56 protein-coding genes, 1 other RNA gene and 1 pseudogene are annotated in these 56,106 nt (G+C 56.1%); 36 read left to right on the forward strand and 22 right to left on the reverse strand.

What is annotated here, in order from left to right:
- Window positions 1-105: 105 nt before the first annotated feature.
- Entirely contained in the window at window positions 106-1,593 is a 1,488-nt protein-coding gene (locus IM273_RS00275) for a UxaA family hydrolase (RefSeq protein ID WP_193050534.1), read from the reverse strand.
- 17 nt (window positions 1,594-1,610) lie between these two features.
- On the reverse strand, window positions 1,611-3,023 hold the full coding sequence (gene uxaC / locus IM273_RS00280) for a glucuronate isomerase (RefSeq protein WP_088204362.1): 1,413 nt from the start codon (window positions 3,021-3,023) through the stop codon (window positions 1,611-1,613).
- Between the two features lie 476 nt (window positions 3,024-3,499).
- Here uxaC and IM273_RS00285 point away from each other — a divergent pair, with 476 nt between their 5' ends.
- From IM273_RS00285 to IM273_RS00335, 11 genes are all read left to right on the forward strand, one after another.
- Window positions 3,500-4,798 (forward strand): MFS transporter, encoded by a 1,299-nt coding sequence (locus IM273_RS00285; RefSeq protein WP_028014505.1) that lies wholly within the window; start codon window positions 3,500-3,502, stop codon window positions 4,796-4,798.
- 115 nt (window positions 4,799-4,913) lie between these two features.
- On the forward strand, window positions 4,914-5,690 hold the full coding sequence (exuR, locus tag IM273_RS00290) for a transcriptional regulator ExuR (protein WP_028014506.1): 777 nt from the start codon (window positions 4,914-4,916) through the stop codon (window positions 5,688-5,690).
- A gap of 343 nt (window positions 5,691-6,033) precedes the next feature.
- Window positions 6,034-6,696: a DedA family general envelope maintenance protein YqjA gene (yqjA, locus tag IM273_RS00295; RefSeq protein ID WP_008503144.1), complete on the forward strand. Its 663-nt coding sequence runs from the start codon at window positions 6,034-6,036 to the stop codon at window positions 6,694-6,696.
- Window positions 6,697-6,698: 2 nt separating this feature from the next.
- On the forward strand, window positions 6,699-7,082 hold the full coding sequence (mzrA, locus tag IM273_RS00300) for an EnvZ/OmpR regulon moderator MzrA (protein ID WP_028014507.1): 384 nt from the start codon (window positions 6,699-6,701) through the stop codon (window positions 7,080-7,082).
- Between the two features lie 143 nt (window positions 7,083-7,225).
- Window positions 7,226-7,594 carry a DUF1090 domain-containing protein gene (locus IM273_RS00305; protein WP_028014508.1) on the forward strand — a complete coding sequence of 123 codons (369 nt, stop codon included), beginning with the start codon at window positions 7,226-7,228 and terminating at the stop codon, window positions 7,592-7,594.
- A 29-nt stretch (window positions 7,595-7,623) separates the two neighbouring features.
- Window positions 7,624-7,929 carry a YqjD family protein gene (locus IM273_RS00310; protein ID WP_008503141.1) on the forward strand — a complete coding sequence of 102 codons (306 nt, stop codon included), beginning with the start codon at window positions 7,624-7,626 and terminating at the stop codon, window positions 7,927-7,929.
- A 1-nt stretch (window position 7,930) separates the two neighbouring features.
- Window positions 7,931-8,329, forward strand: coding sequence for a phage holin family protein (locus tag IM273_RS00315; RefSeq protein ID WP_041907961.1), 399 nt, complete (start codon window positions 7,931-7,933; stop codon window positions 8,327-8,329).
- A complete protein-coding gene (locus tag IM273_RS00320; protein WP_014885330.1) occupies window positions 8,326-8,622 on the forward strand; it encodes a YqjK-like family protein in 297 nt (98 codons plus the stop codon). The genes IM273_RS00315 and IM273_RS00320 overlap by 4 nt, the downstream gene beginning before the upstream one ends.
- A 241-nt stretch (window positions 8,623-8,863) precedes the next feature.
- Window positions 8,864-9,256: a DoxX family protein gene (locus IM273_RS00325; RefSeq protein ID WP_014833394.1), complete on the forward strand. Its 393-nt coding sequence runs from the start codon at window positions 8,864-8,866 to the stop codon at window positions 9,254-9,256.
- Between the two features lie 72 nt (window positions 9,257-9,328).
- The gene (locus IM273_RS00330; protein ID WP_193050533.1) at window positions 9,329-10,315 is read left to right on the forward strand and encodes a glutathione S-transferase family protein; all 987 of its coding nucleotides are present in this window, start codon (window positions 9,329-9,331) and stop codon (window positions 10,313-10,315) included.
- A gap of 105 nt (window positions 10,316-10,420) precedes the next feature.
- Window positions 10,421-10,786 (forward strand): DUF805 domain-containing protein, encoded by a 366-nt coding sequence (locus tag IM273_RS00335; RefSeq protein ID WP_028014511.1) that lies wholly within the window; start codon window positions 10,421-10,423, stop codon window positions 10,784-10,786.
- A 41-nt stretch (window positions 10,787-10,827) separates the two neighbouring features.
- Here the strand turns inward: IM273_RS00335 and yhaJ are convergent, their stop codons facing one another.
- Window positions 10,828-11,730, reverse strand: a complete 903-nt coding sequence (gene yhaJ, locus IM273_RS00340; RefSeq protein ID WP_003862655.1) for a DNA-binding transcriptional regulator YhaJ — start codon at window positions 11,728-11,730, stop codon at window positions 10,828-10,830.
- A 104-nt stretch (window positions 11,731-11,834) separates the two neighbouring features.
- On the opposite strand from yhaJ, the gene IM273_RS00345 reads away from it, so the two are divergent.
- Window positions 11,835-12,536 carry a pirin family protein gene (locus tag IM273_RS00345; protein WP_022649481.1) on the forward strand — a complete coding sequence of 234 codons (702 nt, stop codon included), beginning with the start codon at window positions 11,835-11,837 and terminating at the stop codon, window positions 12,534-12,536.
- 53 nt (window positions 12,537-12,589) lie between these two features.
- Here the strand turns inward: IM273_RS00345 and IM273_RS00350 are convergent, their stop codons facing one another.
- Window positions 12,590-13,891, reverse strand: a complete 1,302-nt coding sequence (locus IM273_RS00350; protein ID WP_193050532.1) for a serine dehydratase subunit alpha family protein — start codon at window positions 13,889-13,891, stop codon at window positions 12,590-12,592.
- Between the two features lie 20 nt (window positions 13,892-13,911).
- Window positions 13,912-15,243 (reverse strand): amino acid permease, encoded by a 1,332-nt coding sequence (locus tag IM273_RS00355; RefSeq protein ID WP_041907950.1) that lies wholly within the window; start codon window positions 15,241-15,243, stop codon window positions 13,912-13,914.
- A gap of 349 nt (window positions 15,244-15,592) precedes the next feature.
- Between IM273_RS00355 and IM273_RS00360 the strand changes: the two genes are divergently transcribed.
- Genes IM273_RS00360 through IM273_RS00370 form a run of 3 tightly spaced genes read left to right on the forward strand, consistent with a single transcriptional unit; the run spans window position 15,593 to window position 16,869 of the window.
- Window positions 15,593-16,042, forward strand: a complete 450-nt coding sequence (locus IM273_RS00360; RefSeq protein ID WP_193050531.1) for an STM2901 family protein — start codon at window positions 15,593-15,595, stop codon at window positions 16,040-16,042.
- Window positions 16,043-16,044: 2 nt separating this feature from the next.
- A complete protein-coding gene (locus tag IM273_RS00365; protein WP_045260103.1) occupies window positions 16,045-16,362 on the forward strand; it encodes a DUF1493 family protein in 318 nt (105 codons plus the stop codon).
- A gap of 21 nt (window positions 16,363-16,383) precedes the next feature.
- Window positions 16,384-16,869: a type VI secretion system tube protein TssD gene (locus IM273_RS00370; RefSeq protein WP_048338835.1), complete on the forward strand. Its 486-nt coding sequence runs from the start codon at window positions 16,384-16,386 to the stop codon at window positions 16,867-16,869.
- A 56-nt stretch (window positions 16,870-16,925) separates the two neighbouring features.
- Here the strand turns inward: IM273_RS00370 and pflB are convergent, their stop codons facing one another.
- The 8 genes from pflB to garL all read right to left on the reverse strand — a co-directional run bounded on the left by pflB (window position 16,926) and on the right by garL (window position 26,628).
- The gene (gene pflB / locus IM273_RS00375; RefSeq protein ID WP_193050530.1) at window positions 16,926-19,220 is read right to left on the reverse strand and encodes a formate C-acetyltransferase; all 2,295 of its coding nucleotides are present in this window, start codon (window positions 19,218-19,220) and stop codon (window positions 16,926-16,928) included.
- A gap of 15 nt (window positions 19,221-19,235) precedes the next feature.
- Window positions 19,236-20,444: a propionate kinase gene (tdcD, locus tag IM273_RS00380; protein WP_193050528.1), complete on the reverse strand. Its 1,209-nt coding sequence runs from the start codon at window positions 20,442-20,444 to the stop codon at window positions 19,236-19,238.
- Between the two features lie 29 nt (window positions 20,445-20,473).
- Window positions 20,474-21,805 (reverse strand): threonine/serine transporter TdcC, encoded by a 1,332-nt coding sequence (tdcC, locus tag IM273_RS00385; protein ID WP_047367071.1) that lies wholly within the window; start codon window positions 21,803-21,805, stop codon window positions 20,474-20,476.
- Window positions 21,806-21,814: 9 nt separating this feature from the next.
- Window positions 21,815-22,804 (reverse strand): bifunctional threonine ammonia-lyase/L-serine ammonia-lyase TdcB, encoded by a 990-nt coding sequence (gene tdcB / locus IM273_RS00390; protein ID WP_193050526.1) that lies wholly within the window; start codon window positions 22,802-22,804, stop codon window positions 21,815-21,817.
- A 96-nt stretch (window positions 22,805-22,900) separates the two neighbouring features.
- On the reverse strand, window positions 22,901-23,821 hold the full coding sequence (tdcA, locus tag IM273_RS00395) for a transcriptional regulator TdcA (RefSeq protein ID WP_028014518.1): 921 nt from the start codon (window positions 23,819-23,821) through the stop codon (window positions 22,901-22,903).
- A 688-nt stretch (window positions 23,822-24,509) separates the two neighbouring features.
- Window positions 24,510-24,886, reverse strand: an RNA gene (gene rnpB / locus IM273_RS00400) — RNase P RNA component class A.
- Between the two features lie 59 nt (window positions 24,887-24,945).
- Window positions 24,946-25,836, reverse strand: coding sequence for a 2-hydroxy-3-oxopropionate reductase (gene garR, locus IM273_RS00405; protein WP_028014519.1), 891 nt, complete (start codon window positions 25,834-25,836; stop codon window positions 24,946-24,948).
- A 21-nt stretch (window positions 25,837-25,857) separates the two neighbouring features.
- Window positions 25,858-26,628: a 2-dehydro-3-deoxyglucarate aldolase gene (gene garL / locus IM273_RS00410; protein ID WP_193050523.1), complete on the reverse strand. Its 771-nt coding sequence runs from the start codon at window positions 26,626-26,628 to the stop codon at window positions 25,858-25,860.
- Between the two features lie 358 nt (window positions 26,629-26,986).
- Between garL and garD the strand changes: the two genes are divergently transcribed.
- Entirely contained in the window at window positions 26,987-28,558 is a 1,572-nt protein-coding gene (gene garD / locus IM273_RS00415; RefSeq protein WP_193050521.1) for a galactarate dehydratase, read from the forward strand.
- A 48-nt stretch (window positions 28,559-28,606) separates the two neighbouring features.
- Here the strand turns inward: garD and IM273_RS00420 are convergent, their stop codons facing one another.
- Entirely contained in the window at window positions 28,607-29,410 is an 804-nt protein-coding gene (locus IM273_RS00420) for a DeoR family transcriptional regulator (protein ID WP_193050519.1), read from the reverse strand.
- 239 nt (window positions 29,411-29,649) lie between these two features.
- On the opposite strand from IM273_RS00420, the gene kbaZ reads away from it, so the two are divergent.
- From kbaZ to IM273_RS00475, 11 genes are all read left to right on the forward strand, one after another.
- Entirely contained in the window at window positions 29,650-30,957 is a 1,308-nt protein-coding gene (gene kbaZ, locus IM273_RS00425) for a tagatose-bisphosphate aldolase subunit KbaZ (protein ID WP_193050517.1), read from the forward strand.
- A 19-nt stretch (window positions 30,958-30,976) separates the two neighbouring features.
- On the forward strand, window positions 30,977-31,450 hold the full coding sequence (gene agaV / locus IM273_RS00430) for a PTS N-acetylgalactosamine transporter subunit IIB (RefSeq protein ID WP_061096976.1): 474 nt from the start codon (window positions 30,977-30,979) through the stop codon (window positions 31,448-31,450).
- 10 nt (window positions 31,451-31,460) lie between these two features.
- Window positions 31,461-32,240, forward strand: a complete 780-nt coding sequence (gene agaW, locus IM273_RS00435; protein WP_028014525.1) for a PTS N-acetylgalactosamine transporter subunit IIC — start codon at window positions 31,461-31,463, stop codon at window positions 32,238-32,240.
- Window positions 32,230-33,108 carry a PTS N-acetylgalactosamine transporter subunit IID gene (agaE, locus tag IM273_RS00440; protein WP_193050515.1) on the forward strand — a complete coding sequence of 293 codons (879 nt, stop codon included), beginning with the start codon at window positions 32,230-32,232 and terminating at the stop codon, window positions 33,106-33,108. Before agaW ends, agaE begins: the two co-directional genes overlap by 11 nt.
- Before the next feature lie 16 nt (window positions 33,109-33,124).
- The gene (agaF, locus tag IM273_RS00445) at window positions 33,125-33,559 is read left to right on the forward strand and encodes a PTS galactosamine/N-acetylgalactosamine transporter subunit IIA (protein WP_193050513.1); all 435 of its coding nucleotides are present in this window, start codon (window positions 33,125-33,127) and stop codon (window positions 33,557-33,559) included.
- Window positions 33,556-34,689, forward strand: a complete 1,134-nt coding sequence (gene nagA / locus IM273_RS00450; RefSeq protein WP_193050511.1) for an N-acetylglucosamine-6-phosphate deacetylase — start codon at window positions 33,556-33,558, stop codon at window positions 34,687-34,689. The genes agaF and nagA overlap by 4 nt, the downstream gene beginning before the upstream one ends.
- Window positions 34,690-34,935: 246 nt before the next feature.
- Window positions 34,936-36,084 carry an SIS domain-containing protein gene (locus IM273_RS00455; RefSeq protein WP_126327084.1) on the forward strand — a complete coding sequence of 383 codons (1,149 nt, stop codon included), beginning with the start codon at window positions 34,936-34,938 and terminating at the stop codon, window positions 36,082-36,084.
- Window positions 36,085-36,096: 12 nt separating this feature from the next.
- Window positions 36,097-36,969, forward strand: a complete 873-nt coding sequence (gene kbaY, locus IM273_RS00460) for a tagatose-bisphosphate aldolase subunit KbaY (RefSeq protein WP_126327083.1) — start codon at window positions 36,097-36,099, stop codon at window positions 36,967-36,969.
- Window positions 36,970-37,085: 116 nt separating this feature from the next.
- Window positions 37,086-38,657 (forward strand): maltose/glucose-specific PTS transporter subunit IIBC, encoded by a 1,572-nt coding sequence (gene malX, locus IM273_RS00465; protein WP_193050509.1) that lies wholly within the window; start codon window positions 37,086-37,088, stop codon window positions 38,655-38,657.
- 12 nt (window positions 38,658-38,669) lie between these two features.
- On the forward strand, window positions 38,670-39,842 hold the full coding sequence (locus IM273_RS00470; RefSeq protein WP_193050507.1) for a PatB family C-S lyase: 1,173 nt from the start codon (window positions 38,670-38,672) through the stop codon (window positions 39,840-39,842).
- Between the two features lie 15 nt (window positions 39,843-39,857).
- Entirely contained in the window at window positions 39,858-41,747 is a 1,890-nt protein-coding gene (locus IM273_RS00475; protein ID WP_193050505.1) for an enterotoxin, read from the forward strand.
- A 19-nt stretch (window positions 41,748-41,766) separates the two neighbouring features.
- Here the strand turns inward: IM273_RS00475 and IM273_RS00480 are convergent, their stop codons facing one another.
- Together IM273_RS00480 and rsmI are read right to left on the reverse strand one after the other, a co-directional pair.
- Entirely contained in the window at window positions 41,767-42,747 is a 981-nt protein-coding gene (locus tag IM273_RS00480; RefSeq protein WP_045260084.1) for a Fic family protein, read from the reverse strand.
- 5 nt (window positions 42,748-42,752) lie between these two features.
- Window positions 42,753-43,616 carry a 16S rRNA (cytidine(1402)-2'-O)-methyltransferase gene (gene rsmI / locus IM273_RS00485; protein ID WP_041907909.1) on the reverse strand — a complete coding sequence of 288 codons (864 nt, stop codon included), beginning with the start codon at window positions 43,614-43,616 and terminating at the stop codon, window positions 42,753-42,755.
- A gap of 61 nt (window positions 43,617-43,677) precedes the next feature.
- Here rsmI and IM273_RS00490 point away from each other — a divergent pair, with 61 nt between their 5' ends.
- The 4 genes from IM273_RS00490 to dolP are packed head-to-tail and all read left to right on the forward strand — an operon-like array spanning window position 43,678 to window position 47,375.
- Window positions 43,678-45,825 carry a penicillin-binding protein activator gene (locus IM273_RS00490; RefSeq protein ID WP_193050503.1) on the forward strand — a complete coding sequence of 716 codons (2,148 nt, stop codon included), beginning with the start codon at window positions 43,678-43,680 and terminating at the stop codon, window positions 45,823-45,825.
- Window positions 45,783-46,178 carry a YraN family protein gene (locus IM273_RS00495; protein WP_028014533.1) on the forward strand — a complete coding sequence of 132 codons (396 nt, stop codon included), beginning with the start codon at window positions 45,783-45,785 and terminating at the stop codon, window positions 46,176-46,178. The genes IM273_RS00490 and IM273_RS00495 overlap by 43 nt, the downstream gene beginning before the upstream one ends.
- A 21-nt stretch (window positions 46,179-46,199) precedes the next feature.
- Window positions 46,200-46,790 (forward strand): DnaA initiator-associating protein DiaA, encoded by a 591-nt coding sequence (gene diaA / locus IM273_RS00500; RefSeq protein ID WP_003861754.1) that lies wholly within the window; start codon window positions 46,200-46,202, stop codon window positions 46,788-46,790.
- A 9-nt stretch (window positions 46,791-46,799) separates the two neighbouring features.
- Window positions 46,800-47,375, forward strand: a complete 576-nt coding sequence (dolP, locus tag IM273_RS00505) for a division/outer membrane stress-associated lipid-binding lipoprotein (RefSeq protein WP_028014534.1) — start codon at window positions 46,800-46,802, stop codon at window positions 47,373-47,375.
- Window positions 47,376-47,424: 49 nt separating this feature from the next.
- Here the strand turns inward: dolP and IM273_RS00510 are convergent, their stop codons facing one another.
- Together IM273_RS00510 and IM273_RS00515 are read right to left on the reverse strand one after the other, a co-directional pair.
- On the reverse strand, window positions 47,425-48,462 hold the full coding sequence (locus IM273_RS00510; RefSeq protein WP_193050501.1) for a permease: 1,038 nt from the start codon (window positions 48,460-48,462) through the stop codon (window positions 47,425-47,427).
- A 40-nt stretch (window positions 48,463-48,502) separates the two neighbouring features.
- Window positions 48,503-49,147: pseudogene (locus tag IM273_RS00515) on the reverse strand (NAD(P)H-binding protein).
- Between the two features lie 128 nt (window positions 49,148-49,275).
- Between IM273_RS00515 and IM273_RS00520 the strand changes: the two are divergent.
- Window positions 49,276-49,794, forward strand: a complete 519-nt coding sequence (locus IM273_RS00520) for a type 1 glutamine amidotransferase domain-containing protein (RefSeq protein WP_028014537.1) — start codon at window positions 49,276-49,278, stop codon at window positions 49,792-49,794.
- Here IM273_RS00520 and IM273_RS00525 read toward each other — a convergent pair.
- Entirely contained in the window at window positions 49,774-50,208 is a 435-nt protein-coding gene (locus IM273_RS00525; protein WP_047364709.1) for a YhbP family protein, read from the reverse strand. The two genes, IM273_RS00520 and IM273_RS00525, sit on opposite strands and share 21 nt — an antisense overlap.
- A gap of 14 nt (window positions 50,209-50,222) precedes the next feature.
- On the opposite strand from IM273_RS00525, the gene IM273_RS00530 reads away from it, so the two are divergent.
- On the forward strand, window positions 50,223-50,552 hold the full coding sequence (locus tag IM273_RS00530) for a GIY-YIG nuclease family protein (protein WP_045260079.1): 330 nt from the start codon (window positions 50,223-50,225) through the stop codon (window positions 50,550-50,552).
- Here the strand turns inward: IM273_RS00530 and IM273_RS00535 are convergent.
- A complete protein-coding gene (locus tag IM273_RS00535) occupies window positions 50,539-51,042 on the reverse strand; it encodes a GNAT family N-acetyltransferase (protein ID WP_028014540.1) in 504 nt (167 codons plus the stop codon). The genes IM273_RS00530 and IM273_RS00535 overlap by 14 nt on opposite strands.
- Window positions 51,036-51,560, reverse strand: coding sequence for an SCP2 domain-containing protein (locus IM273_RS00540; protein WP_193050499.1), 525 nt, complete (start codon window positions 51,558-51,560; stop codon window positions 51,036-51,038). Before IM273_RS00540 ends, IM273_RS00535 begins: the two co-directional genes overlap by 7 nt.
- A 211-nt stretch (window positions 51,561-51,771) precedes the next feature.
- Between IM273_RS00540 and IM273_RS00545 the strand changes: the two genes are divergently transcribed.
- The 3 genes from IM273_RS00545 (at window position 51,772) to IM273_RS00555 (ending at window position 54,739) form a co-directional block, all read left to right on the forward strand.
- A complete protein-coding gene (locus IM273_RS00545) occupies window positions 51,772-52,767 on the forward strand; it encodes a peptidase U32 family protein (protein ID WP_014885366.1) in 996 nt (331 codons plus the stop codon).
- 7 nt (window positions 52,768-52,774) lie between these two features.
- Window positions 52,775-53,653 carry a U32 family peptidase gene (locus IM273_RS00550; protein WP_041907896.1) on the forward strand — a complete coding sequence of 293 codons (879 nt, stop codon included), beginning with the start codon at window positions 52,775-52,777 and terminating at the stop codon, window positions 53,651-53,653.
- Window positions 53,654-53,731: 78 nt separating this feature from the next.
- The gene (locus tag IM273_RS00555) at window positions 53,732-54,739 is read left to right on the forward strand and encodes a luciferase-like monooxygenase (protein ID WP_048956698.1); all 1,008 of its coding nucleotides are present in this window, start codon (window positions 53,732-53,734) and stop codon (window positions 54,737-54,739) included.
- Window positions 54,740-54,823: 84 nt separating this feature from the next.
- Here IM273_RS00555 and mtr read toward each other — a convergent pair whose 3' ends face one another.
- Window positions 54,824-56,068, reverse strand: a complete 1,245-nt coding sequence (gene mtr / locus IM273_RS00560) for a tryptophan permease (protein WP_028014544.1) — start codon at window positions 56,066-56,068, stop codon at window positions 54,824-54,826.
- Between the last annotated feature and the right edge of the window lie 38 nt (window positions 56,069-56,106).

The following is a 56,106-nucleotide window of genomic DNA, read 5'->3' on the forward strand; positions in this document are numbered from 1 at the left end:
TGGGGAACCCTCAGCCCACAGGGAGAGGGTCAGGGTGAGGGCATCAGGCCGCACCGATTAAAGTTCAGTAGGTCGGATAAGCGCTAGCGCCACCCGACAAAACACTTAAAGCGTCACACCACTCTTAAAGATCGCCAGCTCGCGGAAGTCGTTCTTCTCGTTACAGGTCTGCCTGCCGTTAGCAAACTCCACGATAGTGTCCACGAACTCCGTCAGCAGCTGCGGCATCGCTTTGCCGTGGATCAGCTGGCCTGCGTCGAAATCGATCCAGTGCTTTTTCTTCGCCGCCAGCTCGCTGTTGGTGGCAATTTTGACCGTCGGCACAAAACCGCCGTACGGCGTACCGCGACCGGTGCTGAATAACACCATGTGACAACCCGCCCCCGCCAGCGCGCTGGTGGCGACCGCATCGTTACCCGGTGCGCTCAGCAGGTTCAGGCCGTGGGTTTTCAGGCGTTCGCCGTAGCGCAGAACGTCCACCACCTGGCTGGCCCCCGCTTTCTGGGTGCAGCCGAGGGATTTCTCCTCCAGCGTGGTGATTCCGCCCGCCTTGTTCCCCGGCGACGGGTTCTCGTAAATCGGCTGATTGTGGGCAATGAAGTACTGTTTGAAGTCGTTCACCATGGTGACGGTCTTCTCAAACGTCTCTTCGTCGCGGCAGTGGCTCATCAGAATGCGCTCCGCGCCAAACATCTCCGGCACTTCGGTCAGCACCGTGGTGCCGCCGTTGGCAATCACGTAATCCGAGAAGCGGCCCAGCATTGGGTTAGCGGTAATGCCGGAAAGACCGTCAGACCCGCCGCACTCCAGACCAAACTTCAGCTCGCTCAGCCTGCCCGGCTCGCGCCTGTCGTGGCGCATCACCTCATACAGCTGATGCAGCTGCTCAACGCCCGCTTCCACTTCGTCGTCCTGATGCTGGCACACCATGAAGTGAACGCGCTCAGGGTCGAATTCCCCCAGCGTCTCGCGGAAGGCGTCGACCTGGTTGTTCTCGCAGCCGAGGCCGATCACCAGCACCGCGCCCGCATTCGGGTGGCGCACCATGTTTTGCAGCATGGTGCGGGTGTTGATGTGGTCGTCACCCAACTGGGAGCAGCCGTAGGTGTGGCTGAACAGATGTACCCCGTCGATGCCCTCGGCATCGTGGGTCTCCTTCAGAAAGCGGGTCTGGATCTGACGCGCAATGCCGTTCACGCAGCCGACGGTCGGCAGGATCCACAGCTCGTTGCGGATCCCCACATCACCGTTTGCGCGACGGTAGATTTGCACCTCACGATCCCCCGCCTGCACGCCTGCCTTCGGTAGTTCAGGCTGATAGCTGTACTCGTCCAGATCGCTGAGATTGGTGCGGGTATTGTGGGAATGAATATATTCACCCGGCGCAATATCCGCCAGCGCATGGCCGATGGGCAAACCGTACTTCACCACGTTCTCCCCTTTTACAATGGGGATCAGGGCAAACTTGTGTCCACGTCCAATGGCCTGGCGCAACGTGACCGACTGGTTATCGAAGGCCACTTCCGTGCCTTCGGTTAAATCTGCCAGCGCGACGGCCACGTTATCCAGCGAATGGATTTTGATGTATTGCATATCAACCTCAGACGGCCTTAGTTCAGTTCAATGGCGAAGTAGTCACGCGCATTGTTAAAGCAGATGTTTTTCACCATTTCGCCCAGCAGCTGGATATCCGCTGGCGCTTCACCCGCGTGCACCCAGCGGCCAATCATCTGGCACAGGATGCGGCGGAAATATTCATGACGGGTATAGGACAGGAAGCTGCGGCTGTCGGTCAGCATACCCACGAAGCGGCTTAACAGACCGAGCTGCGCCAGCTGCGTCATCTGACGCTCCATGCCGTCTTTCTGATCGTTGAACCACCAGCCGGATCCGAACTGCATCTTGCCCGGCATACCTTCGCCCTGGAAGTTGCCCACCATGGTGCCCAGCACTTCGTTATCGCGCGGGTTCAGGCAGTAGAGAATGGTTTTCGGCAGCAGGTTTTGCTCGTTCTGTTTGCTCAGCAGTTTTGACAGCTCTTCCGCCAGCGGGCGGTCGTTGATGGAGTCAAAGCCCACGTCCGCGCCCAGCAGTTTGAACTGGCGCTGGTTGTTATTGCGCAGCGCGCCGATGTGGTACTGCTGTACCCAGCCGCGACGGGCGTATTCCGCGCCGAGGAACACCAGCACCGCGGTTTTGAACTGCGCCACTTCATGCTCGCTAAGCGATTCACCGGAGAGGCGACGCGCCAGGATGCTGTCCAGTTCAGCTTCGTTGGATTCCGCGAACAGCACCACGTCCAGCGCGTGGTCAGAGACTTTACAGCCGTGCGCCGCGAAGTGGTCCAGGCGTTTGGTCAGCGCGGTTTGCAGATCGGCGAAACGACGGATGTCGGTATCGGACACTTCCGCCAGCTTCGCCATATAGTCGTTGAAGGTGGCCTGCTCAATGTTGAAGGCTTTGTCCGGGCGCCAGCTTGGCAGCACTTTAATGTCAAAAGAGGCGTCTTTGGCGACAACGGCATGATGCTCCAGGGAGTCAATCGGATCGTCGGTGGTGCCCACCATCTTCACGTTCATCTGCTTCATGATGCCGCGCGCGGAGAAGTTATCCTGCGCCAGCAGTTCGTTGCACTGGTCCCAGATTTCATCCGCCGTAGCGGGAGAAAGCAGCTTGCCGGTGATACCAAACGGACGACGCAGTTCGAGGTGCGTCCAGTGGTAGAGCGGGTTGCCGATAGTGTGCGGAACGGTAGCGGCCCAGGCGTCGAACTTCTCGCGATCGGTCGCGTCGCCGGTACACAGGCGCTCGGCCACGCCGTTGGTGCGCATTGCGCGCCATTTATAGTGGTCACCCTTCAGCCAGATATCATACAGGTTTTTAAAACGGTAATTTTCGGCAACCTGCTGCGGCGGTAAGTGGCAGTGGTAGTCGAAAATCGGCTGGTCTTTAGCGTAGTCGTGGTACAGGCGGCGGGCAAATTCGGTATCTAATAGAAAATCGTCGGTCATAAACGGCGTCATTATCGTCTTCCTCATTACGGGAGCGTCAGAAAGCGTATGTTCATATGCTGCAAAGTTATCACACCAATTTCCACCCACCGAAGCTTTTTTCGTGAGTGAGATCAATAAACGCTAACAAATAAATTACCCTCAATGGAGTAAACCCTTCTACAGGCCGCGCCGTTGCTGGCTTTGCGCACAGCGATTAATGTCCCTACAAAGAATCATACATTTGTGATGTCACTCACCTTTTAAAGTTGTATGACAAGTTATCGTTTCGCCGTCGCAAACACTAAGCCGACGGAATGCGTTACCGGTGTGAGACACATCGGATTTAACGGTACGGATACCGACTTATGCACGCTTACTTATGGCAAGGTTCGGGCCGTTCCGGGACATTCTCCCGGCTACGCCCCTCCCGTTACACAACTGCTCCCGGCAACGGTTGAGAGGTTGCCGTGCTCTGGCGCGGAAATAACATAACGATGAGGTTTTAGATGCGTAAAATTAAAGGGTTACGTTGGTATATGATCGCACTGGTGACGCTGGGCACCGTGCTGGGCTACCTGACACGTAACACCGTGGCAGCCGCGGCGCCGACGTTGATGGAAGAGCTGCATATCTCCACGCAGCAATACTCTTACATCATCGCGGCCTATTCTGCCGCTTACACCGTCATGCAGCCTGTTGCTGGGTATGTTCTCGATATTCTGGGTACCAAAATCGGCTATGCCTTCTTCGCCATCGCCTGGGCGGTATTCTGCGGTGCAACCGCACTGGCAGGCAGCTGGGGCGGCCTGGCGCTGGCCCGTGGCGCGGTCGGTGCGGCAGAAGCCGCAATGATCCCGGCGGGGCTGAAAGCCAGCTCTGAGTGGTTCCCGGCAAAAGAGCGTTCCATCGCGGTGGGTTACTTCAACGTGGGGTCGTCCATCGGCGCAATGATTGCGCCGCCGCTGGTGGTGTGGGCCATCGTGATGCACAGCTGGCAGATGGCATTCATTATCTCTGGCGTGCTGAGCTTCGCCTGGGCAATGGCGTGGCTGGTTTTCTATAAACACCCGCGCGATCAGAAAAAACTCTCCGAGGAAGAGCGCGAATACATTATTGGTGGTCAGGAAGCGCAGCATCAGACCAACAACGGCAAGAAGATGTCCGTCTGGCAGATCCTGGGCACCCGTCAGTTCTGGGGTATCGCCCTGCCGCGCTTCCTGGCTGAACCGGCCTGGGGTACCTTCAACGCGTGGATCCCACTGTTTATGTTTAAAGTCTACGGCTTTAACCTGAAAGAGATCGCGATGTTCGCCTGGATGCCGATGCTGTTCGCTGACCTGGGCTGTATCGTGGGCGGCTACCTGCCACCGCTGTTCCAGCGCTGGTTTGGGGTGAACCTGATTGTTTCCCGTAAGATGGTGGTGACCATGGGCGCCCTGCTGATGATTGGCCCGGGCATGATCGGCCTGTTCACCAGTCCGTATGTGGCTATCGCCCTGCTGTGCATCGGTGGATTTGCGCACCAGTCGCTCTCCGGCGCGCTGATTACGCTCTCGTCTGACGTCTTCGGCCGTAACGAAGTGGCCACCGCCAACGGCCTGACCGGGATGGCCGCGTGGACCGCGAGTACGATGTTCGCGCTGGTCGTCGGCGCGCTGGCTGATACCATCGGCTTCAGCCCGCTGTTCGCGGTGCTGGCAATCTTCGACCTGATGGGCGCGGTGGTTATCTGGACGGTGCTGAAAAGCAAATCCGCAGAGGAGCTGGCGAAAGAGTCTCTCGGGCGACCGGCTACGCAGAGTTAGCGAAGATGCGTTTCACCGAAGCCGCCCCCGGGCGGCTTTTTTAATGGCAAAATCTGGAGAGTATTCCGTGAAAGTGGTATAACAAATCATCTGCCGTACCCTGCCTGGAGCGCATATGGAAATCACCGAACCACGTCGTTTATATCAACAACTTGCTGCCGAGCTGAAAGATCGCATCGAGCAAGGGGTCTATCTTGTCGGTGATAAACTTCCCGCCGAGCGCTTTATCGCGGATGAAAAAAGCGTAAGCCGAACCGTGGTGCGCGAAGCGATTATCATGCTGGAAGTGGAAGGCTACGTTGAGGTACGCAAAGGTTCCGGCATTCACGTTATTTCTAATCAGCCTAAACACTCTCCGGTGGCGGATGAAAGTCTTGAATTCGCCAGCTACGGTCCGTTTGAGCTGCTCCAGGCTCGCCAGCTCATCGAAAGCAATATTGCCGAATTTGCCGCCACGCAGGTGACCAAGCAGGACATCATGAAGCTGATGGAGATCCAGGAGAACGCTCGCAAGGAAAAATGTTTCCGTGATTCCGAGTGGGACCTGCAGTTTCACGTTCAGGTCGCCCTGGCAACCCAAAATACAGCGCTGGCGGCAATCGTTGAGAAAATGTGGACTCAGCGCGTTCACAACCCGTACTGGAAAAAACTGCACGATCATATTGATTCCCGTACCGTGGACAACTGGTGTGACGACCACGATCAAATTCTTAAGGCGCTGATTCGTAAAGATCCCCACGCCGCGAAGCTCGCCATGTGGCAGCACCTGGAAAACACCAAGCAGATGCTCTTCAATGAAACCAGTGACGACTTCGAATTTAACGCTGACCGTTATCTTTTTGCCGATAATCCTGTCGTTCATCTCGATACGGCCCCGAGCGGCGCAAAATAGGCGACCTTTCTACCGGCAGGCGCTTCGCTGCGCCTCCCCGGCTGAATGGGTAAGCAAAACATATATAGTGTCAGCCTTTGTAAAATCCCTCGCTCACTTTCAGGGCTTACGCCAAAATCACCTCACCCTGCAAATTCTGTGACGCAGAACGTTGGGCTTTGTTACAATTGGATTCACTTCGTTATTTTGAAAGTTAGTGCTTGCTAACCAGCCAATTAACAGGGAACAGTGTTGGCCACACCGCAATGTGTCCGCGAGCGACCATAATGAAATCACAACAATGTCGCAGTGCTGTTTGTCCCGGATAACAGGCGAGACGTTAACCGATTTCCAGGAACACTGAATGGAACTTTTGACCCAACTGCTGCATGCCCTTTGGGCGCAGGATTTTGAAACGCTGGCCAACCCTTCCATGATTGGCATGCTCTATTTTGTCTTGTTTATGATTCTGTTCCTTGAGAATGGTTTGCTGCCTGCAGCCTTCTTGCCGGGTGACAGTTTGCTGGTGCTTGTCGGCGTGCTGTGTGCCAAAGGCGCAATGGCGTTCCCGCAGACCATTTTATTACTGACCGTCGCGGCCAGCCTTGGCTGCTGGGTGAGCTATATCCAGGGAAGATGGCTGGGCAATACCCGAATAGTACAGAACTGGCTTTCCCATCTGCCTGCGCACTATCACCAGCGGGCACACCACCTGTTCCATAAGCATGGGCTTTCCGCGCTGCTGATTGGCCGCTTTATCGCTTTTGTGCGCACCCTGCTGCCCACCATTGCCGGGCTGTCCGGGTTGAGCAGCGCACGCTTCCAGTTCTTCAACTGGATGAGCGGCCTGTTATGGGTTCTGATCCTGACGACGCTGGGCTATGCGCTGGGTAAGACGCCGGTCTTCATGAAATATGAAGATCAGCTGATGTCCTGCCTGATGCTGCTGCCTGTTGTTCTGCTGGTCTTCGGCCTGATCGGTTCGCTGGTTGTCCTGTGGAAGAAAAAATACGGAGCGCGAGGTTAACGATGGTTATCTCACCGCTCGCCATGCGCCGCTTTGCCTGTGCCTTTATTGCACTGGTGATGCTCAGCGCCGTACTGCTGGCCTGGAACACGCTTTCACATCAGGACGCTACGCTGGCCATTCGCCCGGTAAACCAGGGGGGCGGTGTGCCTGACGGTTTTTCTGTCTGGCATCATCTGGATGCAAACGGCATCCGCTTTAAAAGCATCACCCCGCAGGACGATGTTTTACTGATTAAGTTTGATTCCCGTGCGCAGAGCGCTGCCGCGAAAGCGGTTCTTGACCGCACGCTGCCGCACGGCTATATCATTGCCCAGCAGGAAGATGACAACCCGCCAGCCGCGTGGTTATCATTGATTCGCGATACGTCGCATCGGTTTGGATAACTTCCTGGATTCCGAATCTTTTCACTCACTTTGGTGAATCCCCCGTTTACTTACTATGCTTAAGTACGCGGAGCACCCCTCGAATGTACTCCGCATCATTTTGGATAGCGGCTAACCCCGCAGCACAATGGAAGGTTTCGATAATGAAATTCCGCATGACCCTGGCTCTGGCCCTTTTTTCTTTAAGCACAACGACCTTCGCAAACTCTCTCTGTCAGGAGAAAGAACAGGATATTCAGCGTGAGATCGGTTATGCCGAAAAGCATAACAATCAGCACCGTGTTGATGGTCTCAAAAAAGCGCTGAGCGAAGTGAAAGCGAACTGTTCAGACAGCAAGCTGCGTGCCGATCACCAAAAGAAAATCGCTGAACAGAAGGACGAGATAGCCGAGCGCCGTCAAGACCTGCAGGAAGCGAAGGAGAAAGGGGATGCGGAAAAAATTGCTAAGCGCGAGAAGAAGTTGAAAGAGGCGCAGGACGACCTGAAAGCGCTGGAAGCTCGCGATTATTGAGTTAACGGAAATCTCAACAGGAGAGAATCATGTCAAAAGATACGACGTCTGAACATCTGCGCGCTGAACTGAAATCCCTGGCCGATACCCTTGAAGAGGTGCTGAACTCCTCTGCCGATAAGTCGAAAGAAGAAGTAAGCAAGCTGCGCAGCAAAGCGGAGCAGGCGCTGAAAGAGAGCCGCTACCGCCTGGGTGAAACCGGTGATGCACTGGCGAAACAGACCCGTGAAGCGGCTGCGCGTGCAGATGAATATGTGCGCGACAATCCATGGACGGGAGTTGGTATTGGTGCCGCAGTGGGTGTGGTGCTGGGTGTCCTGCTGACGCGTCGTTGATATGGAAGATCCTCGTCACGCACAAGGGCCTGCTAATAACGTCCTCGGCATCGGCCAGCGTATTTTAACGACGCTGGTTGGGATTGCCGAAACGCGCGTCCGGCTGGCAGTGGTCGAACTGGAAGAGGAGAAAGCGAACCTCTTCCAGATGCTGCTGATGCTCGGGCTGACCATGCTCTTCGCCGCGTTTGGTCTGATGAGCCTGATGGTGTTAATCATCTGGGCCATTGACCCGCAGTATCGACTTAACGCGATGATTGCCACGACCGTCGTTCTGCTGGTCGCGGCGCTGATTGGCGGCATATGGACGATGCGTAAAGCGCGCAGGTCCACTTTCCTGCGCCACACGCGCCAGGAACTGGCTAACGATCGCGCCCTGCTGGAGGATGACAAGCCGTGAGCGATAAAGCGGAACGTCAGAAGCGAAAAGCGTACCTGTTAAGTCAGATCCAGCAGCAGCGGCTGGATCTGTCTGCCAGCCGCCGTGACTGGATCGACGCGACGCGACGGTTTGACCGTGGCTGGAATACCTTCCTGAGCCTGCGTTCGTGGGCGCTGGTCGGCAGCAGCGTGATGGCTATCTGGACGGTTCGTCATCCAAATATGCTCATCCGCTGGGCCCGGCGCGGTTTTGGTGCCTGGAGCGCCTGGCGTCTGGTCAAGGCAACGTTGCGGCAACAACAGCTGCGGTGATAAACGCAAAACGGTAACTCAGGTTACCGTTTTTTGTTTTTGCCCTTCTCCCCGTGGGCTGAGGGCACCAGCGCGCACCTGCCCTTACTCAATATCTTTGAAGAAGATTGACAGTTTTCCTTGCTAACAATTGCTACCCGCCCCGTTTACACTCCTCTCCATCGACAGCAGAGCCGCGGTATCTACGCGGAATTGCAGACAAATAATGTTCAGCCGCTTATGTGGTTTCCTGGAGAGTAAAATGAAAAAATTAGAAGATGTTGGTGTACTGGTCGCGCGTATTCTGATGCCAATTCTGTTTATCGTGGCAGGCTGGGGCAAAATCACCGGATATGCGGGTACCCAGCAGTATATGGAAGCCATGGGCGTTCCGGGGTTCCTGCTGCCGCTGACCATTCTGCTTGAGTTTGGCGGCGGCCTGGCGGTTCTGTTCGGCTTCCTGACCCGCACCACCGCGCTGTTTACCGCAGGCTTCACCCTGCTGACCGCGTTCATCTTCCACAGCAACTTTGCGGAAGGCGTGAACTCACTGATGTTTATGAAAAACCTGACCATCGCGGGTGGCTTCCTGCTGCTGGCGATCACCGGCCCAGGCGCATACAGCATCGACCGCGTTCTGAATAAGAAATGGTAAGCACGCTATACTGAATAAACACAAAGCGAGGAGACATCTCCTCGCTTTTGCTATCTGACGGAGGAGTAAAAAATGGGACAACTCGTAGACGGCGTCTGGCAGGATGTCTGGTATGACACCAAATCCACCGGTGGACGCTTTAAGCGCTCTGTTTCGGCCTTCCGTAACTGGCTGACCGCCGACGGCGCCCCCGGCCCGAGTGGCGAAGGGGGCTTCGCGGCGGAGAAAGATCGTTATCATCTGTACGTTTCCCTCGCCTGCCCGTGGGCGCACCGCACGCTGATCGTGCGCAAGCTAAAAGGCCTCGAATCCTTCATTCCGGTTTCAGTCGTCAACCCGTTGATGCTGGAAAACGGCTGGACGTTTGACAGTGATTTCCCTGCGGCAACCGGCGACGATCTTTATCACCACGATTTCCTGTACCAGCTCTATCTGCGCGCCGATCCGCACTACACCGGACGCGTGACCGTGCCGGTGCTGTGGGACAAGAAAAACCAGACGATCGTCAGCAATGAGTCCGCGGAAATCATCCGCATGTTCAATACCGCGTTTGATGCGCACGGCGCCCGCGCCGGGGATTACTACCCGGTCGAGCTACGCGAGAAAATTGACGAGCTGAACAGCTGGATTTACGACAACGTCAACAACGGCGTCTATAAGGCCGGTTTCGCCACCAGCCAGGAAGCCTATGACGAAGCGGTCGGAAAGGTGTTTGAATCGCTGGAGCGCTTGGAGCAGATCCTGGGCCAGCATCGCTACCTGACGGGCGATCGCCTGACGGAAGCGGACATTCGCCTGTGGACCACGCTGGTTCGCTTTGACCCGGTCTATGTCACCCACTTTAAGTGCGATAAACACCGCATCAGCGACTACCTGAACCTGTATGGTTTCCTGCGAGACATCTACCAGATGCCGGGGATCGCGGAGACGGTCAACTTCGACCATATTCGCACTCACTATTTCCGCAGCCACAAGACCATCAACCCGACGGGCATCATCTCCATTGGCCCGTGGCAGGATCTGGATGAACCGCACGGGCGCGACGTGCGTTTCGGATAATTATTTAGGGAATCAATTGATTCCCTTTTTTAATTCACAGCATACATCTATCCTTACCTCGATCGCTTAGAAAACAAGTGATTGACTGATTAAGAGGCAAGGAAAATGGACTGGTATTTAAAAGTACTGCGCAACTACGTTGGATTTGGTGGCCGCGCCCGCCGCAAAGAGTACTGGATGTTCGTTCTGGTGAACTTCGTCCTGATTATGGTGCTGGGCATCGTGGATAAAATCCTCGGCTGGGAGCGCGCCGGCGGTGAAGGCGTACTCACTACGATTTATGGCTTGCTGGTTTTGCTGCCTTCATGGGCCGTGCTGTTTCGTCGTCTCCACGACACCGATCGTTCGGCGTGGTGGCTGCTGTTGCTGTTAATCCCGCTTGTCGGCTGGATCGTGATTTTAATTTTCAACTGCCAGAGCGGGACGCCGGGCGAAAACCGCTTTGGTCCGGATCCTAAGATCGGCGCGTAAATTACTGCCCGGTGGCGCTTACGCTTACCGGGCCTGCTCGCTTATTTGTTGTGATGCGCAAAGAGCTTTGGAATTTCGCGCAGGCACCACGATTTGGCTTCGCCCATGCTGTCGCGGCGCCACGCCATAATAATGTCCACTTCGCTGGTGTACTCCGGGCTCACCACCCTTAGTCGCCCTTCCGCAATATCTTTTTCCACAAACGGGTAAGGCATCGTCGCCACGCCCAAACCGGCCAGCAGCGCCTGCCGCTTGTCTTCCAGTGACGTGACCGTCAGACGCGGCTGTTTATCCAGCAGCTGAACCGTCAGCACCGGACGCTCACGCGCGGTATCCGCCACCGCCACGCCGCGGTACTTCACGCGCGTCACTTCAGAGAGCGGCTCCGGCTCCTGGTGAATCGGGTGATCCGGCGCGGCGACGTAGACGTTCATGACGCTGTAGAGCTTGCGCGAGTTGATTTCTGACGATGAGCGGAAATGCATGTCAGGCGCAATGACGATATCCGCCCTGCCCGTCTCCAGACGCTCCCACGCCCCGGCCAGCACCTCGGTGATGATCGACAGCTGCGTATTGGCCTTCGCCGCCAGGCGGTCCACCAGCGGGAACAGCGCTTCGGTCGGCACCAGCGCTTCGGTGACTAACGTCAGGTGGGTTTCCCAACCTCGCGCCAGCGCTTCGGCGTCCGTGGTGAGCTTGTCCGCCGCTTCCAGCAGCACGCGACCTCGCTCCAGCAGCATCCGCCCCACGTTGGTGAATTTTGTTCGATGACCGGAGCGATCGAAGAGCACGACGTCCAGCTCTTCCTCCAGTTTTTGCATGGTGTAGCTTAGCGCAGACGGAACGCGCCCCAGTTCATCTGCCGCCGCGGCAAAGCTGCCGCGCCGGTCAATCGCGTCCATGACGCGAAGCGCCTCAAGCGTCAATGCTCTCTCTTTAGCCATCTCGTTCTCATTCAGGAAATTTGAACATACCAGGCAGAATATCTGGCTAACAATGCAGCGTCCATACCTTTACCATTGTTTTAGTGTAAAGAGAGGTCAAGTTTATGATTACGACAAGAACAGCGAAACAGTGCGGACAAGCCGATTTCGGTTGGCTGCAGGCCCGCTACACCTTTTCCTTTGGACACTACTTTGACCCTAAACTCCTCGGTTACGCTTCACTGCGCGTGTTGAACCAGGAAGTGCTCGCCCCGGGCGCCTCCTTCCAGCCACGTACGTATCCGAAAGTCGATATCCTGAACCTGATCCTGGAAGGCGAGGCAGAATACCGCGATAGCGAGGGCAATCATGTCCAGGCAAAGGCTGGCGAAGCGTTGTTAATTTCCACGCAGCCGGGCATCAGCTACAGCGAGCATAACCTCAGCAAAGACAAAACGCTGACGCGCATGCAGCTGTGGCTCGACGCCTGCCCTGAGCGAGAAAACCCGCTGGTGCAGAAAATAGATCTGAAGGGCGATAAACAGCAGCTGATTGCCTCGCCTGACGGCAGCAAGGGCAGCTTGCAGCTGCGACAGCAGGTATGGCTACACCATATCGAACTGAAAAAAGGTGAACAGGCAAGCTTCCAGCTGCACGGCCCGCGCGCCTATTTGCAGTCCATTCACGGTACGGTGCATGCGGTAACGCACGCGGAAGAGAAAGAAGCGCTCACCTGCGGCGACGGGGCGTTTATTCGTGACGAAGCGAATATCACCCTGGTGGCGGATACGCCGCTGCGCGCGCTGCTGATTGATTTGCCGGTGTAAGAGTTGCTCGATCGGTCCCTCTCCCCTTTGGGAAGAGGGACGAATGCCAATCGCTACACCTTACTCGCCATAATCTCAATAATCTGCCGGTCCGTTGCCTGCATTGAGCGGCACGCCAGGGCGCACAGGTTAGAGATAGACTGTTCCACGTCGTGGGCCACAATCCCCTCGTTGCCCGTCACGCCCGACTCATCCAGCGCCATCATCACGGCTTTCCAGGCGCTGGTGACGCTGGTCGAGACTTTCATGGCGCAGCTGTTAGACGCCCCGTCGCAGATCATCCCGCTGACGTCACCGATCATACTGCCGATGGCCATTGCAATCGTCTGATAGCTTCCGCCCATCAGCCACGCCATCCCTGCGGCGGCCCCCATACCGGCCGTTGTCGCCGCACACAGCGCGGACAAACGCGGAAGCTGGTAATGGATGTAGATAGCCGACAGATGCGAGAGCATCAGCGCCCGCGCCAGCCGTTCGTCATCGGCCTGAACATGTTCAGAGACCACGACAACCGGCATGGTGGCTGTAATCCCCTGATTCCCGGAGCCCGAGTTGCTCATCGCCGGCAGCGTCGCGCCGCCCATGCGGGCATCCGAGGCCGCGCTGGTGCGGATAACGATGTCTGAACCCAGATCCTGCGCCATCCATCCGCGTGCGCGCTGCTTATTGAGGGTGGCGCCAATGTGTAGCCCCCACTTCCCGCTAAGCCCTTCACGAGAGAGCGCGTCGTTCAGTTGCCCTGCATCCAGGATAAAGCGGATCGCCTCGAACGGTACCTGTTCGACAAACTCCAGGATCTGCGAGAGCGTGGTGTTTGACAGTACAGCCAGCGGATCGTTACTTACCTCGGCCTGCCGCTCGTCAAGACTGAAGCGCGTTTCGCCGTGACAAACCACCTCCACCACGCGGGTATGTCCGCCCGCAATGGTCACCTTGGCCGAGGCCTCACCGGCGTAGACGCAGGCACGTGAATAGAGGATCTCATCGCACGGCTCCTGCAATTTCACCTGCACCAGACCGGCGTTAAGCATTGCTTTGGCCCGCGCCAGCGCATCGGCGGTGACATATTTCAGCACCTCCAGCCCCGCCTGCGCATTGCCACCGATGGCACCCAGCGCCGCCGCAATGGGCAGCCCGACCATGCCGGTGCCCGGCACCGTTACGCCAAGCCCGTTCTTCATCAGATTCGGCGATACCCACGCCTCAATCTTCGTGACGTCGCCGGGCAGTTGCTCTGCGGCAATCGCACAGGCAAGAGCCAGAGAAACGGGCTCGGTGCACCCCAGCGCAGGCTTAACTTCTTCCTGCACTACGCGAATAAATTGATTCCATAAAGGATGAGTTTGCTCAGACATCGTTACGACCTTATTTGCCCTCAGGAAAATGCGAGGAAAGGAGAAACACAAAGCAGCAGCCCGGTGATAACAATAATCACCAGCGATACGCCCTTATATTTATGCAGCGCCGGTACCTTGTAGACCAGCCATGCAGGGATCAGGCAGCCCACCATGCCGAAGATGGGGCTACAGATAGAGGTGAAGCTCAGTACCGGCGCGTTTAACACGATCGCGCTCCAGGCCAGCAGGATAGCGAACAGCATGATCCCGCGCTGGACGATGCTTTCATTAATACGTTCAGCCGGCATTTTACGGCGCAGGATATTCATCACGATCCCCTGCGTGGCTTCGCGGAAGCCGAGATAGACACCGAAGAAGGCGGTCATCACGGCAAAAATATTGAGGATCACGCTGACGATTTTGACCCAGCCCGCGCCGTCGCCGCTGATAAACTGCGCCGCAATCGCCAGGGCGGAAATGTTCTGCTCGTAGGCTTTCACCGCTTCGTCGTGTCCCATCGCCAGGGTGAAAGAGACGGCGTAGAAGAAGACCGTGACAAACAGTATGCCAAAGGCGATATTCATCGCCCGCAGCGCCTTATGACGCGCCACCTCAACGGATTTTTCCCGTGAACGATAGGAAATCACCATCGGGCTTAATGTCTGGATAAACAGAATGGAGGTTAAGGTAAAGGGCAGCGTAATAATGGCATTTTTTATCAGCAACCCCATCGGCGGCAGCATACCGACGTTGGCTAAATGCCAGAGGCCGATCATTGAAAGCCCCAGCGCCGCCACCACAAATAATTTGGTCAGCACCATCAGGCTGGAGACTTTAAACAGCAGCTTTTCACCGCGCGAAGAGATGGCGACCAGAATACAGATCAGGAATAAGCCGTAGAAGGGATTTTCCGACAGCAACCCCTCGGTGACACCAAAAGTGTGCAAATAGGATGCGCTGTCGTTGGTGATAGCCGTGGAATAGACAAACATCCAGATGACCAGCATCACGAAATAAAGTGCACCTAATAAGATGCCCCAGTTTTTACCTAAATAACCGCTAATCACGCTCGGGTAGTCTTTACATTCCGGGGATTCCGCCAGCGTATTAATAAATAATCGCTGGAAGAGGTACATGGCCGGATAGCCAATAATCGAGGAGAGCAAAAAGACCCACAGCCCCATTAATCCAACCTGCACCGGAAGAAAAACGATACCCGCGCCGATAGCCATCCCGATACTCATGATGACCCAGCCCGTGTCGGTGCTGTCGAATTTGATCGCCTCTCGCCATTCGCTTTCGCTCATTCCCGCCCGCCTTGCCGCAGGGGAATCACTCACAATCACACTGCTGTTTGTTGCCATATTCATTGGGCACTCGCTTATTTTGTAGGGTAATCAGTTGTTTTTATTAGGTTCCGATCGCCAGCGATTGCGAGTCAGAGAGTGCAGGTGTGTGTTGTTGGTATGGGAAGATCATATCCGTAGCGCGGGAGAAAAAAGTCACAATCTTTATGCGGACTTCCTAAATTTAGAGAAAAAAACGCCTCATTTTTAATGATGTTTGGTAAAAAATTCTAAAAGTGACGAATTTCACAGAATCAATATATTTAAGAAATGGATCTTTTTTAGGAATTTATAAAGAGGATTGTTCTACTTTATGCCTTCAAATTTTTATACGATAGCATCACTGAAACCACTCTATTATTATGGCTATGATATGGATACCGTTGAAGAGCTCAATGGAACATACTTCTATAAAGGTGTATGTAATATCTCGGCGTCTGAGTTATTTTTTTGGATTTTCCTTGATACTACCGATGAACAGTTCGGTGGATTAAAAGATGCAGTAATGATGGCTACTATGATCCTTGGTTTACCTATACTTGAGACCAGAATAAAGCCAGAAACGGCTACTATAGGTACTTCCGTGGCTTCTAAGTATCTTCGTGATCTTCTGAATGTACAGCTACCACACCGATTACCTACGATTACCCTCGCAAGCTTTAAATACCGAAAACCAATGTATACCAAAAACTTAGGTGCATTCATTGGTCGATGGATCCCTGCATTGGGGATAACCATACTTGCTGCTGATCTTGCAACGATAAGTTACAAAACACTCTCACGATATAATACGATTGCTCACCCTAAAGATCGGATTTGGTGAATATGAATAGTGAAAATGATGTTTTGAAGTTCTTCAGGGAAAATTTACCAGAACAGGGAACATTTACGGGCAAGAGGATCCCGCTCGAGTTAGACGATGTTTTACAGGATTACACCGATCTGGATGATATCGTTTATGTCATTGAGAAGTTTGAGAAAAAGTATCTTATCAATGTGCCCACGCAAAACTATTTCCCCTGGACTCAAACTTGGTTTTTCAGAAAATGGTTTACGCAAGAACCCGTTAAACAAATATCGAAGCCATTAACCGTAAGAATGTTTGCTGAGGCGGTAAAAGCAGGCACATGGATCCACCACTGATTTTCGAAAGGAGCATGATTTATGGCTGTACCGGTTCATATTTGGTTTTTTGACGATGGCGGCTCACTTATTAAGGGTTCAAGTGATGTACAGGATCGGGAAGGGAGTGTTGAAATTAGAGGGTTAACCCATAATTTAAGTATTCCAACAGATCCTCTTTCCGGGAGATTAACCGGAACGCGCAAACATGCCCCTTTCTTGTTCGAGAAGGAGATAGATAGTTCATCTCCGTATCTTTATAAGGCTGTGGCTACAGGGCAAAACCTAAAAAAAGTTGAGATAAGATATTATCGAATTAACGATGCGGGAAGGGAAGTTGAATACTTCAGAACTGAACTGGAAGGTGTAAAGGTCGTATCAATCTCCCCTATTGTTAACGATACACGTAACTGTCCCGGTACGGGCCATCTTGAATCTATTCAGTTGAGATACGAAAAAGCAATCTGGACTTACTGCGATGGCAATATTCAATTTTCTGATGCATGGAATGAACGAACATCTGCATGATTTTTAGCAGACAAAAAAGCCCCCTTATCTGAAGGGGGCGGATTATTTGGCCTGCGTCACATCGCCTGCGTAAACGTCCTCGAAATCACGTCCTGCTGCTGCTCGCGCGTCAGAGCGTTAAACCGTACCGCATAGCCGGATACGCGAATTGTCAGGTTCGGGTAGTTCTCCGGATGGGCAATGGCATCCAGCAGCATCTCCCGGTTCATGACGTTGACGTTCAGGTGCTGCCCGCCCTCAATAGACGCTTCGTGATGGAAGTACCCATCCAGCAGCCCCACCAGGTTGGTTTTGCGCACCAGTTCATCCTTGCCCAGCGCCTGCGGCACAATGGAGAAGGTATAGGAGATCCCGTCTTTCGCGTAGGTAAACGGCAGCTTGGCGACCGACGTTAGCGAAGCCACCGCCCCTTTCCTGTCGCGACCGTGCATCGGGTTGGCGCCAGGCGCAAACGGCGTGCCGCCGCGGCGTCCGTCCGGCGTGTTGCCCGTTTTCTGGCCGTAGACCACGTTGGAGGTGATAGTCAGGATCGACTGAGTCGGCACCGCGTTGCGATACGTCGGCAGCGCCTGGATCTTCTTCATAAAACGCTCCACCAGGTCGCAGGCGATGCTGTCCACGCGATCGTCATTATTGCCGTACTGCGGATAGTCGCCTTCGATGACGAAGTCCACCGCCAGGCCGGTGTGGTCGCGCACTGGTTTCACCGTGGCGTATTTAATCGCCGACAGGGAATCCGCCGCCACCGACAGCCCGGCAATGCCGCAGGCCATGGTGCGATAGACGTCACGATCGTGCAGCGCCATCAGCGAGGCTTCGTAACTGTACTTATCATGCATGTAGTGAATGAGATTCAGCGCGCTGATGTACTGCACCGCCAGCCAGTCCATAAAGTGGTCGAGGCTCGCCATCACGGTGTCGTAATCCAGCACGTCGTCCAGCAGCGGCTCGGTTTTCGGGCCGACCTGGATCTTCAGCTTCTCATCCACCCCGCCGTTAATCGCGTACAGCAGCGTTTTCGCCAGGTTGGCGCGGGCGCCGAAGAACTGCATCTGCTTGCCGATCACCATCGGGCTGACGCAGCAGGCAATGGCGTAGTCGTCGCTGTTGAAGTCGGCGCGCATAAGATCGTCGTTCTCATACTGCAGCGACGAGGTGACGATCGACACCTGCGCGGCGTATTTCTTAAACGCGATCGGCAGCTGTTCAGACCAGAGGATCGTCAGGTTCGGCTCCGGCGCGGGCCCCATGGTATGCAGGGTATGCAGGTAGCGGAAGCTATTTTTGGTCACCAGCGTACGGCCATCCAGCCCCATGCCGCCGATCACTTCCGTGGCCCAGATCGGATCGCCGGAGAAGAGCGTGTCGAACTCCGGCGTGCGCAGGAAGCGCACCATGCGGATCTTCATGATGAAGTGGTCGATCAGCTCCTGGGCCTGCACCTCGTTCAGCCGCCCCGCCTGCATGTCGCGTTCAATGTAGATATCAAGGAACGAGGCCGTACGCCCCAGCGACATCGCCCCGCCGTTCTGGGATTTCACTGCGGCAAGGTAGGCAAAGTAGACCCACTGCACCGCTTCCTGCGCGTTCATCGCCGGATGTGAAATATCAAAGCCATAGTTCGCCGCCATCTGCTGGATCTGCAGCAACGCACGCCTGTGCTCCGCCAGCTCCTCGCGCAGGCGGATCGTTGCCTCCAGATCTTCGCCGCGCTCCAGCCTCCCCTGCAGATCGGCAAACTGCAGTTCACGCTCGCGCACCAGATAGCTGATGCCGTACAGCGCCACACGGCGGTAATCGCCGATAATGCGCCCGCGCCCGTAGCCGTCCGGCAGACCGGTCAGCACGCCAGATTTACGGCAGCGCATCATCTCCGGGGAGTAAACGTCAAACACGCCCTGGTTGTGGGTTTTACGCAGGTCGGTAAACAGATATTCGAACTGCGGATCCATTTCCCGCCCGTAGGCTTCGAACGAGCTGCGGATCATATTGATCCCGCCGTACGGATGCAGGGCGCGCTTGAGCGGCTTGTCGGTTTGCAGGCCGACGATCGTCTCAAGATCCTGGTCGATATAGCCCGGTCCGTGGGCGGTAATGGTGGTGGCAATGTTGGTGTCGAAATCCACCGGGGCGTGGGTGGCATTCTCCTGGCGAATGCCGACCATCACCTTCTGCCACAGCGCCGTCGTTGCTGGCGTCGCCTGCGCGAGGAAAGCTTCATCGCCTTCATAAGGGGTGTAGTTATGCTGAATAAAATCGCGGACGTTAACGGCGTTTTTCCATTCTTCACCGCGAAACCCGGCCCATGCGTCGCTGTAAGGCGCGACGCCCGTATCGATTGTTACTTTCATGTGATTCTCGCTTTATCAGGCGTAAGCCGCAGCCGGGGTGACCTTCCCAAGACGGAGGGCGTCCAGCGCGATCATTTTTTCTTCGTTGGTAGGGATAACCGCGCAGGTCACGCGGGACGACTCGGTGGAGATGACACGCTCACCCGCGCTGCCCGGCAGAGCGTTTTTCGCCTCGTCGAGCGCGATGCCAAACACCTTCAGATGTTCCACCACCAGCGCGCGGATCAGCGTGGAGTTTTCACCGATGCCGCCAGTGAAGATCACGCCATCCAGACGGTGCAGAGACGCGGCGTGACCGGCGATATGCCGCGCTATGCGGTGGACAAAGGTCTTTATCGCCAGCTGTGCCCGGTCATTGCCGTCATGCCAGGCTTTCTCCAGCGCGCGTAAATCGGAGGAGATACCGGAGATGCCAAGCAACCCGGACTCTTTGTTGACCACGCGCTCCAGATCCTCGAACGACTGGCCGGTCTGCTGGGCAATCCACGCCATTGCGCCGAAGTCCACGTCGCCGCAGCGCGTGCCCATCACCAGCCCCTCCAGCGGCGTCATCCCCATTGAGGTATCGACGCTTTTACCGTTGCGCACCGCGCAGATGGACGCCCCGTTGCCGAGGTGAGCAATCACCAGGCCGCTGTCATCGGGGGACAGCCCGAGGAGCGCGTGCGCCTGCGCGGACACGTAGCGGTGAGAGGTGCCGTGGAAGCCGTAGCGGCGCACGCCCAGCTCTTCAAAATAGCGGTACGGCAGACCGTACAGATACGCCTGCGGCGCCATGGTCTGGTGGAAGCTGGTGTCAAATACCGCCACCTGCTGCACGCCGGGGAACAGGCGCTCTGCAGCTTCCACGCCGCTCAGGTTGGCGTAGTTATGCAGCGGCGCCAGCGGGGAAACCAGGCGGATCTGCTCAATGACCTCTTCCGTGATGAGGGTCGACTCGCTGAAGAGATCGCCGCCGTGAGCGATGCGGTGGCCAATCAGGGCCACGCTGCTCATCAGGTCGCGCTTCTCCAGCTCGAGGGCGATGGCGGCCAGCGCCCCTTCGTAGTCCTGGTGAGCCAGTCTGACTGGCTCACCCCCGTTCACGGAAATAAAGGCGTTTTCAGTGTTGATGCCGTCCGCAATGCCCGTCAGCAGAGCATCGCAGCCTGCTGCGTCCAGCACCGAAAACTTAACGGAGGACGATCCGCAGTTAATAACCAGTACTACCGGAAATTCAGTCATGTGTTACTCCGCTCTTCCTGAGCTTTGGCTTAAAACAGTTTGTAAACGATATTCAGAATGGTCAGCAGGCCGACCACGGTCACGAAGATGTTCTCGGTCCGGCCTTTGTATTTCGCCAGCGCGGGCGCTTTACGAATGGCGTACATCGGCAGCAGACACAGCAGAGAAGCGATAATTGGCGCCCCCATGGCTTCAATAAGGTCGAGAATGTTCGGGTTGGCGTAGGCCACAATCCAGGTGGAGCCCATGATGAAAATCATGCTGATGGTGTTCAGCTTGCCGACGGAGACGTTCTTCTTATCACCCTTGTAGCCGAACTTGAGGATCAGGCCGTTCAGCCCCTCCAGCGTGCCCAGGTAGTGGCCGAAGAAGGATTTAAAGATAGCGACTAGCGCGATGATGGAGGCGCCGTATTCCAGCACCGTGGCGAACGTGGATTTACTGCCCGACATCGAGGCAAAGTGGTTCGCCAGGTAAGAGAGCACCGGAATGTTCTGCGCTTTGGCATCCGCCATGTTCTGCGGAGAGAGCGTAAACAGGCAGCTAAAGGCGAAGAACATCACCACCGCCACCATCAGCAGGCTGGCGCGACCGATGATTTTGGAACATTTCTGCTCGGTGAATGCTTTCCCGAACTCCGGCTCGTACTCTTCGCGTTTGGAGACCACGAACGAGGAGACGATGGGCGAGAAGTTAAAGGAGAAGACCATGATGGAGATCCCCAGCCACACCGTGACCAGAATGCCGTCATGACCGGTAAAGGCGATATCGCTCAGGTTGACCTGGTCGATTACCGCCGAGTTCCAGTACGGGATCAGCGACAGGGAAATCAGCACCAGGCTGGCAATGAACGGGAACACCAGGTAGCTCATCACCTTCACCATCAGGTCTTTCCCGAACCAGATCACAAAGGCCATCAGCAGCAGCAGGAACAGCGCTACCACGCCGCGGTTCAGCGCAGGCATCTGGAGCTGGTTTTCCCAGAAGGTCATAAAGGTGTTAGTAATGGTGACGCCGTAAATCCACAGCAGCGGGCAAATGGCGAAGAAGTAGAGGAAAGTGATCACCACCCCACCGGTTTTCCCGAAGTGCTCTTCCACCGTTTCGGTGATGTTGCCGGAGACGTTGCTGCCGGACAAACAGAGGCGCGCCAGCGCGCGGTGGCAGTAAAACGCAATCGGGAAGGCAAGTACCAGCATCAGCAGGATGGGGATCAGTCCGCCAAAGCCTGCGCGAATGGGGAAGAACAGCACGCCTGCGCCAATGGCGGTACCAAACAGGCCGAGCGTCCATGTGGTGTCAGACTTACGCCAGGAGGACGTTTTTGTCTGGCCAACGATAATGCTTTCTGTGTTGCTCATAGGTCACCTTTATGCGTCAACGAAGCCGGTAATTTGGGAAACACGGGAGAGATCGATATTGCCGCCGGAAATAATGCAGACGGTTTTACGGCCCTGAATATAGTGGTCAAGATTGCCGCTTAATAACGCCGCGCAGGCCAGCGCGCCCGCACCTTCCGTCACCACTTTATTTCGCTGAATAAGGGCAATCATACTGTTGCGAATATCGTCTTCACTCACCAGCACAATGTCATCGACCAGTTCACGAACAATTTCGAAGGTTAATTTACCCGGACGAGACACGTCGCAGCCGTCGGCTAATGTGCCGGTAACACGATGGTTGGTTATTTCTCCGGCCTGCCAGGAAGCCGCCATGCCGTGAACGTTTTCAGACTGTACGCCGATAATATTGATTGTCGGGTTGATGGATTTAATTGCTGTCGCAATACCGGCAATTAAGCCGCCGCCGCCGATAGGGACAATCACATTATCCACGTCGTAGAGATCTTCGAGAATTTCGAGGCCGATGGTGCCCTGCCCGGCAATGACTTTCGGATCGTCATAAGGCGGGATAAAAATGCGCCCCTCCATCTCGACGATTTCGCTCACCTTAGCGATGGTGTCGTTGAAGTTCTCGCCGTGCAGCACCACTTCGGCGGAGTAGTCGCGGGTAGCGGCGACCTTGGATTTTGGCGCGCCCATCGGCATCACCACTTTGCCGTCGATACCGAGCATGGCGCAGGAGAGCGACACCCCCTGAGCGTGGTTTCCTGCGGAGCAGGCCACTACCCCTTTGCGTTTTTCTGCGTCCGTCAATGAACTTAACTTATTAAACGCCCCGCGTATTTTAAACGAACCGGTACGCTGCATATTTTCAAATTTCAGGAATATCTCACCTTTACAGCGTTCGCTGAGATAATTTGAGCGCGGCATGCCGGTTTTATAAATTTTCCCCGCCAGGCGTTTTCTGGCGTCCTGAATATCTTCAATGGTCACCGGGAGATCGTAAGTAATGTGCATAATATCCTCGTTATAATAATTCATTCTTTTCAGGCAAAGTCAGGGTATCAGAGCGTTAAAAAGCGTCGCTCCGGGTGTTTTAAAACTTAATTATTTCTATCGTCGTTTATCGATATCCATCGATGAATATTGTTTTGCCAGTTCAACTAATACTGACGCCGATTTTTTAATACTGTAATTTTTCGACCACACGGCGGCATAGCGCGCCACGGGTAATTCATCTTCCACGGGCAGCACAATAAACTGGTCCGAGCCGAACGGCGCAATCATGTCGCGGGGGATCACCGTCAGGTAATCGGCATTAAGGACAAGGTTATAGATAGTGACGACGGAATCGGTCTGGACGATGTTTTCAATGCTGATGTGGTTGTCTTGCAGGGTGGTCAGGAGTTCGTTGTAGTAGCCCATATCGGTTTGCGGCATCACCCACTGCTCATGCGTAAGTGATGCCAGTCTGGTCGGTCCGGTGCACGTTCGTGATTTACTCGCCACCAGCACAAACTCGGATTCAAACAGTGGCTCAACGTGAAGGTCCTGAAGCAACATTCCGTCGCTCAGCGTGCCGATGGCAAAATCCAGCCGACCGTCGCGAATGGCGGGCAGGAATGAAGAGAGCTGCGCTTCATACATGGAGACGCGCGCTTTCGGGAACACTTCCCTGAATTTTTTGATCATCTCAGACAGGAAGGTGAAGCCAATCAGCGACGGATAGCCAAAGGAGACGTCCATGACGGTACTAAAACTGAGGCTGTTGATTTCGCTCACCATGTTTTTCATTTCGCGGGTGATCGACTCAGCGTATGACAGCAGCACCTGACCAGCGGCAGTGAGTTTTACGCCGGTGTTTTTACGCACCATCACTTCCACCCCGAAGTAGGATTCGATGTCGCTGATGATTTTGCTGACGGCGGGTTGCGTCAGGCCTAGTTGTCTTGCGGCAGAACCTATGGAGCCACTTTTAATGACTTCCTGAAATACCACGAGGTGCTGAGTTTTCGGTAGAATAATAGTGTTCATAATATTCTGCGCTTATTTCCCTATGACGCAGCGGATTCTACCCAATAATGTTTCAGGGGGTATGTGCTGTTACTCACAATTTGCTCCCCCGCGCATTTTACGGGCACAACAAGAACCTAAAAAATACTTTATAATCAATGCCATATAAAATTAAAAGCACACCATTACGCTGATATCGATCAATAAAATCAGCAGTAATAAATTTATTTTATGGCGATAACCTTGATAAATTTCTCTGCGTTAAATAAATCAATAAAGACGAACTTTCAGACAATTAAAGGCCAATAAATAACCGTTATTCCTTTTAGACATTCTTTCAAATTATCAAATTTTGCAGAGGATTTTTGGACAGCTTTTTATAAACAGTGGAATACGTCACACATTCATAGCCTGAATGTTTTTAATTTCAATATGTTTATATCAAATAAGAAAATATTTGCGATCGTTCAATTAACATTCGCAACAAATTAACAATACTGTAAATTCACCATTTTTTAGGGTGAAATTTTGTGATAACGATCGTTTGCGGTAGGCATAGCGATGCCCGAAAGGGTCATGCAGTGAAATGTGCTTAATGTCGCAAATATGAGAATTGATGTCTTTTGTGCGAGTTGCCGGGTGGCGATGCGCATACCTGGGCTACGAAACCCTAAAAGCAAAAACCCCGCCGAAGCGGGGTTCTGGAAGAAGTTGAAGCTGACCGATAAGCCGGGTTCTGTCGTGGACAGTCATTCATCTAGGCCAGCAATCGCTCACTGGCTCAAGCAGCCTACCCGGGTTCAGTACGGGCCGTACCATGTGAACCCCTATTTGGCCTTGCTCCGGGTGGAGTTTACCGTGCCACGGACTGTTACCAGCCGCGCGGTGCGCTCTTACCGCACCCTTTCACCCTTACCTGATCCCGCTTGCGCGGGCCATCGGCGGTTTGCTCTCTGTTGCACTGGTCGTGGGTTTCCCCCCCAGGCGTTACCTGGCACCCTGCCCTATGGAGCCCGGACTTTCCTCCCCTCCGCCCGTCTCCCCCGAAAGGGACGACGACGAAGCGGCGACTGTCTGGTCAGCTTCGGCGCGCAGTATAGAGGGTTTGCGCGCCGCTGTCACCCTCAGGTGCGGGCAAGATGCTATTAACGCGCCACTTCCACCTTCGCCAGTTTTTCGTAGTAGCACGCAATCGCGCTGTGATCGGCCGTACCCAGGCCATCCGCACGCAGCGCCTGCATCATCTCCATAACCGCAGCGGTCAGCGGCAGCTGTGCACCCACGCCGTGAGACGTATCCAGCGCGTTCGCCAGATCTTTGATGTGCAGATCAATGCGGAAACCGGGTTTGAAATTACGATCCATCACCATCGGCGCTTTGGCATCAAGCACCGTACTGCCCGCCAGACCGCCACGGATTGCCTGATAGACCAGGTCCGGATTGACGCCCGCCTTCGTTGCCAGCGTCAGCGCTTCAGACATGGCGGCAATGTTCAGCGCCACAATCACCTGGTTCGCGAGCTTGGTAACGTTGCCCGCGCCAATGTCTCCGGTATGCACTACGGAGCCTGCCATCGCTTTCATCAGGTCATAGTATTTGTCGAACACGGCCTTATCGCCGCCCACCATCACCGACAGGGTACCGTCGATGGCTTTTGGCTCGCCGCCGCTGACGGGCGCATCCAGCATCTCTACGCCCTTCGCTTTTAACGCCTCGCTGATTTCACGGCTCGCGAGCGGGGCAATAGAGCTCATATCAATCAGCACCAGGCCCGGCTTCGCACCCTCGATGATGCCGTTTTCCCCAAGCGCGACCTCTTTGACGTGAGGGGAATTTGGCAGCATGGTGATGATGACATCGCACTGCTCAGCAATGGCTTTAGGGGTAGTAGCTGTTTCCGCGCCCGTCGCCATCACCTCAGCCACAGACTGTGGATTGTGATCGGATACCACCAGTGAGTAACCCGCTTTAATCAGGTTCTTACTCATTGGTTTACCCATGATCCCAAGACCAATAAAACCCACTTTCAGCGTCATAATCTGTTTCCTCAATGATGGTTATTTTTTAAAAGCGTCCGCTAATTTCTGCGTCGCTGAGCGGAACACGCCGAGGTCGCTGCCGACGGCAACGAACGTGGCTCCCCACTCCAGGTAGCGGCGAGCATCGGCTTCAACCGGCGCCAGAATGCCGCACGGTTTGCCGTGCGCTTTGGCGCGGGCAAAGATGTGCTGGATTGCGCGCTGTACGTCCGGGTGGCTGGCGTTGCCCAGATGCCCAAACGCCGCAGCCAGATCGCTTGGACCGACGAAGATACCGTCCACGCCATCTGTGGCTGCAATCGCATCGACGTTATCAACGCCCTGCTGGCTTTCAATCTGAACCAGAATAGTCATGTTGCTATTGGACTGGGCGAAATAGTCCGGCACGGTGCCAAACATGTTGGCGCGGTGCGATACCGAGACGCCGCGGATCCCTTCCGGCGGATAGCGCGTTGAGGCAACGGCCAGCGCCGCCTGTTCTTCCGTTTCCACAAACGGGATCAGGAAATTGTAGAAACCGATATCCAGCAGACGCTTGATAATCACCGGCTCGTTAGTTGGCACGCGCACCACCGGAGTGCTGGGGCTACCTTTCAGCGCCATCAGCTGCGGAATAAAGGTGCTGATATCGTTCGGCGCGTGTTCGCCGTCCAGCACCAGCCAGTCGAATCCGGCCAGGCCTAACACTTCGGTGCTGATAGGGTTTGCCAGCGCGGACCAACAGCCAATCTGAATCTGGTGCGCCGCGAGGGCAGCTTTAAACTTATTCGGGAAGATATCGTTATTCATCACTTAACCCTTTTTTAATTCCGCAGTTTTAGCCAGTAATATTTATTCCAGAACAGATTCTTTATATTTATTTCTCTGACTGAATGGTGGCGTTATAAAATCGTCATTCAGTATAATCGGCTCTACACGTCAGCACATTGTTTTGATGCTCAAGTATTGCGTTACATCTCAATGCTATTTTGAGCATATGCACAAAGCAGTGGGCGCTAATGCACAGAATCAAGGATTAGTCCGCCTGAAACGATCGCGATCACATTTTCACTTTTCTTCTCCTGACATGCTTTATTTCTACGTTAAGAAAACGATTATCCAACGAGTTATTTTTCATAGCTGAAACTTTGCCGGAGAAGAGTGAATAATGACCGATATTGCAATTAGAGAGGCACCCCCGACGGCGTTTTATATTAAGGTTCACGATACGGATAACGTGGCGATTATTGTCAACGACAATGGCTTAAAAGCAGGCACCCGCTTCCTGGACGGGCTGGAGCTAATTGAGCATATTCCGCAGGGGCACAAGGTCGCGTTGGTCGATATTCCTGCCCACGGTGAAATCGTACGCTACGGCGAAGTCATCGGCTATGCGGTAAGCGCTATTCCGCAGGGTAGCTGGATTGAGGAGTCGCTGGTGGCGCTGCCAGAAGCACCGCCGCTGAATACGCTTCCGCTGGCGACCCGCGTTCCTGAAGCTTTGCCGCCGCTGGAGGGCTATACCTTTGAAGGCTACCGCAATGCGGACGGTAGCGTCGGCACCAAAAACCTGCTCGGCATTACCACCAGCGTGCACTGCGTGGCGGGCGTGGTGGATTACGTGGTGAAAATCATTGAACGCGATCTGCTGCCAAAGTACCCGAACGTCGACGGCGTAGTGGGTCTTAACCACCTGTACGGCTGCGGCGTAGCGATCAACGCGCCCGCGGCGGTCGTGCCGATCCGTACTATCCACAATATCGCCCTGAATCCGAACTTTGGCGGCGAGGTGATGGTAATCGGTCTCGGCTGTGAAAAATTGCAGCCAGAGCGCCTGCTTCAGGGCACCGAAGATGTCAAAGCCATCCCGGCTGACGGGGCCAGCATCGTGCGCCTGCAGGACGAGCACCACGTTGGTTTTCGTTCAATGGTCGACGATATTTTGCAGGTAGCAGAGCATCATCTGGACAAACTCAACCGCCGCCAGCGCGAAACGTGTCCGGCGTCGGAACTGGTGGTGGGAACACAATGCGGCGGCAGCGATGCGTTTTCCGGCGTGACGGCCAACCCGGCAGTGGGCTATGCGTCCGATCTGCTGGTTCGCTGCGGCGCCACGGTGATGTTCTCCGAGGTAACCGAAGTGCGTGACGCCATCCATCTGCTGACGCCACGCGCAGTCAACGAAGAGGTGGGCAAACGCCTGCTGGAGGAGATGGCCTGGTACGATAATTATCTTGATATGGGCAAAACGGACCGCAGCGCCAACCCTTCGCCGGGCAACAAGAAAGGCGGCCTGGCAAACGTGGTGGAAAAAGCCCTCGGTTCGATTGCCAAATCCGGCCAGAGCGCGATTGTGGAAGTGCTCTCTCCGGGCCAGCGGCCAACCAGGCGCGGCCTTATTTATGCGGCAACACCTGCCAGCGATTTTGTGTGCGGCACCCAGCAGGTGGCCTCCGGTATTACAGTGCAGGTCTTTACCACCGGGCGCGGCACGCCGTACGGGCTGATGGCGGTCCCGGTGATCAAGATGGCGACGCGCACCGAGCTGGCAAACCGCTGGTATGACTTAATGGATATCAACGCGGGCACCATCGCCACCGGGGAAGAGAGTATTGAGGACGTGGGCTGGAAGCTGTTCCATTTTATTCTGGACGTAGCGAGCGGGAGGAAGAAAACTTTCTCGGACCAGTGGGGATTGCATAACCAGCTGGCGGTGTTTAACCCGGCACCGGTGACGTGATGGCCCCTCAGCCTTCCCTCTCCCCATAGGGGAGAGGGTAAAAAAACCTTAAACCAGCACCACATCAATCCCGCTTTTCCGTAATCCTTCCAGACTCTCCGCCGGAATACCTTCATCGACGATAATCATATCAATTCGTTGTGTATCAATGATTTTATGCAGGCTTGAGCGGTTAAACTTGCTGGAGTCGGTCACGACAATAATACGCTCTGCCACCTCGCACATTCTGCGGTTCAGGCGTGCTTCATCCTCGTTGTGCGTGCTCACACCGCGATCGAGATCGATAGCGTCGACGCCCAGGAACAGCAGATCAAAGTGATAATTCTGTAAGGACTGTTCCGCCTGGTCGCCGTAGAAGGACTGCGACTGACGACGCAAGTGACCGCCGGTCATCAGCAGCTCTACCCCTTCAGCTTCCAGCAACGCATTCGCCACGTTCATCCCGTTCGTCATCGCAATGACATCCGTGTGCTGGCGCAGCATACGAGCGATCTCAAAAGTCGTGGTGCCGGAATCCAGAATAATGCGGTGCCCCGGCTTCACCAGCGCGGCGGCGGCCTGAGCGATGCTGCGCTTCACCGCCGTATTGAGCGAGCTTTTATCCTCAACGGAAGGCTCGATGCCAGGCGCATTCCCTTCGCAGATTAGCGCCCCGCCGTAGGCACGAACGGCGATGCCCTGCTTCTCCAGGAACGCCAAGTCGTTGCGGATCGTCACCGTCGATACGCCGTACAGATGAGACAGATCGTTAACCTGCACGCTTCCCTGCGCCCGCAACCGCTGAATGATCTGCTCTCGCCTTTCACTGGTGCCGGTGATGCGCTTTTCTGCGGATGAATCGGTGCTGCTCATACGAGCTCCTTAATCAATATTCTTTCGTTTCATTTCGTTTTGCCTATTAACGCCTTTCCATTACGGGAATGCAAGCCCTGCATGGTGACGATACGCAAGCTGACACCGCGCTGAAACCTTTCATTATGTTTCTTTTGTGAAACAGATCGGAAAACTATTATCTTTCGTTTTATTTTTATATCACCATGATGCAGGATTAAATGAAACAAAACGAAAGATAACTATCATTACCATCCGAAATGGAGAGGAAAGTGAAATATCTGACAGAAATGGTGGAACAACATAAACGGGGGAATGCAAACGGGATTTATGCCGTCTGTTCCGCACATCCACTGGTACTTGAAGCTGCCATTCGTTACGCCCATTCACGCCAAACGCCGCTGCTGATTGAAGCTACTTCAAACCAGGTGGATCAGTTTGGCGGCTATACCGGCATGACGCCCGCCGACTTTCACGGGTTCGTCTGTAAGCTGGCGCAATCGCTTGGTTTCCCGACGTCGCAGCTGATCCTCGGCGGCGATCATTTAGGGCCCAACCGCTGGCAAAACCTGCCGGCTTTGCAGGCGATGGCGAACGCCGACGATCTGATCAGGCACTACGTGGCAGCTGGATTTAAAAAAATTCACCTCGATTGCAGCATGTCCTGTGAAGACGATCCGGTTCCTTTGACCGATGCGATCGTTGCCGGGCGCGCCGCGCGTCTGGCAAAAATTGCCGAAACAACCTGTCTTGAGCAATTTGGTGTAGCCGATCTGGTCTACGTTATCGGCACGGAAGTTCCGGTTCCCGGCGGCGCGCACGAAACGCTGACCGAGCTTGAGGTCACGACGCCAGAGGCGGCGCGCGCCACGCTTGAGGCACACCGCCACGCATTCGAGAAGGAAGGGTTAAGCGACATCTGGCCGCGCATTATTGGCCTGGTGGTTCAGCCCGGCGTTGAGTTCGACCATGCGCACGTTTGTGACTATCAGCCACATAAAGCCGTCGCGCTGAGCAAGATGGTTGAAGCCTATGACACGCTGGTATTTGAAGCACACTCTACCGATTACCAGACGCAACAGGCGCTGCGCCAGCTGGTGAACGATCACTTCGCTATTTTAAAAGTCGGCCCTGCCCTGACCTTTGCCCTGCGTGAAGCGCTGTTCTCGCTGGCCGCCATTGAAGAAGAACTGCTCCCGGCGAAAGCCAGCTCGGGCCTGCGTCACGTTCTGGAAAACGTGATGCTCGATCGCCCGGAATACTGGCAAAGCCACTATCACGGTGACGGCAACGCCCGACGCCTGGCCCGCGGCTACAGCTACTCCGACCGCGTGCGCTATTACTGGCCGGACAGCCAGATTGACGATGCCTTTGAACGACTGGTGCGCAATCTGGCAGACGAACCCATTCCGCTGCCGCTTATCAGCCAGTATTTGCCGTTGCAGTACAGCAAAGTTCGCGAGGGCGCTCTCAAGTCAACGTCGCGGGAACTCATCATCGACCACATTCAGGACATACTCCAGCAGTACCATGCCGCCTGCGAAGGCGTAACGACTCCACACGCATAATTAAAAAGAGGAAAACGCTATGCCAAACATTGTCTTATGCCGCATTGATGAACGCCTGATCCACGGACAGGTGGGCGTGCAGTGGGTGGGGTTTGCGGGGGCAAACCTGGTGCTGGTGGCAAATGACGAGGTTGCAGACGATCCGGTTCAACAAAACCTGATGGAAATGGTGCTCGCGGAAGGGATCGCCGTGCGTTTCTGGTCGCTGCAAAAAACGATCGACAATATTCACCGCGCCGCTGACCGCCAGAAAATCCTGCTGGTCTGCAAATCACCCGCCGATTTTCTGAAGCTGGTTGAAGGCGGCGTGCCCATCACCCGTATCAATGTCGGAAACATGCACTACGCCAGTGGCAAACAGCAAATTGCCAAAACGGTCTCTGTCGACGCGAACGATATCGCTGCGTTCAACGGCCTGAAAGCGGCCGGGGTGGAATGCTTTGTTCAGGGCGTCCCAACAGAGACCGCTTTGGATCTCTTTAAACTGCTTTGAGGGATTCACAATGGAAATCAGTCTGTTGCAGGCATTCGCGCTGGGGCTTCTTGCCTTTATCGCGGGCCTGGATATGTTTAACGGCTTAACACACATGCACCGCCCGGTGGTGCTTGGTCCTCTGGTCGGCCTGATACTGGGCGATCTGCATACCGGGATCCTGACCGGCGGTACCTTAGAGCTGGTCTGGATGGGTCTGGCGCCGCTGGCGGGCGCGCAGCCGCCAAACGTGATTATCGGCACCATCGTCGGCACCACGTTTGCCATCACCACGGGCGTGAAGCCGGATGTCGCCGTTGGGGTCGCGGTGCCGTTTGCCGTGGCGGTGCAGATGGGTATCACCTTCCTCTTCTCCGTGATGTCCGGCGTGATGTCACGCTGCGATCGCATGGCGGCCAACGCGGACACCGACGGCATAGAGCGAGTCAACTATCTGGCGCTGCTGGCGCTCGGCATTTTTTATTTCCTGTGCGCGTTTCTGCCCATCTACTTTGGCGCTGAACACGCGAAAACCGCCATTGCTATCCTGCCGGAGCGTCTGATTGACGGTCTCGGCGTCGCGGGCGGCATCATGCCAGCGATCGGCTTCGCCGTGCTGCTGAAGATCATGATGAAAAACGTCTACATCCCTTACTTCATTATCGGTTTTGTCGCCGCGGCCTGGCTGAAGCTTCCGGTACTGGCGATTGCCGCAGCGGCGCTGGCGATGGCGCTGATCGACCTGCTGCGTAAATCGCCTGAACCGACGGCGCCCGCGGCCCAGAAAGAGGAATTTGAAGATGGCATCTAATCAAACCACCCTGCCGGGCGCGTCTGTCAGTGAAGAGACGCTGCTGAGCGGCGTGAATGAAAACATCTATGAAGACCAGACCATTGGCGCGGAGCTGACCAAAAAAGACATTAACCGCGTGGCCTGGCGCTCCATGCTGCTGCAGGCCTCGTTTAACTATGAACGTATGCAGGCCTCCGGCTGGCTGTACGGGCTGCTGCCCGCGCTGAAAAAGATCCACACCAATAAGCGGGACCTGGCGCGGGCGATGAAAGGTCATATGGGCTTCTTTAACACCCATCCGTTTCTGGTGACCTTCGTTATCGGCATTATTCTGGCAATGGAGCGTTCCAAGCAGGATGTAAACAGCATTCAGAGCACCAAAATTGCGGTCGGTGCCCCGCTCGGAGGCATTGGTGACGCCATGTTCTGGCTGACCCTGTTACCCATCTGCGGCGGTATTGGTGCCAGCCTGGCGCTGCAAGGCTCCATTCTTGGCGCGGTAGTTTTTATCGTGCTGTTCAACGTGGTGCATCTCGGCCTGCGCTTTGGCCTGGCGCACTACGCATACCGAATGGGCGTTGCCGCCATTCCGCTGATCAAAGCCAACACCAAAAAGGTCGGCCACGCGGCCTCTATTGTCGGGATGACGGTGATCGGCGCGCTGGTGGCGACCTACGTCCGACTCAATACGACGCTTGAAATTAAGGCGGGTGATGCCGTCGTCAAACTGCAGGCCGACGTTATCGACAAGCTGATGCCCGCGTTCTTGCCGCTGGTCTACACCCTGACCATGTTCTGGCTGGTGCGCCGCGGCTGGAGCCCGCTGCGGCTGATCGGTATCACCGTACTGCTGGGCGTTGTCGGTAAATTCTGTCACTTCCTGTAAAAGCAAAGAGGTTGCGATGTTAGGCATAATTTTGACGGGTCACGGCGGCTTTGCCAGCGGGCTTGAACAGGCGATGAGGCAGATCCTTGGCGAGCAGCCGCAGTTTATCGCCATCGATTTTCCGGAAACCTCCACCACTGTCAGGCTGACAGCTCAGCTAACGCAGGCGGTGAGTGAACTGGATCCAGAGCAGGATATTATTTTCCTGACCGACCTTCTCGGCGGCACGCCGTTTCGCCTGGCCTCGACGCTCGCGATGAAAAGACCGGGTAGCGAAGTGATTACCGGCACCAACCTGCAGCTTTTGCTGGAAATGGTGCTGGAACGTGACGGATTAAGTAGCGAAGCGTTTCGTCTGCAGGCACTGGAGTGCGGCCACCGCGGCCTGACCAGCCTCGTAGACGAGCTGGGACGCTGTCGCGAGGAAGCCCCCGCAGAGGAAGGAATATGAGCCAGCTGCTGCGCGCAAGGCGGGTGCTTACCGAAGAGGGATGGCGGGATGACCACCAGCTACGCATTGAAAACGGCGTGATAGCGGCGATCGAGCCTATCCCGACGGGCGTGGCGTCGCGCGATGCGGAACTGCTGTGCCCGGCGTATATCGATACGCACGTCCACGGCGGCGCGGGCGTGGACGTAATGGATGATGCGCCTGACGTGCTGGATACTCTGGCAATGCATAAAGCGCGCGAAGGCGTGGGCGCCTTTTTACCCACCACCGTCACCGCGCCGCTGGAGGCTATCCACGGCGCGCTCGCGCGAATCGCCCGACGCTGTCAGTCGGGCGGCCCCGGCGCGCAGATCCTGGGCAGCTATCTGGAAGGGCCGTACTTTACGCCGCAGAACAAAGGGGCGCATCCGCCGGACCTGTTCAGGGAGCTGGATATCGCCGAGCTGGAAAGGTTGATTGACGTTTCACTGCGTACGTTACGGGTGGTGGCGCTGGCGCCGGAAAAACCCGGCGCGCTGCTGGCGATTCGCCATCTTAAACAGCGCGGGATATGCGTGATGCTGGGCCACAGCGCCGCTACGTTCGATCAAACCCTCGCCGCGTTTGACGCGGGTGCCGATGGGCTGGTGCACTGCTATAACGGCATGACGGGGCTGCACCACAGGGAACCCGGCATGGTCGGCGCCGGGCTGACGGACAAACGGGCGTGGCTGGAGCTGATTGCCGACTGCCACCACGTTCATCCGGGAGCCATGCGATTATGCCGTTGCTGCGCGAAAGAACGCCTGGTACTGATCACCGATGCCATGCAGGCGGCCGGTATGCCGGACGGTCGGTATACGCTCTGTGGTGAAGCGGTCACGATGCAAAACGGCGTGGTTCGAACCGGCTCCGGCGGGCTGGCCGGGAGCACGCTCTCGCTGGATGCCGCCGTACGCAATATGGTGGAACATACAGGCATTACTGCCGAAGACGCCATTCATATGGCCTCGCTGCATCCCGCCCGCCTTCTGGGCGTGGATAACCAACTCGGTTCGCTAGCGCCGGGTAAACGCGCGAATCTCAACGCGCTGGACGGGGGTTTACACCTCCAGCAAATCTGGATTCAGGGTCAGGCTCTCCCCCTTTAGCCCTTTCATTGTGTCTCCTGTTGGCCTTACGGCACCCGATCGTAAGGCCTTTCTTTTCCTTTCCTTTAATCTGCCGCTACCTTTCACGATCACACTTTTCGTTTTATTTCTTTTCTTTCATTGAAGTTTCGATTTCTTTTCTATAGATTTTATTTAACTGCTTAAGTGAACAAGTGAAACGAAACGAAAGATAGCGACACGATTGCCAGCGTCTGATGTGGAATTCACACGACTAAGGACTGAGTTATGCCACAAACCACTACCGCCGCGACAACCGGCACCTGGACCGAAGAAGAGATCCGCCAGCAGCCTGCCAGCTGGATCCGCTCGCTCAACAATATCGATAGCCTGCGCGCGTCGATCGACAGCTTCCTGACGCCGCTGCTGCGCAAGCACGATCTGCGGATCGTCCTGACCGGCGCGGGCACGTCCGCGTTTATCGGCGATATCATTGCGCCATGGCTTGCGAGCCACACCGGGAAAACTATCTCCGCCGTCCCGACCACTGACCTGGTCACAAACCCGATGGACTACTTCAGCCCTGCGCATCCGCTGCTGCTGGTTTCGTTTGCCCGCTCCGGCAACAGCCCGGAAAGCGTCGCGGCCGTTGAGCTGGCCAATCAGTTCGTACCGGAGTGCTACCACCTGTCGATCACCTGCAACGAGGCAGGGAGCCTGTACCAGACGGCCGTCGAAAGCGATAACGCATATGCCCTGCTGATGCCTGCCGAAACGCACGATCGCGGGTTCGCGATGACCAGCAGCATCACCACCATGATGGCGAGCTGTCTGGCCGTATTCGCCCCGGAGACGATCAACAGTCAAACCTTCCGCGACGTGGCCGATCGCTGTCAGGCGATCCTCTCCTCGCTCGGCGATTTCAGTCACGGCGTCTTTGGCAATGAGCCGTGGAAACGGATCGTGTATCTGGGAAGCGGCGGCCTGCAGGGGGCGGCGCGCGAATCAGCGCTGAAGGTGCTGGAGCTGACGGCGGGCAAGCTGGCGGCGTTTTACGATTCCCCGACGGGCTTCCGTCACGGGCCGAAATCTCTGGTCGACAACGAAACGCTGGTGGTGGTGTTCATCTCCAGCCATCCGTATACGCGTCAGTACGATCTGGATCTGCTGGCCGAACTGCGCCGCGATCGCCAGGCCCTGCGCGTCATCGCCATCGCCGCTGAAAACGATCCGATCATTGAAGCGGGTCCGCACATTCTGCTGCCGCCTTCACGACCGTTTATCGATATGGAACAGGCGTTCTGCTTCCTGATCTATGCCCAGGTCTTTGCACTTACCCAGTCGCTCAGCGTGGGCAATACGCCCGATACGCCATCCGCCAGCGGGACGGTCAACCGCGTAGTGCAGGGCGTTGTTATCCATCCGTGGCAGGCTTAAGAGGATCTGATTATGAGTATTATCTCAACGAAATATCTTCTGCAGGACGCACAGGCAAAAGGCTATGCCGTTCCGGCGTTCAACATCCACAACGCGGAGACGATCCAGGCGATCCTCGAAGCGTGCAGCGAAATGCGATCGCCGGTGATCCTCGCGGGTACGCCGGGCACCTTTAAGCACATCGCGCTGGAAGAGATCTACGCCCTGTGCAGCGCGTACTCCCTCACCTACGACATGCCGCTGGCGCTGCACCTCGATCACCACGAATCGCTGGACGATATTCGCCGCAAGGTCAACGCGGGCGTGCGCAGCGCGATGATCGACGGCAGCCACTATCCGTTTGAACAGAACGTGCAGCTGGTGAAGTCGGTGGTCGATTTCTGCCACCTCAACGACTGCAGCGTCGAAGCCGAGCTGGGCCGCCTGGGCGGCGTGGAAGATGACATGAGCGTTGATGCGGAAAGCGCGTTTCTCACCGATCCGCAGGAGGCGAAACGCTTCGTCGAACTGACCGGCGTCGACAGCCTTGCCGTCGCCATCGGCACCGCACACGGCCTGTATACCAAACGTCCGAAAATCGACTTCCAGCGGCTGGCGGAAATTCGCGAAGTGGTCACCGTGCCGCTGGTACTGCACGGCGCGAGCGATGTGCCGGATGAGTTTGTTCGCCGCACCATCGAGCTGGGCGTGTGCAAAGTCAACGTGGCAACCGAGCTGAAAATCGCCTTTTCTGACGCGGTGAAAGCCTGGTTTGCCGAAAACCCGCAGGGCAACGATCCGCGCTTCTACATGCGGGTCGGCATGGACGCCATGAAAGAGGTGGTCAGAAGCAAAATCACCGTTTGCGGCTCCGCAAACCGGCTGCTGCTTCCTGCTGAAGCCTGATTCCATCGCGCATCACGTCAATACCTAAAAAATAACTATAAGCCTCGCAAATATGAAGGCGCGTCCTTAAGCCGGACAGCGCCTTCCATTATCCTAAAAATCCGAGGAGTCCCAACATGACACAGGAAAAGTCGTTTAAATCGAAAGCGTGGGAATTTTTCCAAAGCCTGGGAAAGACATTTATGTTCCCGGTCTCCCTGCTGGCCTTTATGGGGCTGCTGCTGGGTATCGGCAGCTCCGTCACCAGCCCTTCCACCATTAAAAGTTTTCCCTTTCTGGGCGGCGAGTTAACGCAGCTGACCTTTGGCTTTATCGCCATGGTGGGCGGCTTCGCCTTTACCTATTTGCCGCTGATGTTCGCCATGGCGATCCCGATGGGTCTTGCCAAACGCAACAAGGCCGTGGGCGCTTTTGCCGGGTTCGTTGGCTATATGCTGATGAACATGAGCATCAACTACTACCTGACCGCCACCCACCAGCTTGCCGACGCCGCCACCATGAGACAGGTAGGACAATCGATCGTGCTGGGGATCCAGACCCTGGAGATGGGCGTGCTGGGCGGCATCGTGGTCGGGGTAATCACTTACTTCCTGCATGAGCGTTTTCAGGACACCGTGTTACACGATGCCTTTGCCTTTTTCAGCGGCATTCGTTTTGTGCCCATCATTACCGCACTCACGCTGTCGCTGGTCGGGCTGTTTATCCCGCTGCTGTGGGAATACGTGGCGCTGGGGATTGCCGGCATCGGCCATATTATCCAGAGCACCAGCGTCTTTGGCCCCTTCCTTTATGGCGTGGGCGTGCTGCTGCTTAAACCCTTCGGCCTGCACCATATTCTGCTGGCGATGGTGCGCTTCACGCCGGCAGGCGGCATTGAGATGGTCAACGGCCTTGAAGTGGCCGGCGCGCTGAACATCTTCTACGCCGAGCTGAAAGCCGGACTGCCGTTTAGCCCGCACGTTACCGCGTTTCTGTCACAAGGGTTTATGCCGACCTTTATCTTTGGCTTACCCGCCGTGGCGTACGCCATCTACCGCACCGCCCGTCCGGAGAACCGCCCGGTGATTAAGGGGCTGCTGCTTTCCGGCGTGCTGGTGTCCGTCGTCACCGGTATTTCAGAGCCGATTGAGTTCCTGTTCCTGTTTATCGCCCCTGCGCTCTACGCCTTCCATATCGTGATGTCGGGCCTGGCGCTGATGGTGATGGCACTGCTCGGCGTCACCATCGGCAACACCGACGGCGGGATTTTGGATCTGCTGATCTTCGGCGTGATGCAGGGGATGTCGACCAAATGGTATCTACTGTTCCCGGTCGGTATTGCCTGGTTTGCCATCTACTTCGTCGTCTTCCGCTGGTACATCCTCAAACACGATATCAAGACGCCGGGACGTGAAGTGGACGCGCAGGCTGCGCAGCAGGCCGTCGAAGCCAACACCCGCGCGCGTGGAAAATCGAAATACGATCATGGACTTATCCTGCGCGCGCTCGGTGGCAAAGAGAACATCGAGTCGCTCGACAACTGCATCACCCGCCTTCGTCTGGTGGTGAAAGAGATGGGCCTTATCGATCAGCAGGCGCTGAAGGCGGCAGGCGCCCTGTCGGTGGTGGTGCTGGATGCTCACAGCGTACAGGTGATCATCGGCCCGCAGGTGCAGAGCGTCAAAACCGGCATTGAAGCCTTAATTTAACAGGGGGTCGTTGTGTTTGATTTCGACAAAATCATCGAGCGTAAAAGCGATAAGTGCCGTAAATGGGACCATGCGTTTGTTTGCTCGCGCTTTGGTGATGTTCCGCAGGGGTTTATCCCGCTGTGGATCGCCGATATGGATTTCACCTCGCCGCCCGCCGTTATTGAAGGCTTCCGGCGCATCGTGGAGCACGGCACCTTTGGCTATACCTGGTGCTTCGACGAATTTTACGACGCGACGATCGCCTTCCAGCGCACGCGTCATCAGGTTGAGGTGGAGAAGTCGTGGATCACCCTGACCTACGGCACCGTCTCCACGCTGCACTACACGGTTCAGGCGTTCTGCCAGCCTGGCGACAGCGTGATGATGAATACGCCGGTCTACGATCCGTTTGCGATGGCAGCACAGCGCCAGGGCGTGCGGGTGCTTGCAAATCCGCTGAGCGTGAAGGAAAACCGCTATCAGCTGGATTTTAATCTGGTTGAAGATCAGCTCAAAACCCACCGTCCCAAACTGTGGTTCTTCTGCTCGCCGCATAATCCCTCGGGCCGAATCTGGCGCGCGGATGAGATACGCCAGGTGTCCGATCTCTGTAAGCGCTACGGCACGATTCTTGTCGTCGATGAAGTTCATGCCGAGCACATTCTGGACGGTACATTCGTCAGCTGTCTGGCTTCGGGCTGTGCCGCCCAAGACAACCTGATCGTGCTGACGTCACCCAATAAAGCCTTCAACCTGGGCGGGCTGAAAACGTCTTATTCGATGATCCCGGACGATTCGCTGCGCCAGCGCTTCCGCCAGCAGCTGGAGAAGAACTCAATTACCTCACCCAATATGTTCGGCGTATGGGGGATTATCCTCGCCTATCAGCACGGCCTGCCATGGCTCGACGCGCTGAACGGGTATCTGCAAGGGAATGCGCGCTATCTTGCAGACGCTATTCAGACTCACTTCCCGGCGTGGAAGATGATGAACCCGGAATCCTCGTATCTGGCCTGGATAGACGTGAGCGCCGACGAGCGCAGCACCACAGCGTTGACCCAACATTTCGCCCAACAGGCCGGTGTCGTGATTGAAGACGGCAGCCACTACGTGCAAAACGGCGAAAACTACCTGCGGATTAACTTCGGCACCCAGCGCTACTGGCTGGAGCAATCCATCAACCGCATGCTGAAGCATTACTGATTAGGATCTTAACCGATGAAAAAAGTACTCACGCTCTCGCTGCTGGCTCTCGCTGTTTCACATGGTGCGGCAGCAGCGAACTACGCGCTCAATAACGACAATATTGCCCTCTCGTTTGATGATGCAAATGCAGCGGTGGTAGTGAAGGACAGCAAGGCTAACCATCCGCTCACGCCGCAGGAGCTGTTCTTTCTGACGCTGCCGGATGAGACAAAAATCCACACCGCTGATTTCACCATCAAGCACGTCGAAAAGCGGGACAACGCGATTGTCATCGACTTTACCCATCCGGACTTTAACGTAACGGTGAAGCTGAATCTGGTGAAGGGGAAATACGCCAGCATCGACTACACCGTTGCCGCAGTCGGCCAGCCGCGAGACGTGGCGAAAATCACCTTCTTCCCGACGAAAAAGCAGTCACAGGCACCGTATGTTGACGGGGCGATCAACAGCTCGCCGATCGTTGCTGATTCGTTCTTTATTCTTCCAGATAAACCGATCGTGAATACTTACGCCTATGAAGCGACGACCAACCTCAACGTAGAGTTAAAAACGCCGATTCAGCCCGCAACGCCGGTCAGCTATACCACATACTTCGGTACCTTCCCGGAAATCAGCCAGCTGCGCCGCAGCGTAAACCAGTTTATTAATGCCGTGCGTCCGCGTCCGTATAAGCCCTACCTGCACTACAACAGCTGGATGGATATTGGCTTCTTTACCCCCTATTCCGAACAGGACGTGCTGGGGCGGATGGACGAATGGAATAAGGAATTTATCACCGGACGCGGCGTGGCGCTGGACGCCTTCCTGCTGGACGACGGCTGGGACGACCTTACCGGGCGCTGGCTGTTTGGCCCGGCATTCAGCAACGGTTTTGGCAAGGTACGGGAAAAAGCCGACAGCCTGCACAGCTCGGTCGGGCTGTGGCTCTCACCGTGGGGAGGGTATAACAAACCGCGTGACGTTCGCGTCTCGCATGCAAAAGAATATGGGTTCGAAACCGTCGACGGGAAGCTGGCCCTGTCAGGGCCTAACTACTTTAAAAACTTCAATGAGCAGATCGTTAAGCTTATCAAGAACGAGCATATTACCTCATTCAAGCTGGACGGGATGGGTAACGCCAACGCGCATATCCCGGGCAGCCCGTTCGCCTCGGATTTTGACGCCTCCATCGCTCTGCTGCATAACATGCGCAGCGCCAACCCGAATCTGTTTATCAACCTGACGACCGGCACCAACGCCAGTCCGTCCTGGCTGTTCTATGCGGATTCCATCTGGCGTCAGGGTGATGACATCAACCTGTACGGTCGCGGCACGCCGGTGCAGCAGTGGATGACCTACCGCGATGCCGAAACGTACCGCTCCATTGTGCGCAAAGGCCCGCTGTTTCCGCTGAACTCGCTGATGTACCACGGCATCGTCAGCGCTGAGAATGCCTATTACGGGCTGGAGAAGGTGCAAACGGACAGTGATTTTGCCGATCAGGTCTGGAGCTACTTCGCCACCGGCACCCAGTTGCAGGAACTGTATATCACCCCTTCAATGCTGAACAAGGCGAAATGGGATACACTGGCGCAGGCCGCAAAATGGTCGCGTGACAATGCCAGCGTGCTGGTGGATACGCACTGGATTGGCGGAGACCCGACGGCGCTGCAGGTTTACGGCTGGGCTTCGTGGAGTAAAGAGAAAGCCATACTCGGCTTGCGTAACCCGTCGGATAAGCCGCAAAGCTACTACCTGGATTTGACGCGAGATTTCGAAATCCCGACAGGAGACGCGGTGCAGTTTAGTCTGAAAGGGATGTATGGCCGTAATTCAACCGTACCGGAGGCGTACAAAAACGCCGTGGTGATTACGCTGCAACCGCTGGAAATGCTGGTGTTTGAGGCGATACCAGGTAAATAAGTCGTGTTCAGCTGGCAGGTTATGCCATGACCTGCCAGCTTCCGCCTTTCCTTGCCCCGATGCGTTTCAATTTACCTTTTGTTTGCAAAGAATGGAGATATCGCTCCGCGGTACGGGAAGTCACGCCCAGTACAGAGGCCAACATTACCGCAGTCAATTGCGGTTGAACGGTAAGAAGCTCAAGGATTGCCTTTTCTTTTTCCGACAATTCTTCCGACATTTTTTCCGACATGACGGACGACATACTGATTCCTTCCCGCAACGCTTCCGCCATATTTTGCAGCATGAATTCAACAAATACCGTGCAATCACTGGCCCGATCGCACTGCCCTAAAATCTGGTAATAGCGCGCTTGCTGGAAGTGAATGAGTGTCTCAACGGGCAGCCATGCCAGTTCTGCGCGCCACTGGCTTAAGATCAACGTTTGCCACAGCCGCCCCATGCGGCCATTTCCGTCCGAAAAGGGATGAATAAACTCAAACTCGTAATGAAATACTGAACTGGCAATCAGCGGATGAAGATCGGTTTGCTTAAGCCAGGTGAGAAGCTCGCCGATAAGGCGATTTATCTGCGAGGCTGGCGGAGCCATGTGAACTAACTGATTTCCACGATATACCCCTACACCGCCATTCCTGAGCTTGCCGGGTTGTTCGACCAGCCCAATCATTAATAATCGGTGCGCACTCAGTAAGTCATTGAGCTTCCAGGGCTTCCATTCGGGCAACTTCTCATATGCCAGGATAGCGTTGCGTACTTCCTGAATATCTTTTTCGGGAGCAAGCACGCGCTTGCCCTCCATAATTGCCGTCACCTGGCCTGTCGTCAGCGAGTTGTGTTCAATCGCTAACGAGGCCTGAATAGTTCGAATACGGTTCTCTTTACGGAGAAGCGGAGATGTTCGACCTGAATGTGCCGCCCAATGTCCTAATAGCTCACCAATCTCAACCACCTGATTGAGGATAAAGGGTGTGATGGTAAAAGGAGGCTGATAGCGGCTCATTTGGCTTACTCCCCCTGCTGCTCCAGCGCATACTTATACAGCGCATTTTTCTTCACGCCGTGAATCTCTGCTGCTAATGCCGCCGCTTTCTTCAGCGGCAGTTCGGCCTGCAGCAAGGCCAGCGTGCGCAGCGCATCAGCAGGCAGGGCATCCTCTTCCGCCCTATGCCCTTCGACAATCAGCACCATTTCGCCTTTGCGGCGGTTTTCGTCTTCCTTCACCCACGCCAGCAGTTCACCGACTGGCGCGCCGTGAATGGTTTCCCAGGTTTTGGTCAGCTCGCGCGCCAGCACCACGTAGCGGCCTTCCCCCCAGACGGTCACCATATCTTCCAGGCTTTCCAGCAGGCGGTGAGTGGATTCGTAGAAGATCAGGGTGCGCGGTTCCGCTTCCAGCTCTTTTAAGACGTCGCGGCGGCCTTTAGATTTGGCAGGGAGGAAGCCTTCATAGCAGAAACGGTCAGACGGCAAACCTGCGGCGCTCAATGCAGCAATAGCGGCGCACGGTCCCGGCAGCGGCACAACGCGAATCCCGGCTTCGCGACAGGTGCGCACCAGATGGTAGCCAGGATCGTTAATCAGCGGCGTCCCGGCGTCAGAGACCAGCGCGATGTTCTGCCCCTCTTTGAGCTTCGCCACCAGCGTTTCGGCTTTTTGTTGCTCATTGTGATCGTGCAGGGCAAACAAACGGGCGTTAATCGCGAAATGTTGCAGAAGTAAACCGGTGTGTCGGGTGTCTTCAGCGGCAATTAAATCAACAGCTTGCAATACGTTCAGCGCACGTTGGGTAATATCAGACAAATTCCCGATAGGAGTAGGTACAATATAAAGCTGGCCTTGAGAATTATCTGCCGTTTCGTGTTGTTTCATTGTTTCGTCCGTATTGCCGATTTAATATTGAGCATTGCGTAAAAAAATCACTGGATACAGTATGGTACCGTTAACGTTTCTTCGAAAAAAAGCCACGCGCAGCGTGCCGCTGCTGCTCGCAGCCCTGATTTTTGCAGGCTGTGGCACCCAGGCACCTGACCAGAGCACCGCCCATCTTCAGGGCTCCGCTCAGGCTGATTCTGGCTTTTATCTGCAACAAATGTCGCAGAGTACAAATGATACCAGGATCAACTGGCAATTACTCGCCATTCGTGCACTGCTGAAAGAGGGCAAAACCCAGCAGGCTGCCGAGCTGTTCGGCCAACTGCCGAAAGAGCTTAACGATACTCAGCAACTTGAGCAGAGCCTGCTCTCTGCCGAGCTGAAGGTCGCGCAGAAAGATTATGATGGCGCGAAAAAGATCCTGGGGAGCATCGACCTGAGCGCGCTGGATAAAAACCAGCAGGCGCGCTTCTGGCAGGCGGGCATTACCGCTGAGCAGGGGCGCCCTTCCCTGACGCTCCTGCGTGCCTTGATTGCCCAGGAGCCGCTGCTCGCCGGTGCCGACAAGCAGAAAAACATTGATGCCACCTGGCAGGCGCTTGCCTCGATGACCCAGGATCAGGCAAAGGCGCTGGTCATTAACGCGGACGAAAACGTGCTTCAGGGCTGGCTTGATCTGCAGCAGATGTGGTTTAACAACCGCAGCGATCCAAAAATGCTGAAAGCCGGTATTACCGACTGGCAGACCCGTTACCCGCAGAACCCGGGCGCAAAAATGCTGCCAACCCAACTGGTGAATGTGCAGAACTTTAAGCCTGCGTCGACAAGCAAAATTGCGCTGCTTCTGCCGCTGAATGGCCAGGCGGCAGTGTTTGGCCGTACGATTCAACAGGGCTTTGAAGCGGCGAAAAACGGCACCACGCCGGTAACGGGCAGTGCGGTTCCGGTGCAGGCAGCGCAGGCGGCCAACGTGAACGACGTTGTCAGCCCCTCTGCCGCCGAGACCAGTGACCTGACCACCGCACAAACCCCGGCGCAGGGTACAATGCAAAATCCGGTTACCGCACCGACTACCCCTCCAGCGACGGCAGCACCGGCAGCACAGGCTCCGGTTGAGGCACAAGCGACGCCTGCACCAGAGGCTACGGCAGAACAGCCTCAACAGCAGCCGGCACAACCAGCATCACAACCTGCCGCTCAGCCGCAGGCCGTGGCGACCGCCAGCGCGAATCCTGGCGCTGAGCTGAAAATCTACGACACCAGTTCGAAGCCGCTTGACCAGGTGCTGGCGCAGGTTCAGCAGGACGGGGCAAGCATCGTTGTCGGCCCGCTGCTGAAAAACAACGTGGAAGAGCTGATGAAGAGCAATACCACGTTGAACGTACTGGCGCTCAACCAGCCGGAACAGGTTCAGAACCGGGCCAATATTTGCTACTTCGCACTCTCTCCGGAAGATGAAGCCCGCGATGCGGCGCGTCATATCCACGAGCAGGGTAAACAGGCCCCGCTGCTGCTGATCCCGCGCAGTACGCTGGGCGATCGCGTGGCTAATGCTTTTGCCGACGAGTGGCAGAAGCTGGGCGGCGGCATCGTGCTGCAGCAGAAATTCGGTTCCGTCTCTGAACTGCGTGCGGGCGTTAACGGTGGAGCGGGTATCGCGCTTAACGGCAGTCCGGTTTCCGCCAGCCTGCCGCAGCAGCAGAGCGTGACCATTGGCGGCCTGACCATCCCTGCCCCGCCAACCGACGCGCAGATAAGCGGTGGTGGTAAAGTGGATGCGGCCTATATCGTTGCCACGCCGCAGGAGATCGCCTTTATCAAGCCGATGATCGCGATGCGTAACGGCAGCCAGAGCGGTGCAACGCTCTACGCCAGCTCCCGCAGCGCACAGGGCACCGCAGGCCCGGATTTCCGTCTGGAAATGGACGGCCTGCAGTACAGCGAAATCCCGATGCTGGCGGGCAGCAACCCGGCGCTGATGCAGCAGGCGCTAAGCTCCGTACGTAACGACTATTCGCTGGCGCGTCTGTATGCGATGGGTGTTGATGCGTGGGCGCTGGCAAACCACTTTACCCAGATGCGTCAGGTGCCGGGCTTTGAACTTAACGGCAACACCGGCGATCTGACAGCCACTCAGGACTGTGTGATTAACAGGAAGTTATCATGGCTCAAATACCAGCAGGGGCAAATCGTCCCGGCCAGTTAAGCCGTAAAGAGACCGGCGATGCGTGGGAGTTAAAAGCGCGTCGCTGGCTCGAAGGCAAAGGACTGCGCTTTATCGCCGCCAACGTCCGCGGGCGCGGCGGCGAAATTGATCTGATCATGAAAGACGGTCAGGTAATTGTGTTTGTAGAAGTCCGCTTTCGACAGTCTTCCCGTTTTGGCGGTGCTGCCGCCAGCGTGACGCTCGCCAAACAACATAAATTATTACAGACTGCCCACTTGTGGCTTGCCCGCCATAATGGGAGCTTTGATACTGTGGATTGCCGTTTCGATGTGATAGCCTTCACCGGAAATGAGATCGAATGGCTTAAAAACGCTTTTGGCGAAGACGCATAATTAAGATTTAAAAGGGATAACGTGCTCGAAAGAATTAAAGTGTGCTTCACAGAAAGCATCCAGACTCAGATTGCCGCGGCGGAAGCCCTTCCGGACGCGATCTCTCGCGCTGCAATGACGCTGGTGCAATCCCTGCTTAACGGCAACAAAATCCTCTGTTGTGGCAACGGAACCTCAGCCGCCAACGCACAGCATTTTGCTGCCAGCATGATTAACCGTTTTGAAACCGAACGCCCGAGTTTACCTGCCATTGCACTTAATACCGATAATGTGGTCTTAACAGCGATTGCTAACGATCGTCTGCATGACGAAATTTACGCAAAGCAGGTGCGCGCCCTGGGGCATGCCGGCGATGTGCTGCTGGCGATCTCCACGCGCGGCAACAGCCGGGACATCGTCAAAGCCGTTGAAGCCGCCGTTACCCGCGACATGACCATCGTCGCCTTAACCGGCTATGACGGCGGTGAGCTGGCGGGTCTGCTCGGGCCGCAGGATGTGGAAATCCGCATTCCGTCTCACCGTAGCGCACGTATCCAGGAGATGCATATGCTCACGGTAAACTGCTTATGCGATTTGATCGATAACACGCTTTTCCCTCACCAGGATGATTAAGGAGTTTTTATGAAGGCTTTATCGACCCTCGCAGTCCTTATGTCTGCATTACTGCTTCAGGGATGTATCGCTGCGGCCGTTGTGGGTACTGCCGCAGTAGGCACCAAAGCGGCGACCGATCCGCGCTCTGTGGGAACGCAGGTGGATGACGGTACGCTGGAGCTGCGGGTCAACAGTGCGCTGTCGAAAGACGAACAAATCAAGAAAGAAGCGCGTATCAACGTGACGGCCTATCAGGGCAAAGTCCTGCTGACGGGTCAGGCACCGAATACCGAACTCTCCAGCCGCGCGAAGCAGATCGCAATGGGCGTTGAGGGCACCACGGAAGTCTTCAATGAAATCCGCCAGGGTCAGCCAATCAGCCTGGGCACCGCGTCGTCTGACACCTGGATCACCACCAAAGTCCGCTCCCAGCTGCTGGGTTCAGACCAGGTGAAATCCTCAAACGTAAAAGTAACGACCGAAAACGGTGAAGTGTTCCTGCTGGGTCTGGTGACCGATCGTGAAGGGAAAGCGGCGGCGGATATCGCCAGCCGGGTGAGCGGCGTGAAGCACGTCACCACCGCGTTTACCTACATTAAGTAATCCACGTCTGACTAAAGGCCCGGTAGGCGCGAGCGCCACCGGGCTTTTTTTACATCAACGCAATACTCCCCACCATCACTCCGCTCAACGCCACCAGCCCCGCCGTCAGCCACAGCGCTTTCGCCGGGAAAGACTTACGCAGCATGATGAGCGACGGCAGGCTGATTGCCGGCAAGGTGATAAGCAGCGCCAGCGCCGGTGCGGTACCCATACCGGCCAGCATCATGGTCTGGACAATCGGAATTTCTGCCGCCGTGGGGATCACAAACAGGCAGCCTGCAACGGCCATCGCAATCACCCACATCAGCGTGTTGTCGATTGCGCCATCCGCATGCGGGAAGAGCCAGACGCGCGCCGCGCCCAGAACCAGTACCGCCAGGATATAGACCGGAATGGTGCTCCAGAAAAGCTGCCACAACGCCTTACCCCAGCGAGCAAAAAAACCGCCCTGCGGTTCGCTGACGTCCAGTTCAACGGCTGCGGGTTCGACGGCAGTATCCTTCACCAGTTTTTGTACCAGCGTCGCCACCACCAGCACCGTCAGCAGCCCGGCAACCAGACGGATAGCGGCAAAATGCCAGCCGAGCACAAAGCCCATAAACACCAGCGTCGCCGGGTTGAGCAGCGGGTTCCCCATCCAGAATGCCAGCGCACCGCCCATGGATACGCGCTGGCGGCGCATACCCGCCGCTACCGGTGCGGCACAGCAGGAGCACATCATGCCCGGCAGAGAGAAAATCGTCCCCAGCAGCGTGCCCTGAAAGCGCGGCTGCCCGAGTGTTTTCACCAGCCAGTTTCGCGGAATAAGTACCTGAATCAGCGATCCCAGGATTACCCCTAAGACGGCAGCTTTCCACACCGCCAGGAAGTAGACCATGGCGTAATCCCATGCCGCCTTCAGCGGGCTGGCATCAGCCTGAGCGAGTATAGATTTACCGATGCTGTGCGTTTCGGCGGCGGTGAAGGCTTTGCCGTAGTACGGCTGCCATTTCACATACCAGAGGCCAATGATGACCACGAGAAAGAAGAGTGCGGGCTTCCACCATTGGACAGGTGTTGCCGCCTGAGATGAAGACTGACCAGTCATACCATTCCCCGGAGAGTGTTATTTAATAAGCCGGAGAAGTTTACGCCTCGCCCTGAGCGATTTCACGCAGTTTTGCCGAAGGGATGATATTGACGCCCTCCTGCGACGGTGCCAGCGCCTCTTTCAGCATCGCCTGCGCGACGTCCCGCGCCTCGATGGACTTCCAGTTACCCGGCAGGATACGAAACAGCGGGGCGAAGAAGGATTCGTTAAAACGCCGTTCGTCGCGGTGGCCCATCAGCATGGAAGGCCGCACGATTGTCAGGCGCTCCCACTTCTGCGCAATCAGCGCCTCTTCCATTTAGCCCTTCACCTGATTGTAAAAAAACGGTGAGCCGGTGCTGGCGCCGTGCGAACTCACCACCAGGAAATGTTTTGCCCCCAGCTTTTTCGCCGTCAGGGCGGTATCCACCACCAGCGTGTAGTCCGCATGGACGAACGCTTCTTTACTGCCCGCCTCACGCCGCGTCGTGCCCAGGCAGCAAAAGGCGATATCTATAGGATCCTGCACCTGCGCCAGCGCGTCGGTGAGCTGGGGATCGTGCGGGTTATAGACGCCGGTGATATCCAACAGCGGGCGGCGCGTCGGGGCGGCAATATAGTTGATATGCCGGTCCTGGATCAGCAGCCGCAGCAGATGTCCCCCCACCAGCCCGGTTGCGCCGGTAATCAGTACCTGACTCATCTTATCCCCTTTACAGAATTGTCCGTTTGCGATCTGGACCTGCTCTACCACACTTAAAAGTCTGTTACCGGTAAGTATTTACCACAAACGGGAAAAAAACAGTCTGAAGCGAAAACAACGGAGGAAGCATGGGTAAAAAAATCGCAGTCTTGATTACCGACGAGTTTGAAGATTCAGAATTTACGTCGCCAGCTGAGGCATTCCGCAAGGCAGGCCACGAGGTCATCACCATTGAGAAAGAAGCGGGTAAAACCGTGAAGGGCCACAAGGGCGAAGCCAGCGTGACCATCGATGAGTCCATCGATAACGTCAGCCCGTCAGATTTCGACGCCCTGCTGTTACCAGGCGGCCATTCACCGGATTCCCTGCGCGGGGACGAGCGTTTCGTCACCTTTACCCGTGACTTCGTCGGCACCGGCAAGCCGGTCTTTGCCATCTGCCACGGCCCGCAGCTGCTGATCAGCGCTGAAGTGGTCCGCGGGCGTAAGCTTACGGCGGTGAAACCGATCGTTATCGATCTGAAAAACGCAGGGGCCGAGTTTTACGATCAGGAGGTGGTCAACGATAACGACCAGCTGATCACCAGCCGTACGCCGGACGATCTCCCGGCGTTTAACCGCGAAGCGCTACGCCTGCTCGGCGCGTAGCCAGTGAAGCTTTTTGCCAAAGCCCAAGGTGTTGTCGGTAAATTTCAGCTCATCAACGCGGATTTCCCACACCGGGGCTTTTAGCGCAGCAGCAACCGGGAAGCGGCGCGTGTAGCGTTTACGCTGTGCGTCGCTTTCTTCACCTTCCAGACGACGAATCTCACCCTTGAACTGCACGCCGCGGATCAGCGCGACCGTTTTCGGCTGACCGTTTACCGTGCCCGCCACTTTTGCCTGCTGGCCGGTCATCTGGGCATGCCGCGTTTTGTCCTCACTCATGACGTAAAAAGCGACGCGTTCAGGATCGTAGTAGTAAAAGGCGTTGGCGCACCACATTTCGCCCTCGCTATATACGCACCAGGTCACGACATGCTGCTTTGCCAGCCAGCGGTTAATGGCGGCCAGTGTTTCCATTTTCGCTCTCTCTCATGCTATGGTGCGTTCACCTTAACATACTGAATCTGTTTACCGTGTGCTGGTTTCTCTATCTTGTCCGAACCGCTGATAACGCACTCTACACCGGGATCACCACCGATGTGGCGCGGCGTTTTTTACAACATCAAACGGGGAAAGGGGCAAAAGCGCTGCGGGGGAAAGGCGAACTGCAGCTGGCTTTTTCTGCCGCCGTGGGGGACAGATCGCTGGCACTCAGGCTGGAGTACCGTATTAAGCAGCTAACGAAGCGCCAGAAGGAGCGCCTCGTGACCGGAGACGGCTCCTTTGAGGCGCTACGCGAGAGCCTGATTAAAAGCGATTAAAATGGTCGTGGTAGTCCACCAGACCATTTACGCCGTTCAGGGCATCATCCGCCAGGCGATGCACCTGGAAGGCGGATTCGGTACCCGGCCAGCGGCAGCGAAGATCGTAATGCGCGGCCTGCTCGAAGCCTAAACGGCCATAGAACGCCGGATCGCCCAGCGTGACCACGGCGGCATAACCAAACTCATTCAGCGAGTCCAGCCCTTCATAGACCAGCTGGCGCGCCAGGCCCTGCCCGCGGTAGTTTTCATCTACCGCCAGCGGTGCCATGCCCACCCACTGAAGATCTTCACCCTGAACGATCACCGGGCTGAAGGCAACATAGCCGACAACCTGACCTTCGTCATCGGTGGCAACCAGCCCCAGCGTGATCAGGCCGTCTTCACGGAGATCGTGGACCAGTTGGGCTTCCGCGTCGCTCTCAAAAGCGCGGCGTAATAACGCATCGATACCCGGTGCATCAATCCCTATTTCGACTCGAATCAGCATGGCTCACCTACTGAAGTGTGTTTACTGTCCGGCGGGGATTTCAGCCCCGCCTCAACGAAATCTGCCATTTGCATCAACATCACGCGCAGCGCTTTCGGCATCTGCTCCAGCTCAATGGCATCCATTAAATTCTTAACGTACAGGCCAAGCTCCGTGTCGCCCTCAATCACCAGACGGCGCTGGAAGAAGAGTGTGTCCGGGTCCTGCTTACGCGCGGCAATCATCAGCAGGTCGCTGGCGTTGGCGCTAAAGCTCACGTCCGCCTCGGCGGACTCACGAACGATCAGCTGGTCGTTCTCTACGGAGGTAAACCAGCGCAGCCCGATGTCACGCACCTCAATGCTTAACCAGCGCCCTTCCAGAAACTCCAGCTCGCCATCCTGCAGCGCCTGACGGAACTGCCAGCGCAGGACCTGCTCCAGCACCTGGCGTTTAAGCGCGAACGGCGCCAGCCTGACCGGCACGCTCAGCATTGATGGACCGAATTGTACGAGACGTGAACGCAGTTTATCCAGCACGAGCTTTACTCCCTGATAGCTATAGTCCCGCTATTTTGCCACATCCGTTCCAGAACATAGCGGCGTAAATCAACAAACCATCGTCGGACGTATCCCATTATTGGTGCCATCAATACGCCATTAGCTGCCTTAAATCAAAAATTGTCGCGTATGGGTTAATTAAAATCCCAGCTCGTTAACAATTTTGCTATCGACTACATCAGGATAATTTATGGAGCTGCTCTGCCCTGCCGGAAACCTTCCGGCGCTTAAGGCGGCCATCGAGAATGGGGCCGATGCGGTCTATATCGGGCTGAAAGATGACACCAACGCCCGCCATTTTGCTGGCCTTAACTTTACGGAGAAAAAGCTTCAGGAAGCCGTTAACTTCGTTCATCAGCACCGCCGCAAGCTGCATATTGCCATCAACACGTTTGCCCATCCTGACGGTTACGCCCGCTGGCAGCGCGCGGTGGACATGGCAGCACAGCTGGGCGCCGATGCGTTAATCCTGGCCGACCTCGCCATGCTTGAGTATGCGGCAGAACGCTATCCGCATATTGAGCGCCACGTCTCTGTTCAGGCATCTGCCACCAACGAAGAGGCGGTGCGTTTTTACCATCAACACTTTGACGTCGCTCGCGTGGTGCTGCCGCGCGTGCTCTCTATTCATCAGGTTAAGCAACTCGCGCGCGTCACGCCAGTGCCGCTGGAGGTTTTTGCCTTTGGTAGTCTGTGCATCATGGCCGAAGGCCGTTGCTATCTTTCTTCTTACTTAACCGGTGAATCGCCGAATACCGTCGGGGCCTGCTCCCCTGCCCGCTTCGTCCGCTGGCAGCAGACCCCGCAGGGGCTGGAGTCGCGTCTGAATGAAGTTCTGATCGACCGCTATCAGGACGGTGAAAACGCGGGTTATCCGACGCTGTGCAAAGGCCGCTACCTGGTCGACGGCGAGCGCTACCACGCGCTGGAAGAGCCCACCAGCCTTAACACGCTGGAGCTGCTGCCGGAGCTGCTGGCCGCCAATATTGCCTCGGTGAAAATTGAAGGTCGCCAGCGCAGTCCGGCCTATGTGAGCCAGGTGGCGAAAGTGTGGCGTCAGGCCATCGACCGCTGCATGGCGGACCCGCAGAACTACGCCCCACAGGCGGCGTGGATGGAGACGCTCGGATCGATGTCCGAAGGCACGCAAACCACGCTGGGCGCGTATCACCGTAAATGGCAGTGAGATAACCATGAAATATTCATTAGGGCCGGTGCTCTACTACTGGCCAAAAGAGACGCTGGAAGATTTTTACCAACAGGCCGCCACCAGCAGCGCCGATGTAATTTACCTCGGTGAAGCAGTATGCAGCAAACGCCGCGCCACCAAAGTGGGCGACTGGCTGGAGATGGCGAAAAGCCTGGCCGGGAGCGGCAAGCAGGTGGTGCTGTCAACGCTCGCGCTGGTGCAGGCTTCGTCCGAACTGGGCGAGCTGAAGCGCTACGTCGAAAACGGTGAGTTTCTGCTGGAAGCGAGCGACCTGGGGGTAGTGAACATGTGCGCCGAACGCAGGCTGCCGTTTGTCGCAGGCCATGCGCTGAACTGCTATAACGCCGTCACCCTGCGCCTGCTGCTCAAACAGGGAATGACCCGCTGGTGCATGCCGGTGGAGCTCTCCCGTGACTGGCTGGCAAACCTGCTGAATCAGTGCGACGAGCTGGGCATTCGCCATCAGTTCGAAGTGGAAGTGCTGAGCTACGGTCATCTGCCGCTGGCCTACTCTGCCCGCTGCTTCACCGCGCGATCGGAAGACCGCCCGAAAGATGAATGTGAAACCTGCTGCATCAAGTACCCGAACGGGCGCAGCATGCTGTCGCAGGAGAACCAGCAGGTGTTTGTCCTGAACGGCATTCAGACCATGAGCGGTTACGTCTATAACCTCGGCAACGAGCTGGCGTCGATGGACGGGCTGGTGGACATGGTGCGCCTGTCGCCGCTGGATACCAGCGTTTTCGCGATGCTGGACGCCTTCCGCGCTAACGAAAACGGCGCGTCGCCGCTGCCGCTGGCGGCAAACAGCGACTGCAACGGTTACTGGAAACGTCTGGCCGGGCTGGAACTTCAGGCCTAAAAAAGGCTCACTTTGTTAACAACGGTTATCATTTTTTAATGCAGTATTAAAGATTGACCGTCGACAAAGTGAGCTGTTATGACTGACAAAACCCTTCCGTTTTCGGTGCTGGATCTGGCGCCGATCCCACAAGGCTCCTCGGCAAGAGAAGCCTTCACGCACTCTCTCGATCTGGCTCAGCTGGCCGAAAAGCGTGGCTATCACCGCTACTGGCTGGCAGAACATCACAACATGGTCGGCATTGCCAGCGCCGCTACATCGGTGCTGATTGGCTACCTGGCAGCGAATACCACCACTTTGCACCTTGGCTCCGGTGGCGTGATGCTGCCGAACCACGCCCCGCTGGTGATAGCCGAGCAGTTCGGGACGCTTAATACCCTCTATCCGGGCCGTATTGACCTGGGGCTTGGCCGCGCGCCAGGCAGCGACCAGCCGACCATGCGCGCCCTGCGCCGCCATATGAGCGGCGATATCGATAACTTCCCGCGCGACGTGGCGGAACTGGTGGACTGGTTCGACGCACGCGATCCGAACCCGCACGTGCGCCCGGTGCCGGGCTATGGCGAGAAGATCCCGGTGTGGCTGTTAGGCTCGAGCCTGTATAGCGCGCAGCTCGCCGCGCAGCTGGGGCTGCCGTTCGCGTTCGCCTCCCACTTCGCGCCGGATATGCTGCATCAGGCGCTGCACCTCTACCGTACGAACTTCAAACCGTCCGAGCGTCTGGAAAAGCCGTACGCGATGGTGTGTATCAACATCATTGCCGCTGACAGCAATCGCGACGCGGAATTCCTGTTTACCTCTATGCAGCAGGCGTTTGTGAAGCTGCGCCGCGGCGAGACGGGCCAGTTGCCGCCTCCGGTGGAAAATATGCATCAGCTGTGGTCGGCCTCCGAGCAGTATGGCGTGCAGCAGGCGTTGAGCATGTCGCTGGTGGGTGATAAGGCAAAAGTGCGTCACGGGCTGGAAGCAGTGCTGCGTGAAACGCAGGCGGATGAAATTATGGTCAACGGCCAGATTTTCGATCACCAGGCGCGTTTGCATTCGTTTGACCTGGCGATGCAGGTGAAAGAAGAATTGGTGGGGTAGTTTTTTGCCGGATGGCGGCTTCGCCTTATCCGGCCTACGCGGTTCCTGTAGGCCCGGTAAGCGTAGCGCCACCGGGCAATATGTTTACTGGTACACAGGCAACAGGTTAAAGCTCGACAGCACGTGAACCAGCGCGTTACCCACCCCAAATACCAGGATCAGCGCAATCATCGGTTTACCGCCCCAGACGCGGAATTTCGGGCTGCCGAAGCGTTTACGTGATTTACGTGCCAGCAGCGCCGGCACAATCGCCGCCCAGATGGTGGCCGCCAGCCCTGCATAGCCGATGGCATAGAGGAACCCGTTCGGCCACAGCAGACCACCGACAATCGGCGGCAGGAAGGTCAGCAGCGCCGTCTTGAAACGCCCCATCGCAGAATCGTCAAAGCCAAACAGATCCGCCAGGTAGTCAAACAGGCCCAGCGTCACGCCGAGGAAAGAGCTCGCCACCGCAAAGTTGGAGAAGACCACCAGCAGCAGATCCAGGCTGCGGCTGTTCAGCACGCCGCTCAGCGCCTGCACCAGCACGTCAATGTTACCGCCCTTTTGCGCAATGCCGATAAACTCCGGGCGCGGGATGTTGCCCATTGTTCCCAGCAGCCAAATCACATACAGCCCAAGCGCCAGCAGCGTGCCGTAGACCAGGCACTTCACGATGGTGCGCGGATCCTTACCGTAGTACTTCATCAGGCTCGGCACGTTGCCGTGGTAGCCGAACGACGCCAGGCAGAACGGCAGGGTCATTAGCAGATACGGCGTGTAGGAGGTATTCACTTCGGCAACGTTAAACAGCGTGGCGGGCGTCACGTGCCCCAGCAGGCTGCCGAAGGTCAGGAAGAAGGTGATGACCTTAGCGCCCAGCACGATGGCCGTCATGCGGCTCACCGCTTTGGTGCTCATCCAGACGATAAACGCCACGCCCAGCGCAAAGCAAAGCCCGGCCAGACGCGCCGGAACGTTCAGCGACATCTCCGAAAAAGTGTGATGCAGAATCGAGCCGCTTGCAGAGATGTACGCATAGGTCAGGATGTAAAGCACAAATGCGATGGAAAGACCGTTCACCAGGTTCCAGCCTTTGCCCAGCAGATCTTTGGTGATGGTGTCGAAGCTGGAGCCAATGCGGTAGTTCAGGTTCGCTTCAAGGATCATCAGGCCGGAATGCAGCATGCAGAACCAGGTGAACACCAGCGCCGCCAGCGACCAGAAGAACCACGCACCGGACATGACCACGGGCAGGGAAAACATCCCGGCACCTATAATGGTTCCGCCGATGATCACCACGCCGCCAAGCAGCGAAGGTGACGTTTGGGTGGTGGTTAGTGTCGCCATACAGCCTTTTCTCCAGTTAATCATGCGGTTCTGCATTT

The organism is Enterobacter cloacae complex sp. P13B (genome assembly GCF_014895915.1).
GTDB classification, from domain to species: domain Bacteria; phylum Pseudomonadota; class Gammaproteobacteria; order Enterobacterales; family Enterobacteriaceae; genus Enterobacter; species Enterobacter bugandensis.

What these genes read in the sequence shown, in the direction of transcription:
- IM273_RS00545 (WP_014885366.1), top strand. Translation starts at nt 51,772, where the DNA reads ATGGAGCTGCTCTGCCCTGCCGGAAACCTTCCGGCGCTTAAGGCGGCC.
- mzrA (WP_028014507.1), top strand. Translation starts at nt 6,699, where the DNA reads ATGGTTATCTCACCGCTCGCCATGCGCCGCTTTGCCTGTGCCTTTATT.
- yqjA (WP_008503144.1), top strand. Translation starts at nt 6,034, where the DNA reads ATGGAACTTTTGACCCAACTGCTGCATGCCCTTTGGGCGCAGGATTTT.
- malX (WP_193050509.1), top strand. Translation starts at nt 37,086, where the DNA reads ATGACACAGGAAAAGTCGTTTAAATCGAAAGCGTGGGAATTTTTCCAA.
- pflB (WP_193050530.1), bottom strand. Translation starts at nt 19,220, where the DNA reads ATGAAAGTAACAATCGATACGGGCGTCGCGCCTTACAGCGACGCATGG.
- IM273_RS00335 (WP_028014511.1), top strand. Translation starts at nt 10,421, where the DNA reads ATGGACTGGTATTTAAAAGTACTGCGCAACTACGTTGGATTTGGTGGC.
- IM273_RS00510 (WP_193050501.1), bottom strand. Translation starts at nt 48,462, where the DNA reads ATGACTGGTCAGTCTTCATCTCAGGCGGCAACACCTGTCCAATGGTGG.
- IM273_RS00520 (WP_028014537.1), top strand. Translation starts at nt 49,276, where the DNA reads ATGGGTAAAAAAATCGCAGTCTTGATTACCGACGAGTTTGAAGATTCA.
- nagA (WP_193050511.1), top strand. Translation starts at nt 33,556, where the DNA reads ATGAGCCAGCTGCTGCGCGCAAGGCGGGTGCTTACCGAAGAGGGATGG.
- exuR (WP_028014506.1), top strand. Translation starts at nt 4,914, where the DNA reads ATGGAAATCACCGAACCACGTCGTTTATATCAACAACTTGCTGCCGAG.
- yhaJ (WP_003862655.1), bottom strand. Translation starts at nt 11,730, where the DNA reads ATGGCTAAAGAGAGAGCATTGACGCTTGAGGCGCTTCGCGTCATGGAC.
- IM273_RS00285 (WP_028014505.1), top strand. Translation starts at nt 3,500, where the DNA reads ATGCGTAAAATTAAAGGGTTACGTTGGTATATGATCGCACTGGTGACG.
- IM273_RS00480 (WP_045260084.1), bottom strand. Translation starts at nt 42,747, where the DNA reads ATGAGCCGCTATCAGCCTCCTTTTACCATCACACCCTTTATCCTCAAT.
- IM273_RS00420 (WP_193050519.1), bottom strand. Translation starts at nt 29,410, where the DNA reads ATGAGCAGCACCGATTCATCCGCAGAAAAGCGCATCACCGGCACCAGT.
- IM273_RS00555 (WP_048956698.1), top strand. Translation starts at nt 53,732, where the DNA reads ATGACTGACAAAACCCTTCCGTTTTCGGTGCTGGATCTGGCGCCGATC.
- agaV (WP_061096976.1), top strand. Translation starts at nt 30,977, where the DNA reads ATGCCAAACATTGTCTTATGCCGCATTGATGAACGCCTGATCCACGGA.
- tdcB (WP_193050526.1), bottom strand. Translation starts at nt 22,804, where the DNA reads ATGCACATTACTTACGATCTCCCGGTGACCATTGAAGATATTCAGGAC.
- IM273_RS00530 (WP_045260079.1), top strand. Translation starts at nt 50,223, where the DNA reads ATGCTATGGTGCGTTCACCTTAACATACTGAATCTGTTTACCGTGTGC.
- IM273_RS00315 (WP_041907961.1), top strand. Translation starts at nt 7,931, where the DNA reads ATGGAAGATCCTCGTCACGCACAAGGGCCTGCTAATAACGTCCTCGGC.
- IM273_RS00455 (WP_126327084.1), top strand. Translation starts at nt 34,936, where the DNA reads ATGCCACAAACCACTACCGCCGCGACAACCGGCACCTGGACCGAAGAA.
- IM273_RS00535 (WP_028014540.1), bottom strand. Translation starts at nt 51,042, where the DNA reads ATGCTGATTCGAGTCGAAATAGGGATTGATGCACCGGGTATCGATGCG.
- rsmI (WP_041907909.1), bottom strand. Translation starts at nt 43,616, where the DNA reads ATGAAACAACACGAAACGGCAGATAATTCTCAAGGCCAGCTTTATATT.
- IM273_RS00360 (WP_193050531.1), top strand. Translation starts at nt 15,593, where the DNA reads ATGGATACCGTTGAAGAGCTCAATGGAACATACTTCTATAAAGGTGTA.
- IM273_RS00475 (WP_193050505.1), top strand. Translation starts at nt 39,858, where the DNA reads ATGAAAAAAGTACTCACGCTCTCGCTGCTGGCTCTCGCTGTTTCACAT.
- IM273_RS00355 (WP_041907950.1), bottom strand. Translation starts at nt 15,243, where the DNA reads ATGAATATGGCAACAAACAGCAGTGTGATTGTGAGTGATTCCCCTGCG.
- IM273_RS00305 (WP_028014508.1), top strand. Translation starts at nt 7,226, where the DNA reads ATGAAATTCCGCATGACCCTGGCTCTGGCCCTTTTTTCTTTAAGCACA.
- agaF (WP_193050513.1), top strand. Translation starts at nt 33,125, where the DNA reads ATGTTAGGCATAATTTTGACGGGTCACGGCGGCTTTGCCAGCGGGCTT.
- tdcA (WP_028014518.1), bottom strand. Translation starts at nt 23,821, where the DNA reads ATGAACACTATTATTCTACCGAAAACTCAGCACCTCGTGGTATTTCAG.
- IM273_RS00330 (WP_193050533.1), top strand. Translation starts at nt 9,329, where the DNA reads ATGGGACAACTCGTAGACGGCGTCTGGCAGGATGTCTGGTATGACACC.
- tdcC (WP_047367071.1), bottom strand. Translation starts at nt 21,805, where the DNA reads ATGAGCAACACAGAAAGCATTATCGTTGGCCAGACAAAAACGTCCTCC.
- IM273_RS00325 (WP_014833394.1), top strand. Translation starts at nt 8,864, where the DNA reads ATGAAAAAATTAGAAGATGTTGGTGTACTGGTCGCGCGTATTCTGATG.
- tdcD (WP_193050528.1), bottom strand. Translation starts at nt 20,444, where the DNA reads ATGACTGAATTTCCGGTAGTACTGGTTATTAACTGCGGATCGTCCTCC.
- kbaY (WP_126327083.1), top strand. Translation starts at nt 36,097, where the DNA reads ATGAGTATTATCTCAACGAAATATCTTCTGCAGGACGCACAGGCAAAA.
- garL (WP_193050523.1), bottom strand. Translation starts at nt 26,628, where the DNA reads ATGAATAACGATATCTTCCCGAATAAGTTTAAAGCTGCCCTCGCGGCG.
- mtr (WP_028014544.1), bottom strand. Translation starts at nt 56,068, where the DNA reads ATGGCGACACTAACCACCACCCAAACGTCACCTTCGCTGCTTGGCGGC.
- IM273_RS00350 (WP_193050532.1), bottom strand. Translation starts at nt 13,891, where the DNA reads ATGTCTGAGCAAACTCATCCTTTATGGAATCAATTTATTCGCGTAGTG.
- IM273_RS00550 (WP_041907896.1), top strand. Translation starts at nt 52,775, where the DNA reads ATGAAATATTCATTAGGGCCGGTGCTCTACTACTGGCCAAAAGAGACG.
- IM273_RS00525 (WP_047364709.1), bottom strand. Translation starts at nt 50,208, where the DNA reads ATGGAAACACTGGCCGCCATTAACCGCTGGCTGGCAAAGCAGCATGTC.
- IM273_RS00345 (WP_022649481.1), top strand. Translation starts at nt 11,835, where the DNA reads ATGATTACGACAAGAACAGCGAAACAGTGCGGACAAGCCGATTTCGGT.
- garR (WP_028014519.1), bottom strand. Translation starts at nt 25,836, where the DNA reads ATGACGCTGAAAGTGGGTTTTATTGGTCTTGGGATCATGGGTAAACCA.
- IM273_RS00275 (WP_193050534.1), bottom strand. Translation starts at nt 1,593, where the DNA reads ATGCAATACATCAAAATCCATTCGCTGGATAACGTGGCCGTCGCGCTG.
- garD (WP_193050521.1), top strand. Translation starts at nt 26,987, where the DNA reads ATGACCGATATTGCAATTAGAGAGGCACCCCCGACGGCGTTTTATATT.
- IM273_RS00365 (WP_045260103.1), top strand. Translation starts at nt 16,045, where the DNA reads ATGAATAGTGAAAATGATGTTTTGAAGTTCTTCAGGGAAAATTTACCA.
- dolP (WP_028014534.1), top strand. Translation starts at nt 46,800, where the DNA reads ATGAAGGCTTTATCGACCCTCGCAGTCCTTATGTCTGCATTACTGCTT.
- kbaZ (WP_193050517.1), top strand. Translation starts at nt 29,650, where the DNA reads ATGGAGAGGAAAGTGAAATATCTGACAGAAATGGTGGAACAACATAAA.
- agaE (WP_193050515.1), top strand. Translation starts at nt 32,230, where the DNA reads ATGGCATCTAATCAAACCACCCTGCCGGGCGCGTCTGTCAGTGAAGAG.
- uxaC (WP_088204362.1), bottom strand. Translation starts at nt 3,023, where the DNA reads ATGACGCCGTTTATGACCGACGATTTTCTATTAGATACCGAATTTGCC.
- IM273_RS00370 (WP_048338835.1), top strand. Translation starts at nt 16,384, where the DNA reads ATGGCTGTACCGGTTCATATTTGGTTTTTTGACGATGGCGGCTCACTT.
- IM273_RS00495 (WP_028014533.1), top strand. Translation starts at nt 45,783, where the DNA reads ATGGCTCAAATACCAGCAGGGGCAAATCGTCCCGGCCAGTTAAGCCGT.
- agaW (WP_028014525.1), top strand. Translation starts at nt 31,461, where the DNA reads ATGGAAATCAGTCTGTTGCAGGCATTCGCGCTGGGGCTTCTTGCCTTT.
- IM273_RS00490 (WP_193050503.1), top strand. Translation starts at nt 43,678, where the DNA reads ATGGTACCGTTAACGTTTCTTCGAAAAAAAGCCACGCGCAGCGTGCCG.
- IM273_RS00310 (WP_008503141.1), top strand. Translation starts at nt 7,624, where the DNA reads ATGTCAAAAGATACGACGTCTGAACATCTGCGCGCTGAACTGAAATCC.